The sequence below is a fragment of the Pseudoalteromonas sp. bablab_jr010 genome (assembly GCF_016464105.1).
GTDB lineage: Bacteria > Pseudomonadota > Gammaproteobacteria > Enterobacterales > Alteromonadaceae > Pseudoalteromonas > Pseudoalteromonas simplex.
The window spans coordinates 57672-106413 of record NZ_JACDWV010000078.1; the positions used below are offsets into that span (position 1 = coordinate 57672).

42 protein-coding genes are annotated in these 48742 nt (G+C 40.3%); 17 read left to right on the plus strand and 25 right to left on the minus strand.

Annotated elements, in window-relative coordinates:
* Window positions 1–24 precede the first annotated feature (24 nt).
* A complete protein-coding gene (locus tag JIG37_RS07055; RefSeq protein WP_082389304.1) occupies window positions 25–1251 on the plus strand; it encodes a threonine/serine exporter family protein in 1227 nt (408 codons plus the stop codon).
* 126 nt (window positions 1252–1377) lie between these two features.
* Window positions 1378–3618, plus strand: a complete 2241-nt coding sequence (locus JIG37_RS07060; protein ID WP_199529071.1) for a cytochrome c3 family protein — start codon at window positions 1378–1380, stop codon at window positions 3616–3618.
* A 40-nt stretch (window positions 3619–3658) separates the two neighbouring features.
* On the opposite strand, the gene JIG37_RS07065 is transcribed toward JIG37_RS07060, so the two are convergent.
* A complete protein-coding gene (locus tag JIG37_RS07065; RefSeq protein WP_054553996.1) occupies window positions 3659–5155 on the minus strand; it encodes an arylsulfatase in 1497 nt (498 codons plus the stop codon).
* 335 nt (window positions 5156–5490) lie between these two features.
* Here JIG37_RS07065 and JIG37_RS07070 point away from each other — a divergent pair, with 335 nt between their 5' ends.
* From JIG37_RS07070 to JIG37_RS07080, 3 genes are all read left to right on the plus strand, one after another.
* Complete coding sequence (locus tag JIG37_RS07070) at window positions 5491–6282, plus strand: hypothetical protein (protein ID WP_199529053.1); 792 nt, start codon at window positions 5491–5493, stop codon at window positions 6280–6282.
* A gap of 42 nt (window positions 6283–6324) precedes the next feature.
* Window positions 6325–7494, plus strand: coding sequence for a BamA/TamA family outer membrane protein (locus tag JIG37_RS07075; RefSeq protein ID WP_348535074.1), 1170 nt, complete (start codon window positions 6325–6327; stop codon window positions 7492–7494).
* Between the two features lie 110 nt (window positions 7495–7604).
* Window positions 7605–8066, plus strand: coding sequence for a hypothetical protein (locus tag JIG37_RS07080; protein ID WP_138599385.1), 462 nt, complete (start codon window positions 7605–7607; stop codon window positions 8064–8066).
* 8 nt (window positions 8067–8074) lie between these two features.
* On the opposite strand, the gene map is transcribed toward JIG37_RS07080, so the two are convergent.
* The 4 genes from map to JIG37_RS07100 form a co-directional block, all read right to left on the minus strand.
* Window positions 8075–8857: a type I methionyl aminopeptidase gene (gene map, locus JIG37_RS07085; protein ID WP_199529054.1), complete on the minus strand. Its 783-nt coding sequence runs from the start codon at window positions 8855–8857 to the stop codon at window positions 8075–8077.
* Window positions 8850–9056 carry a ParD-like family protein gene (locus JIG37_RS07090; RefSeq protein WP_119853080.1) on the minus strand — a complete coding sequence of 69 codons (207 nt, stop codon included), beginning with the start codon at window positions 9054–9056 and terminating at the stop codon, window positions 8850–8852. Before JIG37_RS07090 ends, map begins: the two co-directional genes overlap by 8 nt.
* 72 nt (window positions 9057–9128) lie before the next feature.
* Window positions 9129–10613, minus strand: a complete 1485-nt coding sequence (locus JIG37_RS07095; protein WP_199529055.1) for a S41 family peptidase — start codon at window positions 10611–10613, stop codon at window positions 9129–9131.
* A 655-nt stretch (window positions 10614–11268) separates the two neighbouring features.
* Window positions 11269–12789, minus strand: coding sequence for an aldehyde dehydrogenase family protein (locus tag JIG37_RS07100; protein ID WP_054554003.1), 1521 nt, complete (start codon window positions 12787–12789; stop codon window positions 11269–11271).
* A gap of 177 nt (window positions 12790–12966) precedes the next feature.
* Here JIG37_RS07100 and JIG37_RS07105 point away from each other — a divergent pair, with 177 nt between their 5' ends.
* Window positions 12967–13875: an AraC family transcriptional regulator gene (locus JIG37_RS07105; protein ID WP_199529056.1), complete on the plus strand. Its 909-nt coding sequence runs from the start codon at window positions 12967–12969 to the stop codon at window positions 13873–13875.
* Here JIG37_RS07105 and JIG37_RS07110 read toward each other — a convergent pair.
* On the minus strand, window positions 13865–14536 hold the full coding sequence (locus JIG37_RS07110; protein WP_199529057.1) for a YoaK family protein: 672 nt from the start codon (window positions 14534–14536) through the stop codon (window positions 13865–13867). The two genes, JIG37_RS07105 and JIG37_RS07110, sit on opposite strands and share 11 nt — an antisense overlap.
* A 129-nt stretch (window positions 14537–14665) precedes the next feature.
* Here JIG37_RS07110 and JIG37_RS07115 point away from each other — a divergent pair, with 129 nt between their 5' ends.
* Window positions 14666–15697, plus strand: a complete 1032-nt coding sequence (locus JIG37_RS07115) for a LacI family DNA-binding transcriptional regulator (RefSeq protein WP_138599246.1) — start codon at window positions 14666–14668, stop codon at window positions 15695–15697.
* Here JIG37_RS07115 and gtfA read toward each other — a convergent pair.
* Entirely contained in the window at window positions 15694–17166 is a 1473-nt protein-coding gene (gene gtfA / locus JIG37_RS07120; protein ID WP_199529058.1) for a sucrose phosphorylase, read from the minus strand. The genes JIG37_RS07115 and gtfA overlap by 4 nt on opposite strands.
* A 138-nt stretch (window positions 17167–17304) precedes the next feature.
* On the opposite strand from gtfA, the gene JIG37_RS07125 reads away from it, so the two are divergent.
* A complete protein-coding gene (locus tag JIG37_RS07125; RefSeq protein WP_138618944.1) occupies window positions 17305–18525 on the plus strand; it encodes an MFS transporter in 1221 nt (406 codons plus the stop codon).
* A gap of 152 nt (window positions 18526–18677) precedes the next feature.
* Entirely contained in the window at window positions 18678–21077 is a 2400-nt protein-coding gene (locus JIG37_RS07130) for a TonB-dependent receptor (RefSeq protein WP_199529059.1), read from the plus strand.
* 48 nt (window positions 21078–21125) lie between these two features.
* Here JIG37_RS07130 and JIG37_RS07135 read toward each other — a convergent pair whose 3' ends face one another.
* Window positions 21126–22343 carry a sugar efflux transporter gene (locus JIG37_RS07135; protein WP_348535075.1) on the minus strand — a complete coding sequence of 406 codons (1218 nt, stop codon included), beginning with the start codon at window positions 22341–22343 and terminating at the stop codon, window positions 21126–21128.
* Between the two features lie 134 nt (window positions 22344–22477).
* Window positions 22478–24976: a S8 family serine peptidase gene (locus JIG37_RS07140; protein ID WP_199529060.1), complete on the minus strand. Its 2499-nt coding sequence runs from the start codon at window positions 24974–24976 to the stop codon at window positions 22478–22480.
* Between the two features lie 556 nt (window positions 24977–25532).
* Between JIG37_RS07140 and JIG37_RS07145 the strand changes: the two genes are divergently transcribed.
* From JIG37_RS07145 to JIG37_RS07160, 4 genes are read left to right on the plus strand one after another with little or no spacing between them, the layout of a single operon-like run.
* A complete protein-coding gene (locus JIG37_RS07145) occupies window positions 25533–27047 on the plus strand; it encodes a curlin (RefSeq protein WP_138618940.1) in 1515 nt (504 codons plus the stop codon).
* 36 nt (window positions 27048–27083) lie between these two features.
* Complete coding sequence (locus JIG37_RS07150; protein ID WP_054554012.1) at window positions 27084–27476, plus strand: curli production assembly/transport protein CsgE; 393 nt, start codon at window positions 27084–27086, stop codon at window positions 27474–27476.
* 1 nt (window position 27477) lies between these two features.
* The gene (locus JIG37_RS07155) at window positions 27478–27891 is read left to right on the plus strand and encodes a curli assembly protein CsgF (RefSeq protein ID WP_244664369.1); all 414 of its coding nucleotides are present in this window, start codon (window positions 27478–27480) and stop codon (window positions 27889–27891) included.
* The gene (locus JIG37_RS07160; RefSeq protein WP_054554014.1) at window positions 27891–28664 is read left to right on the plus strand and encodes a CsgG/HfaB family protein; all 774 of its coding nucleotides are present in this window, start codon (window positions 27891–27893) and stop codon (window positions 28662–28664) included. Before JIG37_RS07155 ends, JIG37_RS07160 begins: the two co-directional genes overlap by 1 nt.
* Window positions 28665–28813: 149 nt before the next feature.
* On the opposite strand, the gene JIG37_RS07165 is transcribed toward JIG37_RS07160, so the two are convergent.
* From JIG37_RS07165 to JIG37_RS07180, 4 genes are all read right to left on the minus strand, one after another.
* Window positions 28814–29512, minus strand: coding sequence for a response regulator transcription factor (locus JIG37_RS07165; RefSeq protein WP_054554015.1), 699 nt, complete (start codon window positions 29510–29512; stop codon window positions 28814–28816).
* 163 nt (window positions 29513–29675) lie between these two features.
* Window positions 29676–31184, minus strand: a complete 1509-nt coding sequence (locus JIG37_RS07170; RefSeq protein WP_199529062.1) for a trehalase family glycosidase — start codon at window positions 31182–31184, stop codon at window positions 29676–29678.
* Between the two features lie 2 nt (window positions 31185–31186).
* Complete coding sequence (locus tag JIG37_RS07175; protein WP_199529063.1) at window positions 31187–32443, minus strand: MFS transporter; 1257 nt, start codon at window positions 32441–32443, stop codon at window positions 31187–31189.
* A 104-nt stretch (window positions 32444–32547) separates the two neighbouring features.
* Window positions 32548–33552: a substrate-binding domain-containing protein gene (locus JIG37_RS07180; protein WP_054554018.1), complete on the minus strand. Its 1005-nt coding sequence runs from the start codon at window positions 33550–33552 to the stop codon at window positions 32548–32550.
* 256 nt (window positions 33553–33808) lie between these two features.
* On the opposite strand from JIG37_RS07180, the gene JIG37_RS07185 reads away from it, so the two are divergent.
* The gene (locus tag JIG37_RS07185) at window positions 33809–36067 is read left to right on the plus strand and encodes a TonB-dependent receptor (protein ID WP_138599237.1); all 2259 of its coding nucleotides are present in this window, start codon (window positions 33809–33811) and stop codon (window positions 36065–36067) included.
* Between the two features lie 77 nt (window positions 36068–36144).
* On the opposite strand, the gene JIG37_RS07190 is transcribed toward JIG37_RS07185, so the two are convergent.
* Window positions 36145–39297 (minus strand): M1 family aminopeptidase, encoded by a 3153-nt coding sequence (locus JIG37_RS07190; RefSeq protein ID WP_348535076.1) that lies wholly within the window; start codon window positions 39295–39297, stop codon window positions 36145–36147.
* Window positions 39291–40160: an ABC transporter ATP-binding protein gene (locus JIG37_RS07195; RefSeq protein ID WP_138618928.1), complete on the minus strand. Its 870-nt coding sequence runs from the start codon at window positions 40158–40160 to the stop codon at window positions 39291–39293. Before JIG37_RS07195 ends, JIG37_RS07190 begins: the two co-directional genes overlap by 7 nt.
* A gap of 303 nt (window positions 40161–40463) precedes the next feature.
* Between JIG37_RS07195 and JIG37_RS07200 the strand changes: the two genes are divergently transcribed.
* Both JIG37_RS07200 and JIG37_RS07205 read left to right on the plus strand, forming a co-directional pair.
* Entirely contained in the window at window positions 40464–41975 is a 1512-nt protein-coding gene (locus tag JIG37_RS07200; protein ID WP_244664370.1) for a sensor histidine kinase, read from the plus strand.
* Complete coding sequence (locus JIG37_RS07205; RefSeq protein ID WP_166338578.1) at window positions 41968–42636, plus strand: response regulator transcription factor; 669 nt, start codon at window positions 41968–41970, stop codon at window positions 42634–42636. The genes JIG37_RS07200 and JIG37_RS07205 overlap by 8 nt, the downstream gene beginning before the upstream one ends.
* On the opposite strand, the gene JIG37_RS07210 is transcribed toward JIG37_RS07205, so the two are convergent.
* From JIG37_RS07210 to JIG37_RS07220, 3 genes are read right to left on the minus strand one after another with little or no spacing between them, the layout of a single operon-like run.
* Window positions 42633–43232, minus strand: a complete 600-nt coding sequence (locus tag JIG37_RS07210; RefSeq protein WP_138599233.1) for an SGNH/GDSL hydrolase family protein — start codon at window positions 43230–43232, stop codon at window positions 42633–42635. The genes JIG37_RS07205 and JIG37_RS07210 overlap by 4 nt on opposite strands.
* On the minus strand, window positions 43232–43756 hold the full coding sequence (locus tag JIG37_RS07215; RefSeq protein ID WP_054554021.1) for a DsrE family protein: 525 nt from the start codon (window positions 43754–43756) through the stop codon (window positions 43232–43234). The genes JIG37_RS07210 and JIG37_RS07215 overlap by 1 nt, the downstream gene beginning before the upstream one ends.
* Before the next feature lie 47 nt (window positions 43757–43803).
* Complete coding sequence (locus tag JIG37_RS07220; protein WP_199529064.1) at window positions 43804–44268, minus strand: NAD(P)H-dependent oxidoreductase; 465 nt, start codon at window positions 44266–44268, stop codon at window positions 43804–43806.
* 76 nt (window positions 44269–44344) lie between these two features.
* On the opposite strand from JIG37_RS07220, the gene JIG37_RS07225 reads away from it, so the two are divergent.
* Window positions 44345–44494: a MerR family DNA-binding transcriptional regulator gene (locus tag JIG37_RS07225; RefSeq protein ID WP_268795054.1), complete on the plus strand. Its 150-nt coding sequence runs from the start codon at window positions 44345–44347 to the stop codon at window positions 44492–44494.
* Between the two features lie 86 nt (window positions 44495–44580).
* Here the strand turns inward: JIG37_RS07225 and JIG37_RS07230 are convergent, their stop codons facing one another.
* The 7 genes from JIG37_RS07230 to JIG37_RS22835 form a co-directional block, all read right to left on the minus strand.
* The gene (locus tag JIG37_RS07230; RefSeq protein ID WP_199529065.1) at window positions 44581–45429 is read right to left on the minus strand and encodes an immunity 49 family protein; all 849 of its coding nucleotides are present in this window, start codon (window positions 45427–45429) and stop codon (window positions 44581–44583) included.
* 164 nt (window positions 45430–45593) lie between these two features.
* Window positions 45594–45803 carry a T6SS immunity protein Tdi1 domain-containing protein gene (locus JIG37_RS22650; protein ID WP_244664371.1) on the minus strand — a complete coding sequence of 70 codons (210 nt, stop codon included), beginning with the start codon at window positions 45801–45803 and terminating at the stop codon, window positions 45594–45596.
* A complete protein-coding gene (locus JIG37_RS07235; protein ID WP_244664372.1) occupies window positions 45796–46281 on the minus strand; it encodes a GAD-like domain-containing protein in 486 nt (161 codons plus the stop codon). Before JIG37_RS07235 ends, JIG37_RS22650 begins: the two co-directional genes overlap by 8 nt.
* 278 nt (window positions 46282–46559) lie before the next feature.
* Window positions 46560–47006: a hypothetical protein gene (locus JIG37_RS07240; protein ID WP_199529066.1), complete on the minus strand. Its 447-nt coding sequence runs from the start codon at window positions 47004–47006 to the stop codon at window positions 46560–46562.
* Window positions 47007–47123: 117 nt separating this feature from the next.
* Window positions 47124–47612 (minus strand): hypothetical protein, encoded by a 489-nt coding sequence (locus JIG37_RS07245; RefSeq protein WP_199529067.1) that lies wholly within the window; start codon window positions 47610–47612, stop codon window positions 47124–47126.
* 32 nt (window positions 47613–47644) lie between these two features.
* Window positions 47645–47971, minus strand: a complete 327-nt coding sequence (locus tag JIG37_RS07250; protein WP_199529068.1) for a hypothetical protein — start codon at window positions 47969–47971, stop codon at window positions 47645–47647.
* On the minus strand, window positions 47968–48742 hold a 775-nt coding region (locus JIG37_RS22835), incomplete at its 5' end, for an RHS repeat-associated core domain-containing protein (protein ID WP_280517212.1). The genes JIG37_RS22835 and JIG37_RS07250, both read right to left, overlap by 4 nt.

Here is a 48742-nt window from a genome sequence, read left to right on the forward strand (position 1 = left end):
TTTAACCTTTGGTTCAAAACGCCTTTGAAAACCGCAACGTTTACTGAAAAACGAAAATTTATCGTGAAGCTTGGCAAAATGCTTCATAAATACGGTACACCTGCATACCGACTAGAAGCGCACTTAATGGAAGTTGCGACTTACCTCGGTTTAAAATCATCTTTTGTTATGTCGCCAACATCCGTGACTTTTGTGATCTGGACAGATGGTCATGAAGAAGAGTATACCCATGTGGCGCGTGTTGATCCGGGCGATCATGACTTAGGCTCGCTGGCAGATACCGATGACTTAGTAAACAAAATGCTTAATGGCGAGCTGACGCTACAAGAAGTCGATAAACAGCTCGATATTATTTACACCATGCCAAACCCATATAATAAATTTATGACTGGCGTTGCATTTGCGACCTCAGGTGGGGCATTTGCCATGTTGATGGGAACTAGCTGGAATGATGTATTTTGGTCAGCACTGATCACCTTAGTGGTGTATTTATTTGTACTTTGGTCAACACGCTCTAAGCGTGTTGCGCATATGCTTGAACCATTAGTTGCCATTGTTTCTGCGATGATTGCCTGCGCTGTAAGCGTATACCTTGATGCCCAAATAAACATACGACTGGTGGTACTTTCAGCCATCATTGTATTTATACCCGGCTTAGCATTAGCCCTCGGTTTAGCAGAGTTAGCGGCAAGGCATTTAGTATCTGGTACAGCTCGGGTGATGGACTCATTCATGCTGCTGTTTAAACTGTATTTTGGTGCTTTTATTGGTATCGGTATTGGTTTTGCTATTTTTGGACAAAGTGATTTTGTGCAACCGGAACCATTACCAAAGTGGACAGCCTGGCTTGCTATCTTCATGTTATGTAGCAGCCTAATCGTTATTTTTAGAACAAAATTAAAGCATGCAGTTTGGTCAATCGCTTCTGGCTTTATCGCGTATGGCACAAGTATTGGTTCAGCCATGTATCTAGACTACACATTAGGTACATTTGTTGGTGCTTTATCTGTCGGGGTATTCAGTAACTTGTTTAACCGTGTTGCAAATGCACCCGCCTCTATTGTAGCCATGCAAGGTTTAATTGTTTTAGTACCTGGAAGTAAAACCTATATCGGTTTGAATTCATTAATTGAAGGTCAAGATTTCGTTTATGCGGAGCATATAGGCCAACAAACCTTCTTGATATTTATGTCATTAGTGGCGGGGCTTATCTTCGCTAACGTTGCGCTGCCACCGAAGAAAAGTCTATAACTTACTAAGCCCGAGCTTCTCGGGCTTTTTTATATCCCCGTTTTAACAAGCCGACTTTGCTTATCTGTAACAAACTGATATAACTCATAAGTGCATGTGGTAAAAATAAAAAGGATTTATTCTGTGATGAGATTGGCTTGGCTGTTATGTAGCTTTTTCGCATTTAGTGTGTTTGCAGAGTCCCAGTGTGTTAACTGTCATCAAAGCCAAGTTGCAGACTGGCAAACCTCCCATCATTTTCATGCTATGGAAAAAGCCACTCCCGCTTCAGTGCTTGGCAATTTCAACGAACAAACCCTCGACTATCAAGGCCAGCAAGCGCGCTTTTTTCAAAAAGACCAACAACTTTTTATAAGCATGCCAAACCTTGATGGCAAGTTGACTGACTACCCTGTTTTATACACATTTGGCTATGAGCCATTGCAGCAATACATGTTTGAAATGGGCAAAGGCCACATACAACTGTTTCCATTTGCGTGGGACTCACGCAGTAAAACAGAAGGCGGTCAGCGCTGGTTTGTACTGCATCCTGAGCAGAAACAACACGACCTTTTTCATTGGTCGCAAAAAGGCCAAAACTGGAATCATATGTGTGCCGATTGCCACTCAACTGATTTCAAAAAGCAATTTGACCTTAAAACGAATAGCTTTGATTCAACTTATTCAAGCATTAACGTGAGCTGTAAAGCGTGTCATGGCGACACACAAGCGCATTTAAAATGGGCTGATGGCGATAGTAGTATTGCTGATAAGGGCTTTACGCATAATATTAAAAAGCAAACCCCGCTGTTTACCCAAGAAATCGATGGCAGTATGCAAAGCGTGCAGCCTCTGGTAAAAAGCGAGCAAGTGCAAGTGTGTGCAACATGCCATGCTCGCCGCTCACAGCTTGATGACCGCAAAGACCCACATAGCTTTTTACAACACTTTCAAGGCTCATTACTCACTCCAGAGCTTTATCACGTTGATGGTCAAGTGTGGGACGAAGACTATGTTTGGGGTTCATTTTTACAAAGTAAAATGTTCAATGCCGGGGTAACATGTAGTAACTGCCATAACCCTCATTCGGGTAAATTAAAGCTACCGGGTAATCAAACCTGTACGCAATGTCATAGCCAAGAGGTGTTCGACACGCCAAAACATCACGGTCATAAAGTGGCAAGTACTGGTAGCCAATGTGTTGATTGTCATATGCCTGCCACCACCTATATGCAAGTGGATGCAAGGCGCGACCACAGCTTTCGGGTACCTCGTCCAGACTTAACATTAAAAACCAATGCCCCAAATGCCTGTAATAGCTGCCATGAAGACAAGACGCCACAATGGGCGGTTGCTAAAATAAAAGGCTGGCATCCACATTCAAAGCACCTTGGCACTGCGCATTTTTCTGAGGCGTTTTATGCCGCGGATAACCGTTTGCCTAATGCATCAACCATGCTGACCAAAATCGTGCAAGATAAAGGCTTTCCTGAGATCATCCGTGCATCAGCATTAAGCCGCTTAGCCGCAAGCCCAGATAACAATGCTGTCGTCGCGATTGCTCGTTCAGTAAAAGACAGCGAACCATTAAAACGCCAAGCAGCCATTGAGGCGGCGATGCCGTTTGATATCAACCAGCGCTGGCGCCTGTTGAACCCGCTTTTAGATGATGAAAATTTGCCTATCAGAGCCGAAGCTGCACGAGCACTGGCGGCCATGTTAATTCAACCCTTCCCTACGGGGCTCAATGAGCAAGACAGCAAACGTTTAAATGCAGCCCTTGATGAATACAAAGGCATTCAAGAGTACCAAGCAGAGCGTGGCTATTCACACACCAATTTAGGCAATTTGGCGCTCACATTACAAAAGCCTGAGCAAGCCAAAGCACATTACCTGCAAGCAATCAGTGTTGAGCCTATTTTTGCTCCCGCTTATGTCAATTTAGCAGATTTATACCGTAATCAAGGCGATGAAAAAGCAGCGCAAGCCATCTTAAAACAAGGCTTAGACGTTAACCTAGAAAGCGCCGACATACATTATGCCCTGGCAATGAGCCTTATTCGCGCAAAACAAAAAAACACCGCTCTTAACCATTTACAAAAAGCAGCGCAGTTTGCACAAGAAAATGCAAACTATCAGTTTACCTACGCCCTGCTATTACAAGATTTAGGCAACATGCCAGCGGCCATCTCAGCCCTTGAGCGCGCATTTAATTTAACACCGAATAACCCAGATATCAGCTACAGTTTGGCACAGTGGTATGTGGCAGAAGAGAACTACAGCCAAGCGCTGTTTTATGCCAGAAACCTAGCCCGCTTGGTACCGGGTAACCAGCAAGTTGAGCAGTTTGTGAAACAGCTCGAAATGATGAATAGCATTAATCATTAAAAAAGGGCCTAATCGGCCCTTTTCAACTTATGGTTAATAATTAATGCCCATAGTTTAGTGATTTTGCTTTTTCGATTGCTTCATTCACGTTAAGTGACGCCGCTTCTTGACGTGGAGGGAATTCAACAAAGGTTTGAACATGTTCATTTAACTTAGCAATAATCGGCTGCATCAACCAACTCTTACGCATGATTTGATGAAAACCAGTTACCCCATCATAGTGTTCTAATGGATCTTTACGTAAATTAAATAATTTAGGCATACTGTGAGTTACCATATCTTCGTAATATAAGCCATTTGGTTTGGTCGCGAAGTGCATTTTCCATGGACCAAAACGTACCGCCGTAAGTTGTGACTCATAGTAATAAAAGAAATAGTTACGTGCAGATTTATCAGCTTTACCAGTCCAATAAGCTAGGTTGTTTTCACCATCAATATACACTTTGTCTGACTTTTTAAGCTTTTCACGTAAGTTCTTTTCACCTAATGCAGCAGCAACTGTAGGGAAAACATCTTCATGTGATGAAATGCCATTGAGCTTTAAGCCTTTTGGTATTTCATCAGGCCAGCGTACCAAGAAAGGCACGCGCACGCCCCCTTCCCAGGTTGTCATTTTTTCACCACGGAACTCAGTGGTTCCTGCATCAGGCCAGCTTGATTGCTCAGGACCATTATCGCTGGTGTAAATAACAATGGTGTTATCGGCAATTTTTAGCTCATCAAGTTTATCTAGTAGCTTGCCAACATGACCATCATGCTCCATCAAGCCACTACCAAAAATATCTTCTTCAGAACTAATGCCTGTCGCTAAATTTCGGCTTTCAGGTTTTAGGTGTGTGTAAACATGCATACGACTTGTGGCATGCCAAATAAAGAATGGTTTTTTCGCTTTTACTGCGCGTTCCATAAAGTTTAGTGAGCGCTCTAACACTTCTTCATCAAACGTTTCCATTCGTTTGCGAGTAAGTGGGCCAGTATCAGTGATTTTGCCATTGGCGTAAGATTCAATCACACCACGCGGGCCAAACTTTTTAACAAACTTAGGATCTTTAGGGTAATCAGCCTGCTCTGGTTCTTCAGACACATTTAAGTGGTACAAATTTCCGTAAAATTCATCAAAGCCATGCTTTGTTGGTAAGTGCTCATCTAAATCACCTAAGTGATTTTTACCATATTGAGCCGTCATATAACCGCGAGCTTTTAAAAATTCGGCTAAGGTAGGATCGGCTTCTTTTATACCAAGAGGATTACCAGGTTGACCTACCGTGGTTAAGCCTGTCCGCACAGGCAACTGCCCCATTAAAAATGCAGCACGACCCGCTGTACAACTAGGCTGTGCATAATGATCAGTAAACAATGCACCTTCGTTAGCAATGCGATCAATATTAGGGGTTGGGTAGGTCATACCGTGTGAGTATGCACTGAGTGAGATTGGCGCAACGTCATCAACCATTATGGCCAATACGTTTGGCTTATCAGCTGCAAGGCTTACCGTTGAAACCAAACCGCAAATAGCTGCCGCTATTAGTTTTTTCATAAATCATCCTTTATTAGTTAAAGCAATACCTTTCACTCACAATGAGCTTTCATCAGTATAGATGAAAAAACGGTCGATTCTAGCACTTACCTTTATATACATTGGCCTCTATCAATAAAACCACCTATTTTCTATAAACCGCTTTTGAAATTAATAATTAATACCTAACAACAAATACTTAGTGAACTTTTTAGCTATACTAAAAAACTAATACCCCATAAATTTTAACTACTGGATCCCCATATTTTCGCCCTCAATTAGGATTGAACAAGAACAAAAAATAGACTATAACTAACTAATGAAACAGCCTTTTTATCTCTGTGTAAGGACAACACATGACTTCATATCACCTCATCACACTAATTAGTATTGGGGTTTCATTTTCCAGTTATGCGGATAATCAAAAAGAAGTACAAGACATGTCAGATCCTCTGGCTGTTTATACTCAAATAGGCTTTGGTACCACTAACAAAGGGCTAAACTTAAAAGTAGGCCAAGCATACGATACAGGTATCGCAACAACTGCCGGAATGAATGTTATTGAAGTAAAAGGCATATATGGCGATGCACTAGGCTGGGAAAGCGACAGCAAAACAACAGATTCTATCGACTCGTTTCGCTTTCGAAACTTCTCTGTTGATTTGAGCTCTATGAGTGCAACGCAAATTGATGCTAACTATAACCTTAATGCCAATCTTGTTGCTGACGAAAGTATGGATGTTTCGTACAGCTTTATTAAAGCTTTAAAACCTATGGGACGTTTCACGTTCTATCCGTTAGCTGGTGTGGGTGCATCGCTTGGTGAAAATACCCTAGAAGATGACGGCAGTCGTGACAGTGGTTATTCCATTATGGGTGCTTATGGTTTAGTGGGTATGTACGCTAAAGTGACAATTAACGATAAAATATGGCTTAACTACAATCCATTTTGGCTAACCACTATCGGCGGTAGTGATAACTACAAAGACCATTACTATGGGTTAAACCAAAGCCATATTTTAACTCATGAATTCGCCGCAAGTTACCAAATAAACCCGCGAATGAATCTCCGCTATTTTGCAAATTGGAATGAAAACCTTGACTTTGTGGATGGCGACCACCGTCTCGAGTTTAATTATCAACTATAAATTAAGATTTGAAGAAAAATAAACTACAGGGTAAGGGATTAAGTGAAAAAAAAAGTACTAATAAATATGTTGGCGGTAAGTTTACTAAGCACTGAAAGCTTTGCATCAAGTTACGATGAATATGCAATAAAACCTGCCGAGCAACAATTAAGCAATCAACAGCAAAAAGTTGATGAACCTATTTCATTTTTGCCCATCCCGACGTTTATTACAGAACCAGCTGTAGGGCCTGGCCTTGGTGTTGTTGGCCTTTTTTTTCATGACAACGAGAAGAAGGCTAAAAAGAAGAAAAAAGAGGGCTCTACCCTGCCACAAAGTATCAGTTTAGTGGGCCTTATGGGCACTAAAAATGGCACCAAAGGCGGCGCTGTTGGTCACATTACGTTTTGGGATGAAGACCGTATTCGCTATCAAGGGATTGTTGGCTGGGCGAGTATCAATCTTGATTTTTATACCTTCGATGAAATAAAGCTTCTCACGCCATTATCGTTAAATATTGAAGGTCCTGCTGTGTTCCAAAATCTTAAGTTACGCTATGACGATAGTAACTTCTTTTACGGTTTTAAACAGATTTATCGCCAAGTTGATATTAGCTTAGCCGATAACCCTATCGAAGATTTTTTACTTGAAAACGACATTATCAAGGAGCACCTTTCACTTGATGTAAATACGTCAGGTATCGGTCCGCTACTGGAATACGATAGCCGAGATAACCCGCTTAACCCTGAACGTGGCTTTAATTACAAGGCCGAATATTTATATTTTGATGAGGCTATTGGCAGTAAGGTTGATTACACCAGTCTAAAGCTAACCGCCTTAAACTATTGGCGTTACACCGATAAGTTTAATTTTGCTTTACGCATGCAGTATGACTCGGTTAATAATCGAGGTGAGAAACGCTTACCGGTTTACATTCCGCCAAGTATTAGCTTGCGTGGGGTGTCAGCAACGCGTTATCAAGGCCTAGATGTATTTGTTACTGAAGCTGAAGCAAGCTATAAAGTCACACATAAAATAAAACTCAATGTGTTTACTGGTATGGGCTGGGCAGCCGATAGCTTTTCTGACTTATCAAAGGCTGAAACCATTGATACTGTGGGTGCAGGGTTTCGCTATTTGATTGATGAACATTACGGTATCAGCATTGGTTTAGATGTAGCCCATGGTCCTGAACAAAATGCTATATACATTCAAGCAGGTTCTACCTGGTAGCAAAACCAGTTCTTTTTCACTAGTTTTCAAGAAAATCCAAACCAAAAGATTGAATTCGTTGATTTCACTGCTATTATCAAAAGCTCAATAAACATTCAGGGATTGAACGGATGCATAAAAAAGTATCAACAAACCATTATCCATTCAAAAACTTTAAACCTCACGGCCTTGTTGAGTTTTATCAACGTGAAAATACACTTTTAACAACCGCAACAGGTCCTTTCAATGAAGAGATTATTGACGCGCACTCTTTTATGCAAAAGGATTACATCAATAAGCTCAACGCTGATTACGGCCAGTGGTTTGAATTAGTTGAATTTAAAAATTCGTGTATGGCAACCCCTGATGCACTTGAAAAGTTAATGGTGTATTTTGTTGAACTCAAGCGTAAGGGCATTGCACCAGCCAAAACAGCCTTAGTCATAAAAGATGGGCTTGAAGGCGGTAGCTTGCTGAGTGATACCTACTGCAATTTGTATAAACGAGCAGGCTTGATAATGAATGTATTTAAGTCAAAAACAGCGGCCCTTAACTGGTTAGCAGAAGAGCCCGTTGCTGAAATAGCCTGTTAACACACTATTTAATTTAAAAAGTGTTGCTCTTCTTCGCGTAAGGTCAACACTTCAACTCCCTCAGCCGTTACTGCTAAAGTGTGCTCCCATTGCGCAGAAAGCTTTTTATCTCTTGTAACCACAGTCCAGCCATCAGGCTTGGTTTTTACTTTAGCAGCCCCTTGATTGATCATTGGCTCAATTGTAAAGGTCATCCCCTCTTTTAATACCAACCCGGTATTTTTCTTGCCATAATGTAATACCTGTGGCTCTTCGTGCATTTGCTGGCCGATAACATGACCACAGTATTCTTTAACCACACTATAACCATGTTGATGAGCAAAGTTTGCAATCGCATTACCAATATCCCCCAGCCTCACGCCTGGTTTTACCATTTTAATCGCGTGCCACAGGGCTTGCTGGGTGCTATCTACCAAACGCTTTGCTAAAGGCGATACATCTCCAATTAAGTACATTTTGCTCGAGTCAGCTAAATAGCCATTTTTCTCAAGAGTGATATCAATATTCACAATATCGCCTGCTTTTAAAATACCCTTCTCGCTTGGAAAACCATGACATACCACCTCGTTCACAGAGGCATTTAGTACATAAGGGTAGCCGTACTGCCCTTTACTTGATGGCCTTGCTTGTAACTGCTCAACAATGTAGCGCTCAACGAGATCGTTTATTTCCATTGTCGTCACTCCCTCTGTTACAAAAGGGTCGAGATAAGCAAATACATCAGCAAGTAATCGACCAGACTCTCGCATCAAAGCAATTTCGTCTGCATTTTTAATTACAACTTTACTCATCACTCACATCCTTAGCCTTCACATCAGCTTGACGAAGTTGCTCTTTGATAATATCGCTGTAAGTCATGGTGGGGTTAAGCTCTGCAAGCATCCCTATTTTAATCCAATACTCAGATTGTGAGTTGATTGAGCGTACCATCGCTGTGCTTGCTTTACGGATTTCTTCGTGTAGCTCATCGCTTATTTTAACAATACCCATCATGCGACCTATATATGAAACGTATATAGATCGTATTCATATAATATAAAAAAGCAAGAAGAACTTGTTTAATTACAACTCAGCAATCATTTTAACAAGCGCTTGCGTTGTCCATTCAAGTTCATTGAATTGAATATCAGGTTGATAATAAAAGCCTTTTTCTCGGGGTCTGTTCACATAGACCTTTATCGGCAGAATGACTTTAGCAAAACCTGAAGGTAGGGTTTCGAGCCTCACTTCCATATAAGTAGAATCGGTACTACTTGGTGCGCCAACTAACTGTGTGTTTGCAAATAATTTAAAACTATCAAGTGCGTCTAAACAGGCGCTGGCACATTGCCCTGGCACAATCACATAAACCGGTGTAGTAAACTTGCTGGCGTTTTTTGGCAATGCTGGCTGCTCTGCTGCAGGTATCTCAACATAAAAATGTTCACCTTTTTCATAAGCCAACTGCATACTTTCGTGAGTCGTCTTTAACCATTGATACCACGGGCTAGCTTTATCATAGCTTGCGACTACATCGCCAAAATAGTCAGTATTGCCTTTAGAAGCACGCCACCACACTTGGGTATTTTTGTGTAACTCATAGCGGCCATATTTAAATTGTTCGCTACCCCAAAGTGCTGAGGCTATTTGCTCACTCCACATCGATGAGCCACCTTGATTATGGCGAAGATCAAGCACCACAGCTTTAGCTTGCATTAACTTATCATGTTGCTGTTCAATGGCGCTCAGCATTGTTTGGTAATCTGCTTGCTGCTGCTCATTGGGTGCATACGTTGGCATACTAATCCAAGCAATATCCTTTAAAGGCCAATTAAGCGCAATTGGTAACTTGTCGCCATTGTAAGCATTTTTAAGTTTACCACTGACATCATCAGGCCTAATACGCCAATTTAACTTTAAGCTGTAAACAGAGCCGTCGGCTTTTTCAAATGTGCAGCTTTCAAGTGGCGATAAAAACGGGTTTCCGTCATCAATAGTTAGTCGCCAGCCATGATTCCACCAACTACCAGGTTGCTCAACTTCGCCGTAATAGCGAAAAACACGTTCAACGAGCAAAGTATTAATTGCTGTATTATCACAGCTTACGAGCTTATCGCCCTTGGCAACTGTATCTAATTCGCTGTAATACACTTTTAACGCATCACCGCGCCATACAGTTGAAAAGCCCGGCCAACTTCTTTGTGGTTTTAATTCACTTGGTAAGGTATCAATCGCTCCCGCATGACCATCTTGTAGTGCAGTTCTAAAACGTGCAATAGCCGCAGAAAAACCTTGTGAACTATGCGCTTTTACAGCCAGCTTTAAGCCTTCTTGCTTTGCTTTTTCAAGCTGTTTAGCAAAGCCTGGATTTCGTACATCATACATCCCTGGGTGATTGATAACCGATAATTGGTAAGCCGCTTCTACATCTTTTATAGCAAGTTCAGACCAATTAATTTCAGAGTGAGTGACTGTACGCCCCTCATCGGCGCGACATAGATTAACACCAAAAGGGCTAAAGTTTAGAGCTGTAAAGATGAGTGATAAGTAAAGCGGCAAGCGTTTCATAAAAATCCATTTTAAATAATTATTATGTTTAAAAAGCACCCTATTTAATCACTAAGGCATTGTTGTGGCAATAAAAAGTACTTCACATGCTAATAGATTAAAAAAATTCATCTATCAGGTTTATTTTAATCGTTTGTCGAATTAGAAGGATTACTCTAAAGTTAACTCATCAGCGCTTTTAAGCTAAACAGCTTCACACCATTGAGCGTGTTTGCGCTAACCGAATTGTTGTCACAAAAAGTCTAGCTTGTGTGTTCTCTGGGCTTTTTTATATACCGAGTCACTGCATACGTGGTGACTCAACCAAATTGTTGTCAAAAGTTTAGTTTGTGTGTTCTCTAAGCTTTTTTATTCCGAGTCATTGCACACGCGGTGACTCAACCAAATTGTTGTCAAAAGCTTAGTTTGTGTGTTCTCTAAGCTTTTTTATTCCGAGTCACTGCACACGCGGTGACTCACCAAATTGTTGTCAAAAGCTTAGTTTGTGTGTTCTCTAAGCTTTTTTATTCCGAGTCATTGCACACGCGGTGACTCAACAAATTGTTGTCGAAAAGCCTGGCTTGTGTGTTCGCCGGGCTTTTTTATGCCCGTTAAAAAATAAAAACGCCACTAGATGTGGCGTTTGGGTAGTTTCGACAACAATAAGAAATTGCTTTTAAAAGAAACCCAGTGGATTCTCACTGTAACTGACTAATAGGTTTTTAGTTTGTTGGTAATGATCAAGGGCAAGTTTATGTGTTTCGCGGCCTATGCCTGACTTTTTATAACCACCAAACGCAGCGTGTGCTGGGTACATGTGATAGCAGTTGGTCCAAACACGGCCCGCTTCAATCTTACGACCAAAGTGATAAGCACGGTTCATGTTTCGACTCCATACACCAGCACCTAAGCCAAACTCAGAACTATTAGCAAGGGCTAACGCTTCGTCTTCATCTTTAAAAGTCGACATTGAAATAACCGGGCCAAAAATCTCTTCTTGGAACACGCGCATGTCGTTAGTGCCTTTTAATAGCGTTGGTTGAATGTAGTAACCGCCATTAAACTCATCAGACAGTTGTTCGACTTCGCCGCCCGCAAGCACTTCGGCCCCTTCTTGTTTACCAATTTCGATGTAGCTTAGGATCTTATCAAACTGAGCTTGTGATGCTTGAGCACCCACCATGGTTTCGGTATCAAGAGGATTACCCCGTTTAATTTGTAGAGTTCGGGCAAGAACACGCTCAATAAATTGCTCGTAAATATCTTCTTGAATAAATAAACGCGATGGGCACGTACACACTTCACCTTGGTTAAAGTACGCAAGTACAGCCCCTTCAATCGCTTTACTCAAAAACTCATCGTCTTTTTCCATGACATCGTTAAAGAAGATATTTGGTGATTTACCACCTAGCTCAACCGTCGAAGGAATAATATTATCAGCAGCACATTTTAAAATATGTGAACCCACTGGCGTTGAGCCTGTAAAGGCAATCTTCGCAATTCGAGTACTGGTTGCCAGCGCTTCGCCCGCTTCTTTACCATAGCCATTTACCACATTTAGAACACCTGCAGGCAACAAGTCACCAATCACTTCAAGCAGCACTAATATAGACGTAGGCGTTTGTTCAGCTGGTTTTAAAACAATACAGTTACCCGCAGCAAGGGCAGGTGCAAGCTTCCACGCAGCCATTAACAATGGAAAGTTCCAAGGAATAATTTGCCCGACTACACCCAGTGGCTCATGAAAATGATAGGCAACGGTGGTTTCGTCTATCTCACCGATTGAACCTTCTTGCGCACGCACACAACCTGCGAAATAGCGAAAGTGATCAGCCGCGAGTGGCACGTCTGCCGCAAGTGTTTCACGGATTGCTTTACCGTTATCCCAGGTTTCGGCCACTGCCAGCATTTCTAGGTTTTGTTCAATGCGATCAGCAATTTTTAATAAGATATTGCTACGCTCGGTAACCGACGTAGTTCCCCATGCCGCTTTTGCATCGTGGGCTTTATCAAGTGCCAGCTCGATATCTTCTTTTGATGAACGAGGTACTTTACAAAACACTTTGCCGTTTACTGGGCTGATGTTTTCGAAGTATTCCCCCTTTACAGGGGCAACCCATTGGCCACCAATATAATTCTCATACTGCGCTTTAAAGTTAACTTTTGCGCCTTCACTACCTGGATTTGCATAAATCATAATGTGTTCTCTCTTCAAATTGTTGTGTTTTATTTAGCATTGACTAAATTATGCGGTAGGTTATTGTTTAATGAACCGCTAGCAGTTGAAGTTAGCTCAGTTACTGAAAACACACTTGATTCCTAGTCCAGACTTTTTGACTATTTGTCCAGAATTTAGGGCGACAGCGAGGCAACTATGAACACATCAGTCAGCAATAGAAGTTTAGATAAAAAACGACAACGTATTGATGTGCTTATTGAAAATAAAGTCAGTTTTGCGGGTGAACATGCTGAATTAAGTATTTACGACACTTACTTAGATGCCCAAAAAGTGGCGTTACATTCCACTGAATTATTATTTTGTGGCATGATCAGCGGTAAAAAAATCATGCATGTTGCCGACAGTGATTATCATGAAGAGTTTTTACCAAACCAATCATTTGTACTTGCCCCAGAGCAAGGAGTGTTAATCGATTTTCCCAATGCGTCTCTTAATCAGCCAACAACCTGTTTAGCGATTGAAATCAGTACCGACAAAATAAGCCAAGTAGTTGATGCTCTTAATTTTAACCAGCAAATTACCCAGGATGACTTTTTCCAATATCAAGCCAAGTTAGTGCACGCCCAGCATAATCCGCAAACTCAACAACTGCTGGAGCGCATGATCACCCTGTTTAGTGAAAATGAACAACACCGCGATTACTTAATTGATTTATCACTTAATGAACTCATAACCCGCCTGTTACAGCAGCAAAGCCGAGATTTAATGATTGCAAGTTGTAAGCAAGGCAAGCTCGCAACTCCGTTAAGTCATGTAATTAGTTATATAGAACAGCACCTTGCTGAGAATATTGATATCGATGTGTTATGCAAGATAGCGTGTATGAGCCGCAGTAAATTTTATCAGCAATTTAAACTAGCCTTTGGTGTTACGCCCGCTCTTTGGCAACAACAATTACGCTTACAAAAAGCGTATAAATTGCTCGAGAAAGGCGAGGCGATTAGCCAAGTTTGTTACCAATTAGGCTTTAATAACCCAAGCCATTTTAGCCGTGTATTTAAACAGGCCTTTGGCGCAACCCCAAAAAGTATCGCTAAACATTAAGTTCTGGATTGCGATGAGAATAAACGCGATAGGTTAAGGCGAGTAAAATACAAATGGCACTTGGTACATAAAGCGCCGCAAAGGTCATTTTTGCAAATAACCACGCCCCTGCTAAGCCACCAAATATAAAGCCAATAATGATTAGGCCGAACAGTTTAGCCTTACGTTTATCAAGCGCCTCGCCACGTAAAACCCGACCAAACATAATACCTAAATCAGTAAAAATACCCGTTACATGGGTTGTACGCACAATTGCACCACTGTAAGTTGTTGCCAAGGCGTTTTGTAAGCCACATGCCGCAGACGCTAAAAAGTGCCCGTAGCCCGAGCCATTAAATAATAACCAAAGTGCGCCCAGTAAAAGCCCTGCTTCGATCAGCAATGCCGTGTCGTAATGACGACCTAGTTTAAGTGCTGAACTATGCAGCAAGAACCCAGCAATACCAGACCCAACTAAAAATGACAGTAATACACCTAATAAATGTAAAGCATCAAGGCTATTGCCATGCATGAGTTCTGTGCTAAGCAAGGTGGCAGTTCCCGATAAATGCGATACCGCTTGATGCTCAAAGCTAAGTAAACCAACTGCATTCACACACCCAGCCACCAGCGCCAAAATAAATGCGCCAATCTCAACCCATTTTGGTAACTTAGAAATCACTCGCTCTTCGCCTTTTTCTCACCCTCGTACTCATTCTTTTATGGTACGCCTATTTTTATGACTAAAAACACTTTTTTTCGACTCTTTATATGGTAATTTACAATTAAGTAAATCGATTAAGAAGCTACAATGACAAAGCCAAAAAGTTGGACGCTGAAAAGTATTGCCCAAGAGTTAGGTGTTTCAAATGCCACTGTATCAAATGCGTTTAACCGCCCTGATCAATTATCGAAAGCACGCCGCGAAGAGATTTTGGCTGCCTGTAAAAAGCTTGGCTATTTTGGCCCTAACAAGGCGGCACAATCATTGCGCCGAGGCACCTTTAATATTGTTGCGTTAGTATTACCAGACAGCGTTGAATATATGATATCTGACCCGGTTGCTAGCAGCTTTATGCGCGGTGTGTCAGCGGTGCTCGAAAAAAATGGTATTAACCTTTTATTATTTTCAGGCAACAGCGATAACCTAAATAGCGTTGTCGACTTTGTAGATGGTTTTATTTGCTACGGCCGCCCACGTAATAAGCAACTTGTTGAGCAATTAAAACAGGTTGCCAAACATGTGGTAACGGTTGATTTTAATATCGGTCGCGATGCCTCAGTAAACGTAAACAACCAACAAGCCAGCTTTGATATTGCAAAACACGCACTTCACAAAAATGATGATCGGGTTGCTATTTTAGGCCTGCGTTTACTCGATAACGACGTATTATGCCGAGTATACGAACATCATGAGTTTGAAGCAGGTCAGTCGATTGCTCATCAACGACTGCGCGGTTATCACCAAGCAATCAGCGATGCTGGCATCACCCTGGGTGATGATAGAACATGGAATATTCCTGAAAGCAGCGAGCGCTTTGCCAGCATTGCCGCCAAAGAAGCACTTAGCAGTACACCAAGGCCAAACGTATTGTTATGTATGAGTGATTTGATCGCCCTTGCCGCCATGCGCGAAGCATTAAAAATGGGCTTATCGGTTCCTGAAGATGTCAGAATTGTTGGCTTTGATGGCATCGATGAAGGCCAACGATTTGTGCCAAAACTCACCACTGTTCATCAAAATAGCGAAGAAAAAGGCCGTATTGCTGCGACCTTGTTTCTATCGAAAGAGCAGCAAACAGCCGAAATCGACTATCAACTGCAATTGGGTCAAAGTAGTTAAGCTAAAAAGTCAGCCAAATCAACAATACTTTGTTCGCCTTCACGGTGATCAACAATGATCACTTCACGGCTAGCAAAGTCAACTTTTAACTCGATTGAGCTGGTATCATCATGCCAGCTTAAACGGCACACACTGCCTTCACCTTTAGCAATAAACTCACCGTTAAAAGCTGGGTGCTCATTACGTAATTGAATCAGCTTGATTAAACCTTTCACCACAGGTTTAGCAAGCGCAGCATCAATGTCTTGCGCATTTAAATAAGGGCGATTGATATCACGACCTACATTGGTACGAGCCAATAATTCCATATCGTTCTCACAAGCGAACAGGCCACCATAATAAACTTGTGGAATACCTGGTGCGAAGAACTGAATTGCACGCGCTAATAAGTAATCAAAGTCATCTGCGCCCAAGGCATTGTAATATGTGCAGTTTACTTGATATAAATCGACATTACTTGCTGCTGCACCAGTCGCTAGGCGGCTTTGCCCTTCACTCTTTTCATGAATAGTTTCAACCAAGTTATCAATTTGCGCAGCGTCTAATAAGCCCGGTTTATCACCCATCGGGCCTGCGTCAATGATGCCAATGCCATCATGAGTATCAAGTACCGTTAAACAGTTACGCGGCGAAATAGTTAGCCAATTCAGTAATGCTTGCGCATCATTGCTAAACAAGCTGTGTAAAATAAGGGGTGGTAAAGCAAAGTCGTAAACCATATTTACACGCTTTGCGACTTCAACCTGAGTTTGGAAATGGCTATGGATCTCGGCAATGGTTTCCATACCCGCTTCATTTGCTTGCGCCGAAAGCTTATTTAGATACTCAAAAGTTTCATCCAACATAAAGCAGTTTGTGCCAGCTTCTTTAATCGCATAGCCTGCCGCATCTAAACGAATAATATTGACATTATTTTCAGCAAATTTGCCAAGCACCGTATCTAAATACTCGATACCCGCCGTTGATTTCACATTGATATCAATTTGGTTATCGGTAAAAGTGGTCCAAAAATCATAGGTTTGGCCGTCACCACATGTAATTGGTGTAAAACAACTACCTGGGCGCGGACGATAAATCGCTTGTTGTTCAGCCTCAGACATGCCATTTGGGAATACATCATCTTTGGTTAGAAATAAATCCCAAAATTCAGATTGCTTGCCTTTAGCGAGTACATCTTTAAATTGGAAAGATTGTGCTGAAACATGGTTAACAATTAAGTCAGCCATTAAGTCATAGTTTGCACCAAGGACTTTTATATCGTCCCAGCTACCAAGGCGCGAGTCTACTTCACTATGATCAATAGGATCAAAGCCAGCATCACTGCCATCAATCGGATTATAAAATGGCAACAAATGTACACCTGCAAACACATTGTTAAGTGGGCCATTTAATAAATTACTTAATTCATCAATACCTTGACCAGTAATACGGTCTGCGTAGGTGATTAATTGCACTTTATTGTTGATCATAATTGTTAATACCAAGTTGAAACTTAATCGATTAAGATATATCTTTAACCACGACAGCAAATTATTCAAGCAGTTTTTATAGTTTTTATACACTAATATACATAGTAAAGGCGCAGACCTTTCGGTGGGGATACAACAATGAATAGAACACACGATCCTTTGCAAACCATTAGATGGCTGACATACATGATGTTTTTTATGTTTGCGATGACCTCTGATGCGGTTGGTATGATCATACCTGAGCTTATCGAAGAATTTAATTTAAGCATGACCCAAGCCAGTGCTTTCCATTATGCACCGATGGCACTTATTGCTTTTAGTGGCCTGTTTTTAGGCTTTTTGGCCGACAGCTTTGGCCGCAAACAAACCATCATGCTAGGACTCGGCATCTTCACCATTTGTTGTTTTCTATTTGCTGTTAGCAGTAGTTTTAGCGTATTTGTAGTGCTGCTTAGCTGTATTGGTCTTGCTATTGGCCTATTTAAAACCGGTGCTTTGGCACTGTTAGGTGATATTTCTACAAACAATTTAGAGCACACAAAAACCATGAATTTGGTCGAAGGTTTCTTTGGTGTTGGCGCCATTGTAGGCCCTGCCCTTGTCAGCTTTTTAATCACCCAACAGGTTAGCTGGACCTACCTTTATGTCATCGCTGGGGTTTTATGTTTGATTTTAACCATAATTGCTTGGCGTGCAGATTACCCTAAACCTAAAAAGCTAGAAGAACACGCAAAACCGGCCTCTCTTGCAACCACCATGAGCATGATGAAAAACCCTTATGCACTGGGCTTTTCATTAGCAATTGCCCTTTATGTTGCAACCGAAGTAGCAATATACGTTTGGATGCCTACTCTACTTGGCGATTACACTGGTCCGTGGCAATTACTGGCAACCTATGCACTGACCTTATTTTTCATTTTACGCGCTGCGGGGCGTTTCTTAGCGGTGTGGCTATTAAATCACTTAAGCTGGCAAGCGGCGATGCTGTATTTAAGCTTAGGAATTGCACTGTGTTATTTAGGCTTAATCTTCGGTGGTGTTGATTGGGCGGTATTCTTACTCCCTTTATCTGGGCTATTCATGTCGATGATCTACCCAACTTTAAACTCAAAAGGTATTTCTTGCTTTGCGGTGCAACAGCATGGTGCTGTTGCTGGGGTTATTTTGTTTTTTACTGCCCTCTCTGCTGCAGCAGGCCCATTATTAATGGGTGTGATCAGTGACTACTTTGGCCACATTCGTTACGGCTTTTATCTCGCAACAGGCTTCGCATGTTTACTGTTTTTAGCCATGCTATATAACTACTTACGTAACCCTGCTGAGCAAGCGTTAGCGCAGCACAGTGCATTAAGCCACTAAATAAAAATCGTTAAAAATCAATCATCGAACATAAATCGTGCAAGTTTTTCACTAAAAAGACTTGCACTGTGTAAAATTATTGTTATCTTTACTTAATCGATTAAGATAACAATTTAGACAACAAACCATCTGGGATTGAGACGAGGCACATTATGACAACACACAAACATGCCCTTTATACATTAAGCGCGCTTGCATTAGCAGTAAGCCAAAACTTACACGCCGAAGAGCAAGCACAACCTGAGGCTAAAAAAAGCGGTCTTGAAACTATCGTTGTAACCGGTGTACCACGCCGTACAACCATCATGGCATCAAGCTCATCGGTTAGCAGTGTTACATTAGCTGAAATTGAAGTATCAACACCACGCTCTACTGCAGAAGCCTTCAGAACAATTCCGGGTGTACGTTCAGAATCGACGGGCGGTGAAGGTAACGCAAATATCGCGGTACGTGGTTTACCGGTTGCATCGGGCGGTGCTAAATTCTTGCAACTACAAGAAGATGGCTTACCTGTTATGCAGTTTGGCGATATTGCCTTTGGTAACGCAGACATTTTCATGCGTTTAGATTCAACAGTACAAAGTGTTGAATCAATCCGTGGTGGCTCAGCATCAACAGCAGCAAGTGATGCCCCAGGTGGTATCATCAACTTTATTTCAAAAACAGGTGAGAACGAATCAGGCAGTGTATCAACCACTGTTGGCCTTGATTATGACTCTATTCGTACGGACTTTGAGTATGGTACTTACCTAAACGACAGTGTGCGCTATCACATTGGTGGCTTTGTTCGCCAAGGCGAAGGCCCGCGTGAAACTGGTTATACATCTAATAAAGGTGGCCAAATTAAGGCAAACCTAACCAAAGAATTTGATGCCGGTTATGTACGTGTGTACTTTAAACACCTCGATGATAAAAGCGTAGGTTACCTACCTATGCCTATGTACTCAGATGGCGATTCAATCCCAGGTTTCGATGCGCAATCAGATACGCCGCATTCTGCTCTTTTCACACAAACGCTGCGTTTAAATGGTGATAACCAAATCAGCACGGGCGATATGACCGACGGTATGAACCCAGTTGTTACCTCAGTAGGTTTTGAAGCAGCATTTGATTTAGAAAACGACTGGCGCATCGAAAACCGCTTTAGAACGTCATCAGTAAGCGGTAACTTTATTTCTCTTATTCCAGCTGAAGTTGCAAGTGCAAGCTCTATTGCTTCTAGTATTGCTGGTGATGGTGCATCGCTTGTTTATGCTAATGGTGGTTCAGCAGGCGAAGCCTATGGCGATGACGATTTAGCAATGCGTATTCACACATTCGATGTAACGCTAAACGACATGGGTTCAATTGTTAATGACCTTAAATTAACTAAGTCGTTCTCTGATGACACTAGCGTTACGTTTGGTTACTTTGCATCAAGCCAATCGATTGATATGTCGTGGCTTTGGAACTCATATGTTATGGAGCTAAAAGGCGACAACGCGGCATTACTTGACGTTTACGCTGCAAATGGCGACAGCTACTCAGATAATGGCTTGTACGCTTATGGTACACCTTACTGGGGTAACTGCTGTCAACGTAACTACGACACAGAATACGAAACACGCGCACCTTACATTAACTTAGCCACTAAGTTTGGCGATTTAAGCATTGATGCAAGTGCTCGCTATGATTCAGGTGAAGCACGCGGTAACTACGCAGGTGCAGTAACATCAACAATTGATATGAATGGCGACGGTACCATCTCAATTCCTGAGCAAAGTGTTGCTGGTATTGATAATGCAAATCCTAGCATTGTTAACTACGACTGGCACTACAGCTCATACTCAATTGGTGCGAACTACCAAATTGATCCAAGCTTTGCGACATTTGCCCGCTTAAGTAAAGGCGGCCGCGCGAATGCAGACCGCTTATTATTTGGTAAAGTAGACGCAGATGGCTCAGTTGCAGAAGCCGATGCAATTGATGAAGTAAACCAATACGAAATCGGCGTGAAAAAACGTTTTGATTCGCTATCAGTATTTGCAACTGCATTCTACGCAGAAACAGAAGAGCAAAACTTCGAAGCAACATCACAAAAGTTCTTTGACCGCGAGTACGAAGCAAAAGGTATTGAGGTTGAATCAACCTACTACGTAGGTGATTGGGATTTCCGTGGTAACTTTACTTGGACAGACGCAGAAATTGCTAAAGATGCGTTATCGCCAGAGTTAGTCGGTAATACACCACGTCGTCAAGCTGACCTTATTTACTCTCTAATGGCAACTTACAACTTTGACAAAGGTGCTGCAGGCCTAAGCTTTATTGGTACAACGGATGCTTACGCACAAGACAGTAACGACCTTGAGTTTGATGGCTATACACAAGTGAATGGCTTTGTAAGTTACAATCTATCTGAAAACTTAAGTCTATCGCTTAACGTGAACAACCTGTTCGACACCGTAGGTATCACAGAAGCAGAAGAAGGCTCAGTACCAGATAACGACATTATTCGTGCCCGTACTATCAACGGCCGTACAACGTCGCTTACTTTAAAATACTCTTTCTATTAATTACTCTCCTCCCTCGTTTTAGCCCAGTGTTTACTGGGCTTTTTGCGTTTATGTGTTCTTACCAACAGTAACAAAAGGGTGCTGTATTTGACTAGGTTGCTGCTCATTTCGTTTTACATAACTAAATAGTATTAAGCACCCAAGGGCTAAACTTGCTGCTAGCATTGAGCCAAGTGTTGCAAACCTAAAACTATAAAACTGTGCAACAACCCCAGTTGCCCCTGCCCCGCACATAACACCCAGTTTAATGGCGTTCGTGTAAAACGCTGAGGTAAACCCTATTCGTTCGGGGACCTGATCTTGTAATACGGTTAAGCCAATGCCCGCAAAAATACCGTAAAACAGCCCATTCAATACTTGTAACGCGATCAAATGCCAAACTTGAGTGGCAAAAAACACTCCTAAATAAAATACAATGGCACAACAAAATGCCACCGCAAGCATCGCGACTTTACTGTATTTTTTAGCAAGCTTTGCCCCATACAGCATGATAGGAATTTCTAACAGCGCCACTACACCCATAAACAGCCCAGGCGTATGTTCAGCGAATCCTAGTTCAGTAATGCTATAAAGCGGCAGTGCCGATGAATACATAATATTGCCCGTTGAACCAAGCATAATAGCTAAGCCCAACAGCCAAAATGATAAACTCGCTGCCGCTGCTGGCTCTCTGCCGTTTTGTGATTTCTTAGCGCTGTAGTCAGGAATAAACTTAAATGCAAAAATAAGAGCAACCAAGGCACACACCGCAGCAAAGTAAAACGAGCGGCTAAACTCGCCTCCAGCGGCTAACAAATAACCAAGTGGCGGACCGCCCACCCACGCAAAGGAAATAGCAGCACGTAAACGGGAATTAAAACTGGTGATGTCGATGTTCTGTTGACGCCCAGCCCATTGTCTTGCCACGGTCATCATTTGCGGAATTGCCGCATTACCCATTGCAAGAAACAACACACCTGCGAGCAAGACTTGCCAAAATGCTGTAGCATTCGCAAAGGCCACTAACGCACACACCATACCCGATACAGCCACCATAAATAACTTTCGCGCACTGGTGCCTTTATCAGCCATGCTACCTAGCCACTGACTGATAACTAACCCCATAATGGTGACCGCCACCACATAAACACCTAAGTACATAGGGGGTGCTCGCAGCCCTTCTACAATAAATAAGCTCATCAATGGGTTAACGAATGCCCCCATTAACCCGGTTAGCATACTTAGAAGAATAAAAATTGCACCATGCTGTTTCAGCAATGCTTTCACTCACAACCCCACATCAATACGACAAGTCAACATTTAAAGGGCGCATATTATACATTGTTGTAGTAGAAAACTCATTTTGTAATACAAATAAAAAAGCCCAGCGGGGAAACTGGGCTTTGTCGTGTGGAACAATGTTAGTCGAAGGACACTGTTACTGGGTTAGAACAAGTCGTTTCAGTTACACAGACTTGATACTCATAGCTTGGCAACTCAGCCTTACGCTGTACATCGCGGTAGAAACCACGATCAGCGACTGTTTCAAGTAGTTCACCGTTACGATAAATGCTTACTTGATCGGCCACTGTTTGCCAACCTAAATCAACACGCATCGTACCTAATCGTGTTTTACTTGCACGTTTAACAGATAGCTCAATTTCGACATCAGATACCACAACCGTTTGTGTAAACGTATCTGTTTGACCTTCGCTATCGGTCGCAGTTAGCGTTACTTCATAGCTACCCGCTTGTGCATAACTATGCATAGGGTCAGCATCTGTTGAAGAAGCACCGTCACCAAAGTCCCACGCCCAAGCAACAATATCATCGTTACTATCAGTGCTGGTGTTAGTGAAAGTGACATTTAAGCCTGATGTTTCAAATGCAAAGCCAGCTTGTGGTGGCTGCGGGCTTACTTCACCAATAGCGCTAAACGTCAGTGACCAGCTGTTTAAAGTACCCGTATCAGCTGACAGTACGTCTTTCACATTAAGTACCCAATCACCTGTCGCAACTTCACCATTAAAGTTTGCTAGCGAATAGCTTTGTACTAGGTCGTCGGCACCACCACCTGATTGGCTGTGTAGTGTAGCTGTTGTACCTTGCGGAGAGGTTAAGGTAACAACTAAATCACCAATGTAAGTATGAGCAATATCAATACTTGCATCCGTTGAGAAAACCGTCAGCTCATCTGCAACTGTAATGATTGAATCAACACCCGTGTCATTGTTATCTGGAATAGACGCAGGTGTTTCATTTGAGTAAGTAAAGTCATTTAAGCCAACAGGATTAACAAACAATGACGCACTGCTTTGTTTAGCTAGCTCGCCCGATGTTGCATCAACAACAAAACTATAGCTACCCCACGCTGTTGCCTCTTCTGTTGGTACAGTTAAAGTAACTACATCACCAGGAACCGCCTCAGTTTGCGATAGCGTTGCGCCCGCTAAATCAGCTTGAAGTGCTAGGCTAACAACACCTTCCCACTGGGCGATTGAGCCAATTTCAAAGGTATAAGTTGCCGTTTCACCAGCAGTAATCTGCTGTGAACTTGGCGAAACCGAGATTTTGAAGCTTGGAGTCGGATCAGCTTGTTCTAGTGCCTGATTCACATTTAAACGATTGCCAGACACTGTTTTACCTTGTAGTGCTTCATTCTGGTCACCGCTATTCATTAACAACTCTTTGAGTTCAAGCGTTGTTAAATCAGGATTAATCGATAGCACTAATGCTGCGGCACCCGCAACATGTGGTGTTGCCATTGAAGTACCCGAATAACTAGCATAACCATTGCCCGGTACCGTTGATAAAATAGCACTACCCGGTGCACCTAAATCAACACTGGTTAAACCCCATTGTGAAAAGCTAGACATGTTATCTCTGCTATCAGTGCTGGCAACAGATAATACGCTGTCGTGCTCGTAGTTTGACGGATAGTGAGGGTTTTGGTCATTATCAACCGCATCGTTACCCGCAGCAGCAACGAATAAGATATCAGCTTGTTCACTCGCTGTGATAGCATCCGCTAGAGCTTGGCTAAAGCCACCACCGCCCCAACTGTTATTTAGAACACGTAAATTTACGCCTTGATTCTTAAGATCAACCATGTAATCGATACATTTAATAGCGTCAGAAGTGGAACCGGTACCATCTGCACTTAAAAATTTACAACCTACAATCGATACTTCGTGGTTAACACCTACAATACCCGTGCTGTTATTACCTGACGCGCCAATTGTACCCGATACGTGAGTACCATGGCCTTGGTCATCCATTGGATCACCAGAGTCAGTGATAGCATTAATACCGTGAACGTCATCAACATAACCATTACCGTCGTTATCGATGCCATCTCCTGGAATTTCGCCTGGGTTGATCCATGCATTATCAGCTAAGTCTTCATGGCTGTAATCAACACCCGTGTCAATCACACCAACAACAACATCGCGACTACCTGTTGAGATAGACCATGCTTCAAGCGCATCGATGTCAGCATCATCTACACCACCTGTCTGACCTTCATTGTGTAACCCCCACAATGATGAAAAATCTGGATCATTAGGCGCACTTGCAATTGAGACTCGATAATCTGGTTCTACATATTCTATGGCGGCATGAGTTTGTAGACGCTTGATAGCTTCTTTTGTACTCATTCCTGCAATTTTAAACTTAGCTAAACGGCCAGATAAAATCGCTGAGTAATTATCATCAACACCATCTTTATTCATATCGCTGATTGTGGCTCTGACTAAGCTACGAGCATGAGCACGCATTGCTGCAGAAGTGCCCTTTTTATACATAACGAGTACAGAATCTTCACTTGCACCGACGAGAGTTGTTTTTGCTGGTGTGCTGATTTGCGCAGCACCTATACAAGGTAATAAGGCGAGGCTTAATACAGATAATTTAGTTTTCATATTTACTATCCATAATTAGTAATACTGACCGAATCAACATGATTCGACCACCAAAGCTCATTACTTCTGAAAATGATTATCACGCGGCATACCCCATAAATGGCGAATTGCAGATAACAGGCAAGGAAAAAAATTAAACAGGCAGCAAATCCATGCTTTTTTACCAATTTAGATTCTAAATTCAGATAAAAATCAGCCTTTTTCGTGGCAAATGGAGCGTCAATTACCCGAGGTTATTTATCAAACTTTTTTACTGCTTTGTAATAATTCCTCATATCAAAACCTGATTAGATAATTATAAGATCATGAAAATAAAGAATTAATTAAAACCACAAAAACTGCTGATTTTATATTATTCCATATCTGTCTAAAGTGATTTTCTGTTAATTGCTTTATCTTTTCAGTGCATTTAACAATTTTGCTTCATTCACTTCTGATTGTTAGCGAACACTTGAATATCACGCAATTTAATCCGGCAAGGCATGCCGGTACATGGCCCTAAAAGCAAAAATAATATTTTAGGGCTTTGATTAATAATAATTTAAAGGAAATAATCATGAAGTTAAGAAAGTCTCTTCTTACCTGTGCAATCACCTTTGCACTCGGTTCAAGCTTTGCTGCTAACGCAAATACTGATGACAAAGCGCAGTCTAGCTCTGAGCTTGCTACTCAGGTAACAACTTTAGGTGTTAGCAACTCAATTATTCTAGATCAAGTATCTGTAACAGGTGTGGGTAATGAAGCAGTTATTACCCAGCAAGGCACTGGACAACGTGCAGAAACCGTCAGTATTGGTGACGGCAATATGGTTCAAGTTAACCAAGCACAAACATCTAACTTATCACTTATTTATAATACAGGTGATTTCAATGATGTTGCTCATACTCAGAATGGCACAATGAATGGCGCACTGTCTGAAACAGTAGGTAACGACAACGCTATTCGTGTTGAACAACAAGGTGCTGGCTTCTTTGGTATTAATAATGAAGCTATTAACACAGTTACAGGTGATGAAAATACAATTACTGTAACCCAAGGTGATGGGGGCCACTGGTTCTACAACTTCGATTTAGAAGGTAATAGCAACACAGTAAGCTCTGAGCAAGTTGGTTTATTAAATGAAGCTACATTTAATACTGTCATTGGTGATGACAACACGATTGAAGTAGCTCAAGAAGGCTTATTCAACGCCTTTACGTCAGATGAAATTGTCGGTAATGGCAACGACATTACAATTGACCAGACCGGTGCGTTTAACAGTGCAACATTAACTTCTGTTCGTGGTGATTACAACGAAGTTGAACTTGAGCAAGATGGCGACTCAAACTCTGCGTTAATTGCTGAAGTTACAGGTAATGATAACGAAGTTAAATCAGACCAAGAAGGCAACAGCAATAGCTTTGAATCAGCGGTATTAATTGGTGACGGCAATACGTTACTTGTTAATCAAAAGCAAGATGGGAATACTGCAGGCTTAGATGCAATTGGCAACGATAACGAGCTAACGGCATTCCAAAATGGTAACGGCAATGATGTATACCTTGGTGCAATTGGCAATGATAATGAATTTGTTGCAAACCAAATTGGTGATGCAAACAGTGCACATATTGCTAACTTCAATGGCAACGATAATAACGTTGATATTGCACAAGCAGGTGATGAAAACACGGTACTGGTTCAGTCTTCTTATCCAGATACATCGCTATCTTCAAATGATAATGATATTGCGATTAACCAAGAAGGTAATCTAAATGAAGCCGCACTAACGTTTGCAAGTGTGCTTGATAGCAACAATAACCAGGTTGCTTTCACACAAGTTGGTGAACTGAATGCGATTGACCTTATCATGGAAGGAAGTAGCAATTCAGTTGATATTAGCCAAACTGGTTCTGAAAACTTTGTTGCAGGCATTGGTGAAGGCGCATTCTTGTTAGGTGGTGAAGGTAATTCACTGGTCGTTGTCCAAGAAGGTAATGCTAACCTTGTAGAAGGCTCAATGATTGGCTCTAACAGCACGGTCGTTATCACTCAGCTAGGTGATGGCAATATCGCGACTGTAACCCAAGAATAATCATATTTAGGGGGAGCCTTGCTCCCTCATTTCGCTATGAAATTAAATAACTTTCTCCGCATATGTTGTATCTTGCTTGCAGCTCAAAGTGCTGCTAGTTATGGCGAAGATCTCGAAATTGATGGTTTAGTACTCGATAGAAGCATTAGCCGATTTGGCCATCAATTTTATTTTGAGTTTGCCAATCTTTGGCGTGACTTACCTTCAACAGCTGGCTTTAATATCGAAATAAAAGAAACGGTATTACCTCGAGCGGGTACTCGCCTTGTTTTAAGAATGAACAACCAAATTGTGTACGTTACCTACCTAGGGCGTCGTTTAGAGCCATTAGATGAGCGTGTTAAACAAGCCATGTATAGCGTAATGGATGCAATGGCGCGTAACAAAATGCAGCAATCATCACCTGATATGGCAAAAAATGGATGGTAAAATGAAATACTTAACAACACTAATAATAATACTCTGCCCCCTCTACAGTTGGGCAACTGAACTCGTTTATACCCCTATAAATCCAAGTTTTGGTGGCAGTCCACTCAATGGCAGCATACTGCTTAATAAAGCGCAATCCCAGAATAAACATAAAGCGCCAACAATCGAACAAACTTATGGTGAAAAATTTCAAGACTCATTAGAGCGTACCTATTTAAATCGCATGGTTCGTGAGATCACCGATATGGCGTTTGGTGATGAAATCGACGACAGTATTTTTAACGGTGACTCTATCTTCATGACAGGTGATTATGAAATTCAGATCATTACCAGTACTAGCGATTCTATTACTGTAAGAATAACAAATACTTCTGATGGAACAATTACAGTTATTGAAGTACCGAGGTTTGGATAATGAGAAGTTTAATCTTAACCACACTAATCGTAATTTTGTCGGGTTGTTCATCAATGGGCAATTTAATTCCACCGACAAAGCAACTCGCAAGTACACTAGAGCCAACAGAAACCTTTAAGGCATTGCAAGCACTTCCACAACCAGTGGGCAGCATTCCTGTTTCTGTGTATTCATTTCGCGACCAAACTGGGCAATACAAACCTCAAGCTAATGTCAGTTCGTTTTCTACCGCAGTGACCCAAGGCGCAAACTCTATTTTAGTGCAAGCATTACATGAATCAGATTGGTTTATTCCGGTAGAACGTGAAGGTCTACAAAATATTTTGACTGAGCGTAAAATTATTCGTGCCGCGCAAGCCGAAAACGACAAACTGCCTGAACTGCCACCGCTTACGACTGCAAAAATAATCTTAGAAGGCGGTATCATCAGCTACGATACTAATATTAAAACGGGCGGTATTGGGATGGAATACTTCGGGATTGGCGCATCAGAGTTATACCGTGAGGATGCAATCTCAATTTATTTACGCGCTGTCGATGTTCGCACAGGCCAAGTTTTGCTATCCGTTGCGACAAGCAAAAAAGTGCTCAGTCAAGAAATGCGCGCAGGGTTCTTTCGCTATGTCAGTTACAAGCGTTTAGCTGAAGCAGAAGCCGGTTTTACCGACAACGAGCCTATGAGCATCTGCGTAACTCAAGCAATAGAAAAAGCATTAAGTGATCTTGTACTAAAAGGTATTAACAAAGGTATTTGGGCTGCAAAAGCGGTCTAATTGAATTGTGGCGCTGAACATCACAGCGTCACACACTTAAAATGAACTGCCGACTTTCGTCACCAAGAACTACTACTAACCATGCTAGAGCTAAGCACTGGGTAAAATCACTCTCCTTTAAACGCAATACTTACACCTTTGGATTATAATCACTGTGTATTTTGTAAAGACAAACTCACTGCCATGTAGCTTTGTGCCCAGTTAGCTAGTTCTACGCGATTACGTGATGATGTTTTCTTAAATGCGCTGTAAAGATGGGTTTTAACCGTATGATCGCTGATGTTTAAACGCTCTGCGATATCTCGATTACTCGCGCCTTGTGCAAGTAGATGAATCACTGATTTCTCGCGTTTAGTTAGTAAGCTGAGATCAATATCGTTATTTACCGAATCATTACTGGCACTAAATTGACTTCGAGACATAGCATAAAGCATGTGATTAAAGGTTGTAGAAATACTTTTACGACTAAAAAATAACTCACCATTGATCACTCTCACAAGCCCTGAAAAAATATCTTCAGGTGATTGCTCGGCAAAAAACACGCCTTTAATGCCATTTAAAAGTAGGTTCTTTTCACAGATGGCGTCAGCATCTGCATTAAAAATAACCACTGAGTTTTGCTTAGCAAGTTGTACTAATTCTGCTGGTAATAGGTCTTTCCAATCGGTGTTAGTGCTATCTATCAGATAAAGATCAAATTCGTCGCGCATCGCATCTTGGGGTAAGCTTGTATCTACTTTGACGCGGACAAAGAATGCATCAAGCATCTTGATTAAATACTGATAGCTTTGACTACGGTTTTGCAGTTTTGGTTGTGCTTTTAGAAAAACAGAAGTTGGTTGAATCATCTCATTTCTTCCTTGAAACATTTTATTCACAATACCCAATTTGGATACATGATTCAACCATTTATAATCCTTTATTTTAGTAATTTACAACATCACCAATCCATTTGGATGGCCAGACGCGCGAGTTAACAAATTGTAAATAACCATACTCACATCTCCCCTTTTACAGTGAGTCATTGAGTAGTTTATAAAAACGTGATGTTACACCGTTCGTCCAACCAAACCCTTGTTGTACTGTGTATTCACCGCCACCAGCACGACTTACCAATTCACATACATTGTATTTTTCAAGAAGACACTTATCCTCAGCAAAACGCATTTCGATCATACTCAACCAATTTTTCATGACAGCTTCGGCTTCGCTGATAAAGCCATAGTCAAGCAAACCCTTAACAGCAAACCATTGCAGAGGTGCCCAGCCATTAGGGCTATCCCACTGCTGAGGAGTATTAGATAATGTTGTAACTAACCCTCCAGGTTTTAAAAAGTCACTCATTAGTTTAGTTTTTACTTGCTGAGCTTGCTGCTCAGATGCAGCACCGACAAATAAAGGTACAGCCATTGCCATAGAATCAATGGGACTTTGCTTATTTAAACGAATATTAAAGTCTCTATAAACGCCTTTATCATTATCCCAACAATATTGGTTAATTGCTTCTAGTCTAAATAATGCCAATTCAGCAATTGCTCGACTTTTATGCTCTTTGTTAATTAAGCTGTAAAACCTTTCTAAGGTCTTTTCGAGGTTATAAACTAAACAATTTAAATCAATAGCTACTATATTTGTTGTTTCAATACTCTTCAAATCACTTGGCTCACTGAGCCAGCGACTGCTGAAATCCCACCCTGATTCACAGGCAGCACGAATATTCTGAAAGTAACTCAACTGCTGATCAGCTGAAAGATTTTGCGCATCATGCAAATCTTCTTTCAACGACTCTGGTCGTGGCGAGCGGGCGCTATCCCAATATCGATTTAAAATAGCCCCATCAGACATTTTAACGACACGCTTAGTAGCTTGTTTATCGTCAACTAACTCTTCACACCCTTTCATCCAAAACTGATATTCAGCTTCTAATGCCGCTATCGCATTTTCTAGCCAAGAAAAGTCTTTGCGTTGCTCATATTTAGCCTCCCATAATAGCGTAACCATCAAAGCTAAAACGGGCGGCTGAGACCGAGAGCTGTAATAAACTCTATTTCCATTTGGAATGCAGCCATTGCGCTTTTGCAAGTCAATAAAATTATTAACCATGGCTTCAATGGTTGCCAGGTCGCCTATGTCCTCAAGGCCTAATGCTGTAAAGTAACTATCCCAGTAGTAAATTTCTTGAAAACGTCCACCAGGAACAATGTAGTCAAACTGTAGAGGCATCAAAGAGCTTGATAAATCACTATCGGCACTGCGATGCAGGTGCGGCCATAGATCGAGTATATACTGGTTTACCGATGTCGTATTGAGTTTCGCCATTGGTATAGCTTGGTTGGCGAATGAAAAGTGCGACATAACAAACTCACGAAGCTTTTCACCTTGCAGAGGACCTACTAATTGGTATAACTCACTCGCACTCTGCCAAGATAAATTGGGGACTGCATCTGCAAATGTTTTAGAATCAGCAAAAATTTCTGCCATTTGCACATCTTTAAATAGCTGGCTATTAACAAAGTTCATAATCATTCCTTAATTGCCTGACGTGTCAGACCATTTTCTAAAACAAGCGTCGCTTTTTTAAACGCCGAAACACTTACTAACAACAGGACTATTGGCAGCAAAGTTAAATAAAAGGCGTGCTGGCCACTAAACTTATCGAACACAAAGCCCGTAATTATTGAACCCGTGGTGCCCCCTAAAGCCGAGAAAACAACGATTAAGCCAGTCATCGCAGCATGTTTATGCTTTTCTAAAGAACTCAGCATGACTGAGTTGAGTAAAGGGTAAATAGGTGCCATAAAAAAACCGACTAGAGGCAACATATATGCCGCAAAAGGCACATCAAAAATATTTTTTACTTGGCTGCCATCAACATCATGAGTAAGAGGTAAAACAAGTAAAATCAACAGCCCCATTGTAATCAGGCAAGTCAATAACATCTTGAACCAACTAATAAACCTAAGTACTTGCCCAGCAACCAAACGGCCAAGCGCTAACGCTGCAGCAAATAAACTAGCGAGCTGAATACTGACATCAACGGGGAGTTTTAAAACTTGATTGTTAAAGGTAGGCAGCCAGGTACCCACTCCTTGTTCAATTAAAACGTATAAAAAAGCACTAACTACAAAAATAAGCACTAAGGGTTGGTATGTTAATTTCAGCATATCTAAGAAAGCGTCTACTTGTGACTGTTTCTGGTTATGTAACTCAGGAGATTTAATTGGCGCAGTTAAAACAGTAAAGGTAGTCACTAAGACGATCGCTGCTAGCATGTAATATACATTCAACCATTCGTTACTTTGGGGGTTATTAGCATCGATGAATAATGCAAAGATCCAGTAACCCGATAACACCCCAAGCATAAACACCCCTTCAATAGTGTTTAGCAAAGACGAATGTTTGTTCGCGTTATCAGAAAGTTGACCAATAATTGAGTAAACAGAGATTTTCACTACAGCGAAGCTACAACCAATTGCAGCAAATAATGCTTTTAGCACCCAAAATTCAGCAATGCTTGGCACCAATAAACAAAGAGCCGACACTAACAATAATGCACAGAGCATCGCGATTTTGTAGCCTATCCTTGGAATGAATGAAGCGACTAAAAAAGACATAATGGCAATGCTCAAATCCTTAAATCCCTCTAAAACAGAGGCATCCGTCTTGCTAACATCCAGGCTATTAATTGCTTGTAAAATAACAATGCCTACACTATTGAGCATAATTGCAAATACAAAATAGCTGCTTGCTAACGCTATGGTAATTCTTAATGAAGCCATTTAACTATACCGAAAGTAATTTTTACTCAGTCTAGTTGAGTGGAATTTCTTTTGCAAACGTTTGCAATAACAAAATACACAATTTATTCACAAAAAACCGAACTCTATTTGCTAGATTGTCGATTTATCATTTCAATTTCAACAACTTGGGAGTTAACTTTTTGGCCTGCGAGTTGTGCAAGTAGTTTTTCAACCAAAATAATAGAGGCGCGCTGGGTATTTTGCTTAATAGTTGAAAGTGATGGATGACTAATATCAGCCATAGAAATGTCATCAAATCCGATAAGACCAACATCATTTGGTATGCTGATGTAGCGTTCTTTAAGGGCCTTCATAGCGCCAAGAGCAACCATATCACTACATGCCATAATCCCATCGAAACAAAGCCCCTTATCTACCAGTAACTGATTTATACCCTGATAGGCAGCTTTACTCGTGATATCGATAGACAGTACATTTGGCGTGGCTTTTGCCTTTGAAACTGCATCTAAGTAGCCTCTGTAGCGCTCACCAATTTCTGCGTGAGCAGGATCGCCCAAAAACAACACATTTTTTGCACCGTGCTCAAGTAAGCGTTCAGTGGCTAAACGGCCTCCCAAGTAATTATCACTACCAACTATAGGGTAATTACTTTCTGTTTTTGGATCTCCCCAAACAACCAATGGAACACCCGCATTTGCAGCTGCCTCAATATTCGCCTGGCTTTTACCTTGTCCGACAACAATCAAACCATCAGCCCGACGGCTGTTGATGAAATAATTGACCCAATCATCACTTGCCATAAATGAGTTAGAAAGTAACAGTTCGAGGCCATGCTTATTCAGTGCAAGGTTAATTTCGCCAACAAGTTTCAGTAAAAAAGGGTCATTAATTGATTGTTCTGTGTCACCATCAAGATTGATCATCACAGCAATCACATTGGTTTTTTGCGTTCGAAGACGGCTTGCAGCGGTATTCAGACTAAAGTTGTGTTTCTTCGCTAAACGCTGAAGCTTCTGCCTAGTTTCTAGTTTAATCAAAGGGTTATCATTAAGTGCTCTTGACACTGTCGAGGTAGATACACCTGCTAATTTAGCAAGATCAACTAATTTTAATTTTTTATCGTTCATGGCAGTAACACAGTAATCCTTAAACTGGGATAACAATATAGCATTTTTTTAAACAAACAACTGCTTAAAATTTTTTATTAAAAATCAATAACAAAACCAAGTTAACTGGAAGAAACCAAGAAAATTGTGAAAAACAGTTACAAAATTGTTTGCAAACGTTTGCATAAACTTCTATGGTTTAAATAGGCAAAGCATTAACAATTTTTTAAAATCTTGTTATGCAGTGTACTTAACAACAGATTAGTGGGAAAAAACTATGGCAACAAAACACACACGAACTGCAATTGCATCCGCAATTCTTTTAGCAATGTCAGGCCAAACTGCTTTTGCTGAAGAGCAGACACAACAGGCAGCAGAAGAAAAAGTAGAACGCATTATTGTATCTGGTACACCAGGTGGTGTAGGTGTTCGCAAAATTGACGCTGGTTATGCCGTGACGAATATTGATGCTGACCAAATTGTTAAACTTTCACCTAAAAGCACCGCGGACTTGTTTAAAGCTGTACCTGGTGTTTGGGTAGAAAGCTCTGGTGGTGAATCAGGCGCGAACGTATTTGTACGTGGCTTTCCGGGTGGTGGTGATGCACCATTTTTAACAATTAGCATTGATGGCTCTCCTATCTACCCTGCTCCGACGCTCTCATTTTTAGAAAACTCTTCTATTTTCCGCCTTGATGAAACAATTGAGACAATGGAAGCACTTCGCGGTGGCCCTAACCCAGTTGTTTCAAACGGTCAGCCCGGTTTAACAACAAACTTCCGCTTAAAGCGCGGTAGCGAAGATACCGAAGCTATTTTTAAGTACACAACATCTGATTATGACCTACAACGTATTGATGCGATGGTAAGTGGTGAAATTTCTGAAGATTTTTACTACATGGTAGGTGGTTACGTTAAGAGTTCACCTGGTATTCGTGACGCAGGTTTTACCTCAGAAAAAGGCAATCAATTTACGATTAACCTTACAAAGGTGCTAGACAATGGCACCATCAACTTATACAGCCGTCATACCGATGATCACGGTGCGTGGTACTTACCTACGCCTTTAAATGTTGAAGGTATTGATGCTGGCTACACACAACTTGGCACTCTAAATCGTCAAGCAACTATATATACTGGCCCTAACAATGATGAACATCAAATTGACTTAGGTGAAGGGCGCGGTTGGAAAGGTCATGTGTCTGGCGGTAGCATCAAGCTTGAATTTGATAATGGCTGGCAGTTTGTAGATCGCTTTAACTTTACTAAAGGTGATGCAAATACCTACGGCCTTGTTCCAGCAGGCTCTGCAACAACATTGGGTGAAGTAGCAACTAATGGTGAAACCGCAGCAGGTGCAGCAACAGGCACTGTTTATGATGCAGATACACCAGTACAACAACTTGGCCGTTGGGTTGTATTAAAAGAAATTAGTTCATTCACTAATGATCTTGCCTTTTCTAAAGACTTTGGTGACCTGTCTGCCGCATTCGGTTATTACACAGCAAGCACATCAGCAAACGACTGGTGGAGCTTAGGAAACGCTGCTTATCATGTACTTGAAGCTGGCGGTGAGATGTTAAATGACATTGAGTGTAATGCAAGTACTGAAGGTTGTGCATGGAACTACGATATTAACTCGACAGGTGATGCACGCACCAATGCGTTTTACTCAACAGCTCAGTATAAAATCAATGATGCATTCACACTTGATGCAGGTATTCGTTTTGAAAATCACGAAGTAGAATACACGGTAGATGAAGGCCTAGATGGTGTTATTACTAAATCTATCCAGTACGATGAAAGCAAAACATCATGGACAACAGGTATTAACTACTCAATTAATGATGATATGGGTGTATTTGCACGTGTTAACCGTGGTTATAAAATGCCTTATTTCGATGATTTTCGTGATAACTACGGCGCTTACCAAGGCGGCGAAAAGTTAATCAAAGAAGTGACACAGGCTGAATTCGGTTACAAGCTTTTGACTGATAGCACTGATTTTTATGCCACTTTATTCACGAATGAAGTAAAAGGTGACACTTTTGTTCGTCGTCCAGGCGCCCCTGCTGAAATTTTAACAAATGAAGCATACGGTATTGAGCTTGATTATAACTATAACCACGAATCTGGTTTCTCAGTTAACTTAAACTCAACACTGCAAGAAACTGAGATCACAGAAAGCCCGACCAACGAAGGCAACGAAAGCCAACGTCAGCCAAAATGGCAAGTACGTGTTACACCGAGCTATGACTTTGAAGTCAGCGGCATGTATGCAACTCTATACGGCACAATTTCAGCAGTTGATGATCGTTGGGGCGACAACGAAAATACTGTTACATTAGAAGGCTATGAAAAAGTTGACCTAGGTTTAATTGTTGAGCCTATGGAAGGTATTAAAATACAGTTAGCTATTGATAACTTAACTGATGAACAAGGCATTACCGAAGGTGATCCTCGTAATGCTGATGCACCAAATGGCCGTTATATTATGCCTCGCACCACGCGTTTAAGCGTAAGTTATGAGTTTTAAACTCTCCTAAAATCCCTTGGTTGTAAGTCAATCAATACCCAAGCCACAGTGTTTTACAACCTGTGGCTTTTTTGTATTTATACTTCCAAAAAAAGCTTATTAATTAAGTCTTTCTCTTGTTCATTAAGTTGTTCTTGCAACGCTCTAATAAAATCCATTGACGTTGCTGGTCGGTTAGGAAATGCATATTTTTGCCATACTGATTTTAAAGCAGCCACAATCACAGCATCGCCAATTTCATTTCTAAGTTTTGCAAATACAAGAGTAGCTTTGGAATACTGATCGTAACTTTTTGATGAGTCTACCAACGCTTGCTTTGTCGAAATATCTAGCCGAGAAGCTTGTTGATATCGCTGAGTTTCATATTTGACTAATGCATTGACAGCCTTTTTTCCGTATCGTTTTTCAATCACCACAAGCTCTACATATTTAGCTAATGATTCAATCAAAAAAGCGCTATCTTCAGGAACACTATTGCCAATATCATGACCAAACCATTGATGAGCCGTTTCATGTACTGCACGGCGGTAGCGTTGATCAAAACCTACGCCTTCACTTGGTTTAGCTCTAAAACCGACCTTATTATCAATCAACATGATTTCAGGTAATGCATACCCTGTCCCACCAAATCCTGTTGCGTCGATCAAACTGAGCTTTGAACCTTTGTACGCATTAAGATTATTATTAAACCAAAAAAGCGTGTCACTCATAGCTTGTAAGTTAACTTTTACGGCATCTTTATTAGCTTCTGTTGCACTTGATTTAGTAAAAACCTGTAACTTCACACCCTCATAAATTAACTCAGTTGCTGCAAATGGAAATGACAACCAAGCAGGTAAGTTGTTAATTGGCACTGTCGTCTGAAATTTAAAAACGGCTCTTTGCCCTTCAACAATATGCGCTATTTTCTTCCCCTGTGAAACGACCTGATAACCTAGGGCGGTTGTAACTTTGCTTTTCATGGTGATGCGTTCATAGTTATATGGTACTTGGTATGTTGCATTAAAAAGCTTTGAAGGCGGTGTTTTAACATAGAGTGGAAGCCCATAATCTAACCTTAACTGCTCGTCATCTAATTCATAGTTTCTTTGATACCCAAGCGTCGGTAATAGCGGAACTGAACGAATATAACTAAATTCAGGCGTTATGATTTGATGCCCTTGTGTAGGCCATAACTTGGCTTGCTTTACTACAAATTGCGTTTTAAGTTGCCTTGTTTCGAATGGCTGAAGTGCGGATTTAAACTCGTAAATAGCTTGGTTCATTGATGGATAAAATGCGACTTGCTCAGCTCCTTCTATTTTAATATCTGCCCATTGATAGAAGCCTGCACGACCTATCAATACCTGTTTTATTGGTTTTTTGTGAGGGTTAGTAAATGAGTAGGTTAAGTTAAATTGGGCTAACTGCTTATAAGGATAGAAATCTATTTCTGCATCGATATGACTCACTTTTGGCTGAGCTTTATGTTTCCAATCAGCAAACATTTTTTCATAATTTGCTTTAAATATTTCTCGTTTATAAGAGTTACTTAATGGCTTTTCTGAAATTAAATTAGTATGTAGCTGCCAAAATAAATTGATAGCCAAAACTGCAGGTATTAACAGCCAAGCATCTTTATTTTTAAGTGCCCTACTGCCCATTCCTGTCCCGCGGTGATTAAAAGCCTGACTAACAAGCACAACACTAAGTAATAATACTAGCCACGCGCGGACATAAGGCCAGTAACTACTTAAACTTGCTCGATATCCCCAAAATTCATTAGCCGGCTGCAATGGTGTCCAAGCTACACTCCAAAACGTGTGTGTTAGCCCCAAATAAGTCATTACTGGGGTAAATTTAAGTAACAAAATGGCAAACACCACTAAAGAAGCAACAAGCTCTGAGCGCAATAAATTATAAATACATACAAATATCGAAGCAATAATAGCTAGCGGCAGTCCCATTAAAGCTAAGGTATAAATAGCGTGATAAGCGTCAAAGTCACTGCCAATAAAAAGTTCAGCTAACGATGCACCAACAAAACCTATTAACGAAAAAACAAACACCAAACTCACTATTGCCAATAATTGGCTATGCAAAATCGAAGCAGTCTTAATAGGCGCTGCCGCAATTATCTCTGCTATTTTATAGTGCCTAGCATGACAACTAAGTTGCCAACTCCATAGAGCCATCAGTAAACAACCGAGCAATATATACATATCAAAGGCATATTGATTAACAGCATCAATGCTAGTTGCTTTAATAACACTCATTGGTTCTGCATACTGAGAAGAAGATGCAACACTATTGAACACTAACCCTAGCCATAAAAGTAACAGAATAAGAGTTATAGGTTGTTTTAATATATTTAAAATTGCAGCTTTATATAGCTCGAATAGAATCGAGCTTTGACGAAATGTAGGCTTTACCGTTTGAAATTGAGTGTAAGGCCTAAGGTCAGACTCAATACATTGTTGTTTGGGTTGCTTTGTCCTTGCATATACTTGGGGGTGCGAGCCAACAGCATGAGTAAAAATAACAATTGCTAGAGTAAAACAAATAAAGCGATTAGTATAAAAAGGCGTATTTTGCGACTCGCTAAAACTTGCTATTACCGTTGTATAAGCAAATGGGTCTAACCAAATAAATAGCTGATAAAACGTTTCGTTTAGTACGCTACTTCCTGCCAAAATTGGATTACCCGTTATACTCGCACCGAACAAATAAGCAATCCAAACACTTGCAAAAGCGGCGTAGATAATCATTGAGCTTCGAAACCTTTGACAAAGCCAAAATGCCAAAGCAATAAGTAAAAAACAGTTTATGAGTAGAACAAAACCACTATAAAAAACTGTATAACCAAGTATTTGCCAACTAAATCCATTATTTTGAAAATGTACGTAACTCATAACCAACGTACTGCTTAATGAAACCATCATTAATAGACTTACAAAACCACCTATTCGAATATAGTTTTTTTGTTTTGAACTTACTGATGCAACAGCAATAATTTCGTCCATATGAAAGAGGTGGTCACGTAAGAAAATTGCTGGCGATAATGCTCCAACCAATAAAGCCAATTGCATCATGTGTAATGACACTAAATGCAATTGATAGTGCTGTAATGGGTCAACATTACTTGTTGCAAGCCCTGAAGAAAGTGAAAATGCAAAACTTGGCGCAATAAGCAAGCATACCCAAACTATTGGTTGACGAAAAAGATACTTTAACTCATTGATTATTAGCACAATTCACCTCTTCGAGATTTTAGTTCAAAGAAGTACTTATCTTGTAATGATTCTGCAGCCAAAACAGCCCCTGTAGTTGGGCGCTCTGCGGCATAAACTCGAAAGACGGGCTCACCATATCGATAACTTTGGCTCAGTACTAAAGCGTCTTTGGGCAGTGCGCGTGGCAAAGCTTTTAATACCCATACTTTACCTTTGAGTTGGTTTACTAAGGTATCGATATGGCCACTTTGGATCAGTTGACCACCTTTAATCATCGCCACAAAGTGACATTGGTTTTCTATGTCTTCCACAATGTGTGTTGAAAGCAAAATCAGTCGATTCTTACTCATTGAAACTAATAAGTTATTGAGACTCTCTCGCTCTGCCGGGTCAAGCCCAGCAGTAGGCTCATCTAAAATGATTAATTTAGGATCACCCAACAATGCTTGAGCAATACCAAAGCGCTGTTTCATTCCCCCTGAAAAGTGACTGACTCTTTTATTTGCATGCTGAGTTAAGTTTAATGCAGTAAGCAGGTCATCAATCTGTTGCTTTGTCTTTTTAGATTCAAGCCCTTTTAATATGGCGATGTGTTCAAGTAATGCTCTACATCCCATATGTGGGTAAACACCAAATTGTTGTGGTAGATAACCAAGTTGCTTACGTAACTTGTCAGGGTCTTTTAATATATCTAAGCCACTAAACTGTATACGGCCAGAATTAATAGTTTGCAGGCATGCAAGAGTTCTCATCAAACTAGACTTGCCAGCGCCATTTGGCCCCAGCAACCCTACCATGCCGCTGGGTAACTCAATGGTTATATCGTTAAGTGCTTGAGTTCCATCAGGGTATGTTTTCGAAATATGCTCAAGTGTTAGCATTTATTGGCTCCTTAATTAGCACAAATCTAGATTAAGGAATGGCAAAGCTCGCTGCTACGAAGTAATGATCAATGAGTCAAGTTTGATGATGAAAGCAAAATTTCTTATTTCGTCATCAAAAAAAGAACTTTCATCAAGATGTGGATGAATAAAGAAATAAAAACGTTAAGCTAAATCCATTATAACGCTTAATCAGAGTATTACTCCCTCAGTTTCCACATTATTTAGAAATTAGGGTAATATATAAATGTTCGAAAAAACAACAGTGTACGTTGCAAAAATAAAAACTGAACGGAGTAGATTTTGCTGGCAGCTATTAGCTATTTATCATCACTTAAAAACACAAAAAGCATGGTTGCTCTACTACCATTAATCGCTGCGATACTACTTGAAAGTCATATTCGCTATCTTTCGCTGAGAATTGATTCACCCAGTACTTATCTAACAGTAAATTTACAGCTAATATTTGAGTGTATCCCTTTCTTAATCGCTCACTGGATGGCATCACAGCATTCTTCAAAGCAGGCTTCAATATGGTGGTTATCTGGGTTTATTGGTTACCCAATACTCATTTATCTGTTAAGCAACAGCTTGCCACTTTATGATAAATGGCACTACTTACAAGAGCAATGTTGGTTACTGTGCAGTCTAGCAAGTTTACTTTGGCTTTCATCCCAACGCTTTAAGAAGAACCAAAAATCCAAATTAACCAGTTGGATGAGCTCTTTGTTTACATTAAATAAAGTTGTTTTTGTTATATGTTTTGGCTGGGCCTTTGTCATGGCTGGCATACTCAACAGCCATAACGAACCTTTGCTAAATCAACCCTTTGCATTGATATTTGATACTCAAAAGCTACTTACAAACTATAATCAATTTATTTGGTATTTTTCTCAGCTTTTGGTCTACGCAATTATTGTACACGGCACTTTTTTATTTAATCGTTACATTTTAATACGTCAATTCTTAGCCAAGCATGGAGTGCTCATTTTTGTATCTGCATGCTTAATTAGCATGGTTGTTTTAACACCATTACTTGCCGCTATTGTGCTTACATTGCCTGTTAATGACTTACCCTCAAATGTTGCCAATCTAACTCCGGGAGGCAACCTAGACATTATCAATAAGTACAATTATCAGTTTATGTTTTTATTTTTAAGTATCTCTACACCCATTATCTTGGCGTTTGAACGCCAGCAGCACCACCATAAATTAGAAGAAATTGCCAAACAGCAAATAAAAACAGAACTAAAGCTATTACAGCAGCAAATTAATCCGCACTTTTTATTTAATACTTTAAATAACTTATATGCACTTGCATTAACAAAATCAGAAAAGACACCTGAATTGGTATTACAGCTGGCTGACTTACTGAGATACACCGTCTATGAAGGGCAAAAACCATTCGTTCTACTCGAAAAAGAGCTAAATTACATTAAAAACTTTCTTGAACTGCACAAGATAAGGCATGCAAATAACTGTAGATTTAACCTAGCATGGCCTGAAACTAGTCACCCTCTTTCTATAGCGCCACTGCTTCTTATTATTTTAATCGAAAACACCATAAAGTACGGTGTTGAACACGCACAAGAAAACGCTGAAGTAACGATAAAACTAACCTTAAATGGCAACGTTTTAACGTTATATTGCGAAAATAGCATTCCTCGCAAAAACAATAATGATAATTCAGGCATGGGGCTAAACAATTTAAAGCGCCGTTTAGAGCTTCTATATCCAGAAAAACATACTTTATTAGTGCATAATAACAATGGACTTTGGCAAACCACCCTCTCTTTGGAACTATCAAATGATTAAAGCAATTATTGTTGATGATGAACCACTTGCTCATCAAGTAATTCTTCATCATTTAGAGTCGTATTCAGATATCAAAGTAGTTTCTCAGCATTTCAGCGCAAAAGATGCTTTGTACCAATTAGCAAAATCAACTATTGATGTCGTTTTTTTAGATATAAACATGCCAGAGTTGTCAGGGTTAGAACTCATTCAATCACTCGCTAACCCGCCTCAAATTATCATTGTGAGTGCTTATGAAGAATATGCACTCGCAGGTTACGAGCTAAATGTTACTGATTATTTACTCAAACCTGTATCTGCACAACGTTTACAGCAAGCAATAAATAAAGTCCGTGAACGTATTTCCCAAACGCCGAAAAGTAAAACAATCACCCTAAAAGTAGATCGCGAAAAACGCAAGCTTAGCTTAGATACAATTGAATACATTGAAGCGTATGGAAATTATGTAAAAGTGCACCAAGAAGACCAAACGATCCTCGCAACAACAACCCTAAAACAGATCTTAGAGCAGCTATTAGGCTCATTCACTCAAATCCATAAATCATACATAGTGAATAACAGCAGAGTCATAGCTGTTACGAACGAACATGTAGAGCTAGATACTGGTGATAAGATAAAAATTGGTAAATCATTTAAAGAACACAGCAAAGTATTACTTTAGAGACAACTTCTCAAGTGATCTACAAGTGTCTTATGCTGTGAGCTTGGCCAATGAACGCCTTCTGAAGAACATGGTGTTATTAATTCAAAGCAGTTAACGAAACAGCAGTTGTTGCTGTCAGCAACATTTTTAAACTCTTCCACTAACCGTTTTGCTTTTAGCTCTGCTCCTGCATAAATAGATTTATACGCGCCAACCTCATACACCGCTGGCGGGCTCAAAATTATTATTTTGGGTAATTCACGGTGCCGATAATAGTTTTTTATATCTAAAATAAGTGCTTCTAGTGCGTTGGCAATATCAACAACCGACAGCGCAAAACGGCGCTTTAAATCATTCGTGCCGAGCTGAATAACAATCACATCTAAATGATAAGCCGCTAGATATGGCTCTAGGTATTTAATGCCCAGTTTATCACCACTAAAAGGTGGGTCGTTCACCAGTGTACGATTGGGCTGGCCAGCTTCAATCACTTGGTAGCCGGCACCTAATTTAATACCCAGTAAACTAGGCCAGCGCTCATCGGCTGCAAAGCGTTTACCATCGACCGGCGAAATGCCATAAGTGTTTGAATCACCAAAACATAAGATATTCATTAGAATGGATTCAGTGTGTAACCTTGTTGCTGCAACTGTGCATGAGCGGTCATCGCCGATAACGCCATTTGCACACCAGGAATAAGCTGTTGCTGTTTTACCTTCATGTGCGTTGCAGACTGCCCACAAACATAAACAACGGTATTATGCGCTAACAATTGAGAGATCAATTGCTGATTTTTATTGTCACTGGCAAAGCGCTGTTTATAAAAACTGTTTTCCAGTACATCAACACTTGCGCCACCATGCACAACCAAAGCAAGTTGAATGTTCTCAGGCTTCACACCATGGGCTATGTGCATATTAATGAACCGTGCTAATGAGTTCATATTGTTATTCTGCGCCCCTTTTTCTGCCGCATCAGCTACATCAAATGCCACTTTAAAAACCGTTTGTTCAGAGATTTCTGCATGGTTTGGCACGTCATAATAATAACCAAAACCTTTGATCGCGGGCTCAGCTTGCTCTGCATGACTAAACGAAGATAACAAGGCTAAAGAAAAACCTAACAGTGTTGATTTCATAAAAGTTCCTGTTGCTTTTTACTCTAGCCTACCTTGTTTAAACGCGTTTAACTAGCATCAATATGTTGATGTGCTTTGAAGGTCATGCCTAAGTAATTAAAGGTGTTTTTAAACATCTCGATAAACGCGTTAGGTGCGTGAGCAGACCCTGCATTTGAGAGCAATGAAAACTGCTTTTCACGCAGTGTTCTCAGTTTTGGCCTGAGTGCGTCATCATCCATGTAGTCAGTGATCCGGTCTAAAAATGCTTTAAACTGCGGTGTGGTGTTATACCAATACACTGGCGATGCCAGTACCCAGTGTTGATAATTCAACAGCGCTTCAAATACCGCATAAAAATCATCATTTTTATATTGCTTATCGTAGCAATAAGGCGAGATAACATAGTCATCTAGACATACTACATCGCCGCCATATTGGGCTTTATAATCATTAACTTGTAAGCTTGTGTTACCCGTTTTTCGTGCACTTGAATAAATAATTACCGTGTTTGTTGTTGGTTTTTGTTGCATGACTATCACTCCTTTTTTATGATGTGTGCAGCGTAAAACCTCAAGCTAACTTTAGGTCAACACCTTGGAGCAAATTATGTCAGATAAAAAACTTATTGATGCAAACCTAGCGGTTGGCTTTGTGGCAAAACGCAGTGGTGTAAAAGTTTCGACCTTGCATTTTTATGAGTCAAAAGGGCTTATTCGCAGCTGGCGTAAAAAAGCTGCGCAAACCAACTACGGTTAAATGTAGTCAAACACTCATCATTTGAAATGCGTGCTTGTTTGTTTTTAGGTTTTTAAGGAGTTACTTTTAAAGCTTATAAGTGAATATTAAAAATAGGTTCCTTCGATTAAAAAGCGAGGTAGTGAATCACTTTCAACCGTTACAGTATTACCCATATCTCGCCACATACATGCCATGCCCAACAGTTGAAGAGGTAAAAATGATTCAACTGGGACAGTGTCTGGATCACTTGCATTTATCCAATATTTTTCTTGTAGCTGAACATTTTTTGCAAGCGTTTCATTGAAGTCAAACCCAATGTCGGTGGTGAGTGCTGCAAACGTTTCTAAATACCCCATTGCTATGCCTAATGCCCAATCGTTACCTTGATCTACTGCCATTTTCATACACTGGTTGAGTAACGATGGATAATTATCTTGCCTGTGATGGAAAGCTTGAAATACTTCGACTAACTTATATGAAACAGGCCCTGCTTTTGTGGCACTTTGTTTCATAATTTCAACGGGGAAGTTCGCTAAGCTATCCATACTTTCAGAATCGCGCGTGATCACAGCTAAAAAATAGGCATCAAGCCACTCCTCGGGGTTTGCATAACCCGCTTCGAGCATACCTCTACCGTTCCAAGTCACTGCAGGTAAATCGAATATCTTAAACGTTATGTCTTGCTCGGGATGCTCTGCGAGCTTCAAAAAAGCTGCGTACATTTTAGATGCATAGCGTAAACCTGATGCAGACTCTTTTTCTATTTCATTGGTTTGGACTTCCCAAGTGAGCCAGCGAGCTAAATCCAACCTATCTTTTGCACACTTTAAAAGGTTATCACGATAATCACCAAAGAAGTCTGGAGTTTCATCGATTTCTTCTCTAGGAAACTCCAATCTTTCATTTAGGGACACATTTTCAAACTTAGGAATACAAACCCTTTCTATTTTCATTTGTTACCCTGTTAATTCCCTTTAATCAATATCAAATTCTGAAATTTTAACTTCACTAACAGAAAAGTTATTATTTGTTATAGGGTCTCAATATATAAATATTTAATTCACCGAGGTATACTCAATTTAATATTACTTAGTTGAAATGATTAACCGCTACAGCGTTACTTGTTATGTAATTCATTAGACATAGCGACAATATCAGCCATTATGCGTTTCTCGCCCAATTCAGCTAGAAAATTCAAATGCTCAATCGCTTTTACTTTCTGCAAATTTTCAAGCTTATTCACACCACCAAGCGCCAACGCAGGAACGAATGCATACATTTCATCGGCTTCTAATGGGCCTAGGTTTTTTAATGCTTGCTCAAACAAAGGTTTTTTCGTTAATGTCTTTTTGATCAAATGACTCTTTTCTTCGAACTGCAAAAAATAAGTCAATTGAACGTTCCTCCCCTCGCTCCTTTAATTTTTCAGAGTAATCTGTTGGAAAAATCATTCCAAAGTTTGAATTAACATCTATACTCTGACCTGATGTTTTCCCCCAAATAAGTAAATTTCCAAAAGCACCGCGACCAATTACATAATATTTATCAACTCCATTGTTTTCGCGTTCAGCGAATTCGGTACCCTCAAGCCAAGTTTGTAAAATTTCATGGTAATCCTGTGGGTTAACAATCCAAAAAATGCCATTACCCCAGCCACAAAAACCATACTCTTGCCAGTATTCAAGCAAACGGTCAGGAAGTTTGCCTTTAAAAAATTCAAGCGTTTCATTGGTTGGCATTGTCGCTTTTATCGCGGGACCAAATCCCGCATAATTATAAAAATTATCAAAAAACTTATTCGTCATTCAACCGTTCTATTTCATCTGCCAATTCTTGATCCCATGAAAAATCAATATTGAATTCACCTGTTGGCTTTAGATTAAAAACAGCACGATTCCACTTGTTCGAATCATTTTCAGTCCTCGCATACAGCCCATAAAACTTAGTCTTATCTCCATAATTAACCTTCAAGTTAAACCTTTAAATTTACAGTATCTATCTCGTAATCAACCTTGTGCTCAACTACGAACTTGTAAGGTTTTTTACGTATTCTTAAAGCAGTTAGCATCAATCCAGCCGCAGGCTATTCCTCCACCTCTAAACGGTGACACTCAAGTGGAGAAAAATCTGTATTTTCAATCTTAATTGAACAATTCATATTAACTACATTCTGACTCAACAAAGAGAGTTCTAAGTCAAATGTCAGAGTTTGTGAATTAACATTCAGATTGTAGATATCTAAAAATGTTAACTTTTTAAAATCATGTGTAACTTTTAACGCTTCATCATACACGTTACATATATTTTTTCGTTTGATAAGCGCATTACTACCCGCTTCTAAAATCTCTAGTCTTAAACAAGGGTACTCGCTATCAGGATGAAATTTAAGCCAACGAAACAAATTGTCATTGACCCTTTCTACATTCATCTCAATAACATCAAGGCTGACATACGTTTTGTCATCATTACTTAAAGCGTCGGTACAAGAAAAAGTAAGAATCAAACAAACGCTAATAAGTAGCTGCTTCATCAAAAACCTAAAACGTCCATATTTTCAAGAACGTCGTAAAATATAAATTTAATAGCCTGCCATATTATTTTTATCCGTAGCTAATATTCTCTCCCAATATATCTAGGTTAAAATAACTTACTTTCCTATATCACATCCATCAATTTCCCGAAGTGTTTTTAATAAAATATCATTGCCATTTCTAGAGATGAAATTTGCATGTAAATATAACCTATCTTTTTCACTTTGGTAAAAGTCACTGTTAGAGATCTCTATTAAGTAACTTTTAACTAGTCTTGATTCAATACTTTTAGAGCTTTTAAAAAGCATTGAACCCACCAATCTACCTCTGGATTTTAAAGCAAAAAATGCCGAGAGATTTGCCATAAAATGAGTTAAATCGTTTTTAGTAATTTCTAAAGACTCTAAAAAATCTATGAAAACTCTATCGAAAATCTTAGCGTTGGTATTACTCATTCTCAAAAATGATTCTACATGGCCTCCAAAGTTTGCACCGTGATTATGTTGTTCAAAATCAGGGGTTTTTACAAAATAATTTTTTTCTCCACGAAAAAAGCTATTTGACTCATTTTTACCTATCGAAACTTCAAATAAATTTATAACCATATAATATCTCTATTCAATACTAGTTAGAGATTCTAATACTCAATTACTTCCTTGCTTATTTTATTATCATCTAAAAAGCTAAAAAATTTCTCTTCTGTGTCTAATTTATTTATTTTTCCAACTTTAATTTTTTCATAAAACCACTTTGTATTAGTGGCTTCAAAAAATTCATCCCAATCATCTAACTTAGGGTCATCTACAGCCATAGTTCCTCCCATTAGGCCATGTCCACATCCTTCTAATAACAAAACCTTATTATTTTTAAATGAGTAAGCGATCAATTTAGGCCAATCACTGCTATTAGTATTTTTTTTTTGCCTATGGTCCACTTCAGAAATTATGTAATAAAGATCTTTCATTCTGGTTTCTCTTTAATTATTTCAACACTATCAAACTTAATTTTTCTTCCATCTGCATGTAATTGTACTGCCCCACCATCGCCATATTGTGTATATGCCTCAGCGAAAGGTTCTAGTTTTGTTTCATCTGTATCACCTTTCCAATAAGGTATTCTAGCTTGTACTTCTCCATTTTCGAATAATTGTAATGTGTCAAACTCACCTCTTAAACGAGCATCACTCCATGAGCCATCTCCATTTTCATCAGGACCAAATTCATTACCTTTGATCTGAAATGCGTCACGAGCCTCTAACCCACTATTATATTTTATAAACCCAAAGTAAGTGGTTGGTGCAGAAAGGTTCTCAATTGTCATGGGAGCGAACTTATTAACTTTTCCATTATCATCTTTATACCTCATATACCTATACCCAGTACTTGCTATTGTTGCATCCGGGCCTGACGGTCCGACATAAAAATCAGGCTTTCCTTCCTTACAACTCAACCCAAACGGATCCACCCAATTAACCGGGTTCGGCGCATATTGGTAGTGGTTTATGCCGCCTACTAAGCCAATCGGGTCTTGGTTTATAAAGCGTTGTTGTTTGGGGCTGTAATAGCAGTAGCGGTTGTAGTGTAGGCCGCTTTCATCATCAAAATATTGCCCTTGAAAACGTATTGGCTGAGTGAAGCTGTTTTCTTCATTAAAGTCAGCATTAGCTTCTGGTTCTTCATAGCCGTACACATCAGCATGGTTTTGCCATACAACTTCTGCGTTATTATTTGTAACA

Excerpts from the sequence above, each read along its gene's own strand:
- JIG37_RS07215 (WP_054554021.1), bottom strand. The coding sequence starts at position 43,756 with ATGAAATCAACACTGTTAGGTTTTTCTTTAGCCTTGTTATCTTCGTTT.
- JIG37_RS07170 (WP_199529062.1), bottom strand. The coding sequence starts at position 31,184 with ATGAACTTTGTTAATAGCCAGCTATTTAAAGATGTGCAAATGGCAGAA.
- JIG37_RS07100 (WP_054554003.1), bottom strand. The coding sequence starts at position 12,789 with ATGATTTATGCAAATCCAGGTAGTGAAGGCGCAAAAGTTAACTTTAAA.
- JIG37_RS07220 (WP_199529064.1), bottom strand. The coding sequence starts at position 44,268 with ATGCAACAAAAACCAACAACAAACACGGTAATTATTTATTCAAGTGCA.
- JIG37_RS07165 (WP_054554015.1), bottom strand. The coding sequence starts at position 29,512 with ATGATTCAACCAACTTCTGTTTTTCTAAAAGCACAACCAAAACTGCAA.
- JIG37_RS07080 (WP_138599385.1), top strand. The coding sequence starts at position 7,605 with ATGCATAAAAAAGTATCAACAAACCATTATCCATTCAAAAACTTTAAA.
- JIG37_RS07130 (WP_199529059.1), top strand. The coding sequence starts at position 18,678 with ATGACAACACACAAACATGCCCTTTATACATTAAGCGCGCTTGCATTA.
- JIG37_RS07185 (WP_138599237.1), top strand. The coding sequence starts at position 33,809 with ATGGCAACAAAACACACACGAACTGCAATTGCATCCGCAATTCTTTTA.
- JIG37_RS07240 (WP_199529066.1), bottom strand. The coding sequence starts at position 47,006 with ATGAAGCAGCTACTTATTAGCGTTTGTTTGATTCTTACTTTTTCTTGT.
- JIG37_RS07175 (WP_199529063.1), bottom strand. The coding sequence starts at position 32,443 with ATGGCTTCATTAAGAATTACCATAGCGTTAGCAAGCAGCTATTTTGTA.
- JIG37_RS07235 (WP_244664372.1), bottom strand. The coding sequence starts at position 46,281 with ATGACGAATAAGTTTTTTGATAATTTTTATAATTATGCGGGATTTGGT.
- JIG37_RS07060 (WP_199529071.1), top strand. The coding sequence starts at position 1,378 with ATGAGATTGGCTTGGCTGTTATGTAGCTTTTTCGCATTTAGTGTGTTT.
- JIG37_RS07065 (WP_054553996.1), bottom strand. The coding sequence starts at position 5,155 with ATGAAAAAACTAATAGCGGCAGCTATTTGCGGTTTGGTTTCAACGGTA.
- JIG37_RS07250 (WP_199529068.1), bottom strand. The coding sequence starts at position 47,971 with ATGAAAGATCTTTATTACATAATTTCTGAAGTGGACCATAGGCAAAAA.
- JIG37_RS07140 (WP_199529060.1), bottom strand. The coding sequence starts at position 24,976 with ATGAAAACTAAATTATCTGTATTAAGCCTCGCCTTATTACCTTGTATA.
- JIG37_RS07225 (WP_268795054.1), top strand. The coding sequence starts at position 44,345 with ATGTCAGATAAAAAACTTATTGATGCAAACCTAGCGGTTGGCTTTGTG.
- JIG37_RS07095 (WP_199529055.1), bottom strand. The coding sequence starts at position 10,613 with ATGAAACGCTTGCCGCTTTACTTATCACTCATCTTTACAGCTCTAAAC.
- JIG37_RS07245 (WP_199529067.1), bottom strand. The coding sequence starts at position 47,612 with ATGGTTATAAATTTATTTGAAGTTTCGATAGGTAAAAATGAGTCAAAT.
- JIG37_RS07115 (WP_138599246.1), top strand. The coding sequence starts at position 14,666 with ATGACAAAGCCAAAAAGTTGGACGCTGAAAAGTATTGCCCAAGAGTTA.
- JIG37_RS07090 (WP_119853080.1), bottom strand. The coding sequence starts at position 9,056 with ATGGGTATTGTTAAAATAAGCGATGAGCTACACGAAGAAATCCGTAAA.
- JIG37_RS07155 (WP_244664369.1), top strand. The coding sequence starts at position 27,478 with ATGAAATACTTAACAACACTAATAATAATACTCTGCCCCCTCTACAGT.
- JIG37_RS07230 (WP_199529065.1), bottom strand. The coding sequence starts at position 45,429 with ATGAAAATAGAAAGGGTTTGTATTCCTAAGTTTGAAAATGTGTCCCTA.
- gtfA (WP_199529058.1), bottom strand. The coding sequence starts at position 17,166 with ATGATCAACAATAAAGTGCAATTAATCACCTACGCAGACCGTATTACT.
- JIG37_RS07105 (WP_199529056.1), top strand. The coding sequence starts at position 12,967 with ATGAACACATCAGTCAGCAATAGAAGTTTAGATAAAAAACGACAACGT.
- JIG37_RS07180 (WP_054554018.1), bottom strand. The coding sequence starts at position 33,552 with ATGAACGATAAAAAATTAAAATTAGTTGATCTTGCTAAATTAGCAGGT.
- JIG37_RS07195 (WP_138618928.1), bottom strand. The coding sequence starts at position 40,160 with ATGCTAACACTTGAGCATATTTCGAAAACATACCCTGATGGAACTCAA.
- JIG37_RS07145 (WP_138618940.1), top strand. The coding sequence starts at position 25,533 with ATGAAGTTAAGAAAGTCTCTTCTTACCTGTGCAATCACCTTTGCACTC.
- JIG37_RS07210 (WP_138599233.1), bottom strand. The coding sequence starts at position 43,232 with ATGAATATCTTATGTTTTGGTGATTCAAACACTTATGGCATTTCGCCG.
- JIG37_RS07205 (WP_166338578.1), top strand. The coding sequence starts at position 41,968 with ATGATTAAAGCAATTATTGTTGATGATGAACCACTTGCTCATCAAGTA.
- JIG37_RS07070 (WP_199529053.1), top strand. The coding sequence starts at position 5,491 with ATGACTTCATATCACCTCATCACACTAATTAGTATTGGGGTTTCATTT.
- JIG37_RS07125 (WP_138618944.1), top strand. The coding sequence starts at position 17,305 with ATGAATAGAACACACGATCCTTTGCAAACCATTAGATGGCTGACATAC.
- map (WP_199529054.1), bottom strand. The coding sequence starts at position 8,857 with ATGAGTAAAGTTGTAATTAAAAATGCAGACGAAATTGCTTTGATGCGA.
- JIG37_RS07150 (WP_054554012.1), top strand. The coding sequence starts at position 27,084 with ATGAAATTAAATAACTTTCTCCGCATATGTTGTATCTTGCTTGCAGCT.
- JIG37_RS07160 (WP_054554014.1), top strand. The coding sequence starts at position 27,891 with ATGAGAAGTTTAATCTTAACCACACTAATCGTAATTTTGTCGGGTTGT.